The organism is Pontibacter sp. MBLB2868, from assembly GCF_051904785.1.
In the GTDB taxonomy this organism is placed as follows: Bacteria; Bacteroidota; Bacteroidia; order Cytophagales; family Hymenobacteraceae; genus Pontibacter.
The window spans coordinates 4,666,528-4,723,458 of the sequence record NZ_CP196710.1; the positions used below are offsets into that span (position 1 = coordinate 4,666,528).

At 45.3% G+C, this 56,931-nt stretch carries 54 protein-coding genes and 1 tRNA gene (1 of these 55 only partly in view); 27 read left to right on the plus strand and 28 right to left on the minus strand.

The genetic code is table 11. The features are described 5' to 3' along the window. The 5 genes from ACSX1A_RS20135 to ACSX1A_RS20155 form a co-directional block, all read right to left on the minus strand. Window positions 1–122: the 5' end (the start) of an RNA methyltransferase gene (locus ACSX1A_RS20135; protein WP_439881427.1), read on the minus strand. The gene continues 208 nt to the left of window position 1, outside the view; 122 of the gene's 330 nt are visible here — the first part of the coding sequence; the start codon lies at window positions 120–122; its stop codon lies beyond the left edge, outside the window. A gap of 90 nt (window positions 123–212) precedes the next feature. Next, the gene (locus ACSX1A_RS20140) at window positions 213–905 is read right to left on the minus strand and encodes a potassium channel family protein (RefSeq protein ID WP_439881428.1); all 693 of its coding nucleotides are present in this window, start codon (window positions 903–905) and stop codon (window positions 213–215) included. Beyond that, window positions 902–1,522, minus strand: coding sequence for a uridine kinase family protein (locus tag ACSX1A_RS20145; protein WP_439881429.1), 621 nt, complete (start codon window positions 1,520–1,522; stop codon window positions 902–904). Before ACSX1A_RS20145 ends, ACSX1A_RS20140 begins: the two co-directional genes overlap by 4 nt. Before the next feature lie 81 nt (window positions 1,523–1,603). Then, window positions 1,604–2,182: a non-canonical purine NTP diphosphatase gene (locus ACSX1A_RS20150; RefSeq protein WP_439881430.1), complete on the minus strand. Its 579-nt coding sequence runs from the start codon at window positions 2,180–2,182 to the stop codon at window positions 1,604–1,606. Between the two features lie 72 nt (window positions 2,183–2,254). Next, window positions 2,255–2,770: a phosphoribosyltransferase family protein gene (locus ACSX1A_RS20155; protein WP_439881431.1), complete on the minus strand. Its 516-nt coding sequence runs from the start codon at window positions 2,768–2,770 to the stop codon at window positions 2,255–2,257. 183 nt (window positions 2,771–2,953) lie between these two features. Between ACSX1A_RS20155 and ACSX1A_RS20160 the strand changes: the two genes are divergently transcribed. The 4 genes from ACSX1A_RS20160 to hemC all read left to right on the plus strand — a co-directional run bounded on the left by ACSX1A_RS20160 (window position 2,954) and on the right by hemC (window position 6,683). Beyond that, on the plus strand, window positions 2,954–3,199 hold the full coding sequence (locus ACSX1A_RS20160; RefSeq protein WP_439881432.1) for a type B 50S ribosomal protein L31: 246 nt from the start codon (window positions 2,954–2,956) through the stop codon (window positions 3,197–3,199). A gap of 78 nt (window positions 3,200–3,277) precedes the next feature. Beyond that, window positions 3,278–4,486, plus strand: coding sequence for a GlmU family protein (locus tag ACSX1A_RS20165; protein ID WP_439881433.1), 1,209 nt, complete (start codon window positions 3,278–3,280; stop codon window positions 4,484–4,486). 20 nt (window positions 4,487–4,506) lie between these two features. Beyond that, window positions 4,507–5,634 carry an ATP-binding protein gene (locus tag ACSX1A_RS20170; protein WP_439881434.1) on the plus strand — a complete coding sequence of 376 codons (1,128 nt, stop codon included), beginning with the start codon at window positions 4,507–4,509 and terminating at the stop codon, window positions 5,632–5,634. 95 nt (window positions 5,635–5,729) lie between these two features. Then, window positions 5,730–6,683: a hydroxymethylbilane synthase gene (gene hemC, locus ACSX1A_RS20175; RefSeq protein ID WP_439881435.1), complete on the plus strand. Its 954-nt coding sequence runs from the start codon at window positions 5,730–5,732 to the stop codon at window positions 6,681–6,683. 85 nt (window positions 6,684–6,768) lie between these two features. Here the strand turns inward: hemC and ACSX1A_RS20180 are convergent, their stop codons facing one another. Beyond that, window positions 6,769–8,316, minus strand: a complete 1,548-nt coding sequence (locus tag ACSX1A_RS20180) for an alanine/glycine:cation symporter family protein (protein ID WP_439881436.1) — start codon at window positions 8,314–8,316, stop codon at window positions 6,769–6,771. Between the two features lie 305 nt (window positions 8,317–8,621). Here ACSX1A_RS20180 and ACSX1A_RS20185 point away from each other — a divergent pair, with 305 nt between their 5' ends. From ACSX1A_RS20185 to ACSX1A_RS20215, 7 genes are all read left to right on the plus strand, one after another. Further along, window positions 8,622–9,269, plus strand: coding sequence for a peptidylprolyl isomerase (locus ACSX1A_RS20185; protein WP_439881437.1), 648 nt, complete (start codon window positions 8,622–8,624; stop codon window positions 9,267–9,269). A gap of 5 nt (window positions 9,270–9,274) precedes the next feature. After that, window positions 9,275–10,174, plus strand: a complete 900-nt coding sequence (locus tag ACSX1A_RS20190; RefSeq protein WP_439881438.1) for an SDR family oxidoreductase — start codon at window positions 9,275–9,277, stop codon at window positions 10,172–10,174. Window positions 10,175–10,354: 180 nt separating this feature from the next. After that, entirely contained in the window at window positions 10,355–12,007 is a 1,653-nt protein-coding gene (locus tag ACSX1A_RS20195; RefSeq protein ID WP_439881439.1) for a sodium-dependent transporter, read from the plus strand. Between the two features lie 177 nt (window positions 12,008–12,184). After that, window positions 12,185–13,129, plus strand: coding sequence for a helix-hairpin-helix domain-containing protein (locus ACSX1A_RS20200; protein WP_439881440.1), 945 nt, complete (start codon window positions 12,185–12,187; stop codon window positions 13,127–13,129). Window positions 13,130–13,213: 84 nt separating this feature from the next. Beyond that, window positions 13,214–17,146 carry an AAA domain-containing protein gene (locus tag ACSX1A_RS20205; RefSeq protein WP_439881441.1) on the plus strand — a complete coding sequence of 1,311 codons (3,933 nt, stop codon included), beginning with the start codon at window positions 13,214–13,216 and terminating at the stop codon, window positions 17,144–17,146. Window positions 17,147–17,282: 136 nt separating this feature from the next. Further along, a complete protein-coding gene (locus ACSX1A_RS20210) occupies window positions 17,283–18,128 on the plus strand; it encodes a hypothetical protein (RefSeq protein WP_439881442.1) in 846 nt (281 codons plus the stop codon). Between the two features lie 164 nt (window positions 18,129–18,292). After that, window positions 18,293–19,168 carry an SDR family oxidoreductase gene (locus tag ACSX1A_RS20215; protein WP_439881443.1) on the plus strand — a complete coding sequence of 292 codons (876 nt, stop codon included), beginning with the start codon at window positions 18,293–18,295 and terminating at the stop codon, window positions 19,166–19,168. A 97-nt stretch (window positions 19,169–19,265) separates the two neighbouring features. On the opposite strand, the gene ACSX1A_RS20220 is transcribed toward ACSX1A_RS20215, so the two are convergent. Beyond that, window positions 19,266–20,585: a hypothetical protein gene (locus ACSX1A_RS20220; RefSeq protein WP_439881444.1), complete on the minus strand. Its 1,320-nt coding sequence runs from the start codon at window positions 20,583–20,585 to the stop codon at window positions 19,266–19,268. Between the two features lie 34 nt (window positions 20,586–20,619). On the opposite strand from ACSX1A_RS20220, the gene ACSX1A_RS20225 reads away from it, so the two are divergent. Together ACSX1A_RS20225 and ACSX1A_RS20230 are read left to right on the plus strand one after the other, a co-directional pair. Continuing rightward, window positions 20,620–20,922: a hypothetical protein gene (locus ACSX1A_RS20225; RefSeq protein WP_439881445.1), complete on the plus strand. Its 303-nt coding sequence runs from the start codon at window positions 20,620–20,622 to the stop codon at window positions 20,920–20,922. A 404-nt stretch (window positions 20,923–21,326) separates the two neighbouring features. Next, on the plus strand, window positions 21,327–21,518 hold the full coding sequence (locus ACSX1A_RS20230; RefSeq protein WP_187067061.1) for a cold-shock protein: 192 nt from the start codon (window positions 21,327–21,329) through the stop codon (window positions 21,516–21,518). Window positions 21,519–21,603: 85 nt separating this feature from the next. Here ACSX1A_RS20230 and ACSX1A_RS20235 read toward each other — a convergent pair whose 3' ends face one another. The 3 genes from ACSX1A_RS20235 to ricT all read right to left on the minus strand — a co-directional run bounded on the left by ACSX1A_RS20235 (window position 21,604) and on the right by ricT (window position 24,747). Beyond that, the gene (locus ACSX1A_RS20235; protein ID WP_439881446.1) at window positions 21,604–22,686 is read right to left on the minus strand and encodes an endonuclease/exonuclease/phosphatase family protein; all 1,083 of its coding nucleotides are present in this window, start codon (window positions 22,684–22,686) and stop codon (window positions 21,604–21,606) included. A gap of 176 nt (window positions 22,687–22,862) precedes the next feature. Beyond that, window positions 22,863–23,345, minus strand: a complete 483-nt coding sequence (locus tag ACSX1A_RS20240; protein WP_439881447.1) for a gliding motility lipoprotein GldH — start codon at window positions 23,343–23,345, stop codon at window positions 22,863–22,865. Beyond that, complete coding sequence (gene ricT / locus ACSX1A_RS20245; RefSeq protein ID WP_439881448.1) at window positions 23,338–24,747, minus strand: regulatory iron-sulfur-containing complex subunit RicT; 1,410 nt, start codon at window positions 24,745–24,747, stop codon at window positions 23,338–23,340. The genes ACSX1A_RS20240 and ricT overlap by 8 nt, the downstream gene beginning before the upstream one ends. Window positions 24,748–25,257: 510 nt before the next feature. Between ricT and ACSX1A_RS20250 the strand changes: the two genes are divergently transcribed. After that, window positions 25,258–26,673 carry a lipopolysaccharide biosynthesis protein gene (locus tag ACSX1A_RS20250; RefSeq protein WP_439881449.1) on the plus strand — a complete coding sequence of 472 codons (1,416 nt, stop codon included), beginning with the start codon at window positions 25,258–25,260 and terminating at the stop codon, window positions 26,671–26,673. A gap of 212 nt (window positions 26,674–26,885) precedes the next feature. Here the strand turns inward: ACSX1A_RS20250 and ACSX1A_RS20255 are convergent, their stop codons facing one another. Continuing rightward, the gene (locus ACSX1A_RS20255) at window positions 26,886–28,043 is read right to left on the minus strand and encodes a zinc-dependent alcohol dehydrogenase (RefSeq protein WP_439881450.1); all 1,158 of its coding nucleotides are present in this window, start codon (window positions 28,041–28,043) and stop codon (window positions 26,886–26,888) included. Between the two features lie 179 nt (window positions 28,044–28,222). Between ACSX1A_RS20255 and ACSX1A_RS20260 the strand changes: the two genes are divergently transcribed. Further along, window positions 28,223–29,092, plus strand: coding sequence for a GNAT family N-acetyltransferase (locus ACSX1A_RS20260; RefSeq protein ID WP_439881451.1), 870 nt, complete (start codon window positions 28,223–28,225; stop codon window positions 29,090–29,092). 11 nt (window positions 29,093–29,103) lie between these two features. Here the strand turns inward: ACSX1A_RS20260 and ACSX1A_RS20265 are convergent, their stop codons facing one another. After that, the gene (locus ACSX1A_RS20265; RefSeq protein WP_439881452.1) at window positions 29,104–29,895 is read right to left on the minus strand and encodes a lysostaphin resistance A-like protein; all 792 of its coding nucleotides are present in this window, start codon (window positions 29,893–29,895) and stop codon (window positions 29,104–29,106) included. A 117-nt stretch (window positions 29,896–30,012) separates the two neighbouring features. Between ACSX1A_RS20265 and ACSX1A_RS20270 the strand changes: the two genes are divergently transcribed. Further along, on the plus strand, window positions 30,013–30,342 hold the full coding sequence (locus tag ACSX1A_RS20270) for a DMT family transporter (protein ID WP_439881453.1): 330 nt from the start codon (window positions 30,013–30,015) through the stop codon (window positions 30,340–30,342). A 4-nt stretch (window positions 30,343–30,346) separates the two neighbouring features. Here ACSX1A_RS20270 and ACSX1A_RS20275 read toward each other — a convergent pair whose 3' ends face one another. The 5 genes from ACSX1A_RS20275 to rsfS all read right to left on the minus strand — a co-directional run bounded on the left by ACSX1A_RS20275 (window position 30,347) and on the right by rsfS (window position 35,146). Then, window positions 30,347–31,174 carry a hypothetical protein gene (locus ACSX1A_RS20275; protein WP_439881454.1) on the minus strand — a complete coding sequence of 276 codons (828 nt, stop codon included), beginning with the start codon at window positions 31,172–31,174 and terminating at the stop codon, window positions 30,347–30,349. Beyond that, window positions 31,164–31,934 (minus strand): UDP-2,3-diacylglucosamine diphosphatase, encoded by a 771-nt coding sequence (locus ACSX1A_RS20280; RefSeq protein ID WP_439881455.1) that lies wholly within the window; start codon window positions 31,932–31,934, stop codon window positions 31,164–31,166. Before ACSX1A_RS20280 ends, ACSX1A_RS20275 begins: the two co-directional genes overlap by 11 nt. Next, window positions 31,918–32,571, minus strand: coding sequence for a LutC/YkgG family protein (locus ACSX1A_RS20285; protein WP_439881456.1), 654 nt, complete (start codon window positions 32,569–32,571; stop codon window positions 31,918–31,920). Before ACSX1A_RS20285 ends, ACSX1A_RS20280 begins: the two co-directional genes overlap by 17 nt. Before the next feature lie 10 nt (window positions 32,572–32,581). Further along, window positions 32,582–34,705 (minus strand): ATP-dependent zinc metalloprotease FtsH, encoded by a 2,124-nt coding sequence (ftsH, locus tag ACSX1A_RS20290; RefSeq protein ID WP_439881457.1) that lies wholly within the window; start codon window positions 34,703–34,705, stop codon window positions 32,582–32,584. 66 nt (window positions 34,706–34,771) lie between these two features. Then, a complete protein-coding gene (rsfS, locus tag ACSX1A_RS20295; RefSeq protein ID WP_439881458.1) occupies window positions 34,772–35,146 on the minus strand; it encodes a ribosome silencing factor in 375 nt (124 codons plus the stop codon). Window positions 35,147–35,196: 50 nt separating this feature from the next. Here rsfS and ACSX1A_RS20300 point away from each other — a divergent pair, with 50 nt between their 5' ends. Beyond that, a complete protein-coding gene (locus ACSX1A_RS20300) occupies window positions 35,197–35,946 on the plus strand; it encodes a biotin--[acetyl-CoA-carboxylase] ligase (RefSeq protein WP_439881459.1) in 750 nt (249 codons plus the stop codon). On the opposite strand, the gene ACSX1A_RS20305 is transcribed toward ACSX1A_RS20300, so the two are convergent. Further along, a complete protein-coding gene (locus ACSX1A_RS20305) occupies window positions 35,939–36,523 on the minus strand; it encodes a YceI family protein (protein WP_439881460.1) in 585 nt (194 codons plus the stop codon). The two genes, ACSX1A_RS20300 and ACSX1A_RS20305, sit on opposite strands and share 8 nt — an antisense overlap. A 586-nt stretch (window positions 36,524–37,109) precedes the next feature. Here ACSX1A_RS20305 and ACSX1A_RS20310 point away from each other — a divergent pair. From ACSX1A_RS20310 to rlmB, 4 genes are all read left to right on the plus strand, one after another. Next, window positions 37,110–37,712: a T9SS type A sorting domain-containing protein gene (locus ACSX1A_RS20310; RefSeq protein WP_439881461.1), complete on the plus strand. Its 603-nt coding sequence runs from the start codon at window positions 37,110–37,112 to the stop codon at window positions 37,710–37,712. A 123-nt stretch (window positions 37,713–37,835) separates the two neighbouring features. Continuing rightward, on the plus strand, window positions 37,836–40,790 hold the full coding sequence (locus ACSX1A_RS20315; RefSeq protein ID WP_439881462.1) for a glycosyltransferase family 117 protein: 2,955 nt from the start codon (window positions 37,836–37,838) through the stop codon (window positions 40,788–40,790). Between the two features lie 91 nt (window positions 40,791–40,881). Continuing rightward, window positions 40,882–42,120, plus strand: coding sequence for a GWxTD domain-containing protein (locus ACSX1A_RS20320; RefSeq protein ID WP_439881463.1), 1,239 nt, complete (start codon window positions 40,882–40,884; stop codon window positions 42,118–42,120). Then, on the plus strand, window positions 42,093–42,938 hold the full coding sequence (rlmB, locus tag ACSX1A_RS20325; protein WP_439881464.1) for a 23S rRNA (guanosine(2251)-2'-O)-methyltransferase RlmB: 846 nt from the start codon (window positions 42,093–42,095) through the stop codon (window positions 42,936–42,938). Before ACSX1A_RS20320 ends, rlmB begins: the two co-directional genes overlap by 28 nt. 91 nt (window positions 42,939–43,029) lie before the next feature. On the opposite strand, the gene ACSX1A_RS20330 is transcribed toward rlmB, so the two are convergent. Both ACSX1A_RS20330 and ACSX1A_RS20335 read right to left on the minus strand, forming a co-directional pair. Then, the gene (locus ACSX1A_RS20330; protein WP_439881465.1) at window positions 43,030–44,106 is read right to left on the minus strand and encodes a mannose-1-phosphate guanylyltransferase; all 1,077 of its coding nucleotides are present in this window, start codon (window positions 44,104–44,106) and stop codon (window positions 43,030–43,032) included. Window positions 44,107–44,108: 2 nt separating this feature from the next. Beyond that, window positions 44,109–45,080 (minus strand): KpsF/GutQ family sugar-phosphate isomerase, encoded by a 972-nt coding sequence (locus ACSX1A_RS20335; RefSeq protein WP_439881466.1) that lies wholly within the window; start codon window positions 45,078–45,080, stop codon window positions 44,109–44,111. A 66-nt stretch (window positions 45,081–45,146) separates the two neighbouring features. On the opposite strand from ACSX1A_RS20335, the gene recQ reads away from it, so the two are divergent. Together recQ and purD are read left to right on the plus strand one after the other, a co-directional pair. Then, entirely contained in the window at window positions 45,147–47,327 is a 2,181-nt protein-coding gene (gene recQ, locus ACSX1A_RS20340) for a DNA helicase RecQ (protein WP_439881467.1), read from the plus strand. A gap of 166 nt (window positions 47,328–47,493) precedes the next feature. Continuing rightward, window positions 47,494–48,771 (plus strand): phosphoribosylamine--glycine ligase, encoded by a 1,278-nt coding sequence (gene purD, locus ACSX1A_RS20345; RefSeq protein WP_439881468.1) that lies wholly within the window; start codon window positions 47,494–47,496, stop codon window positions 48,769–48,771. Between the two features lie 83 nt (window positions 48,772–48,854). Here purD and ACSX1A_RS20350 read toward each other — a convergent pair whose 3' ends face one another. Further along, window positions 48,855–49,268, minus strand: a complete 414-nt coding sequence (locus ACSX1A_RS20350) for a BrxA/BrxB family bacilliredoxin (RefSeq protein WP_439881469.1) — start codon at window positions 49,266–49,268, stop codon at window positions 48,855–48,857. Between the two features lie 242 nt (window positions 49,269–49,510). Here ACSX1A_RS20350 and ACSX1A_RS20355 point away from each other — a divergent pair, with 242 nt between their 5' ends. After that, on the plus strand, window positions 49,511–49,846 hold the full coding sequence (locus ACSX1A_RS20355) for a hypothetical protein (protein WP_439881470.1): 336 nt from the start codon (window positions 49,511–49,513) through the stop codon (window positions 49,844–49,846). Window positions 49,847–49,913: 67 nt separating this feature from the next. On the opposite strand, the gene ACSX1A_RS20360 is transcribed toward ACSX1A_RS20355, so the two are convergent. Together ACSX1A_RS20360 and ACSX1A_RS20365 are read right to left on the minus strand one after the other, a co-directional pair. Further along, window positions 49,914–49,987 (minus strand) — tRNA-Arg (locus ACSX1A_RS20360). A gap of 58 nt (window positions 49,988–50,045) precedes the next feature. Next, entirely contained in the window at window positions 50,046–50,777 is a 732-nt protein-coding gene (locus ACSX1A_RS20365) for a TVP38/TMEM64 family protein (protein ID WP_439881471.1), read from the minus strand. Between the two features lie 256 nt (window positions 50,778–51,033). On the opposite strand from ACSX1A_RS20365, the gene ACSX1A_RS20370 reads away from it, so the two are divergent. Together ACSX1A_RS20370 and ACSX1A_RS20375 are read left to right on the plus strand one after the other, a co-directional pair. Continuing rightward, window positions 51,034–52,173 carry a cystathionine gamma-synthase gene (locus tag ACSX1A_RS20370; protein ID WP_439881472.1) on the plus strand — a complete coding sequence of 380 codons (1,140 nt, stop codon included), beginning with the start codon at window positions 51,034–51,036 and terminating at the stop codon, window positions 52,171–52,173. A 148-nt stretch (window positions 52,174–52,321) separates the two neighbouring features. Next, a complete protein-coding gene (locus tag ACSX1A_RS20375; protein ID WP_439881473.1) occupies window positions 52,322–52,843 on the plus strand; it encodes a DUF6141 family protein in 522 nt (173 codons plus the stop codon). Between the two features lie 73 nt (window positions 52,844–52,916). Here the strand turns inward: ACSX1A_RS20375 and ACSX1A_RS20380 are convergent, their stop codons facing one another. The 3 genes from ACSX1A_RS20380 to ACSX1A_RS20390 form a co-directional block, all read right to left on the minus strand. Next, window positions 52,917–53,627, minus strand: coding sequence for an OmpA family protein (locus ACSX1A_RS20380; RefSeq protein ID WP_439881474.1), 711 nt, complete (start codon window positions 53,625–53,627; stop codon window positions 52,917–52,919). A gap of 233 nt (window positions 53,628–53,860) precedes the next feature. Then, window positions 53,861–54,424 carry a hypothetical protein gene (locus tag ACSX1A_RS20385; RefSeq protein WP_439881475.1) on the minus strand — a complete coding sequence of 188 codons (564 nt, stop codon included), beginning with the start codon at window positions 54,422–54,424 and terminating at the stop codon, window positions 53,861–53,863. Between the two features lie 7 nt (window positions 54,425–54,431). Further along, entirely contained in the window at window positions 54,432–54,830 is a 399-nt protein-coding gene (locus ACSX1A_RS20390; protein ID WP_439881476.1) for an NUDIX hydrolase, read from the minus strand. Window positions 54,831–54,993: 163 nt separating this feature from the next. Here ACSX1A_RS20390 and ACSX1A_RS20395 point away from each other — a divergent pair, with 163 nt between their 5' ends. Further along, window positions 54,994–56,025 (plus strand): isoaspartyl peptidase/L-asparaginase family protein, encoded by a 1,032-nt coding sequence (locus tag ACSX1A_RS20395; protein WP_439881477.1) that lies wholly within the window; start codon window positions 54,994–54,996, stop codon window positions 56,023–56,025. A gap of 78 nt (window positions 56,026–56,103) precedes the next feature. Here ACSX1A_RS20395 and ACSX1A_RS20400 read toward each other — a convergent pair whose 3' ends face one another. Together ACSX1A_RS20400 and ACSX1A_RS20405 are read right to left on the minus strand one after the other, a co-directional pair. After that, entirely contained in the window at window positions 56,104–56,460 is a 357-nt protein-coding gene (locus ACSX1A_RS20400) for an STAS/SEC14 domain-containing protein (RefSeq protein ID WP_439881478.1), read from the minus strand. Between the two features lie 64 nt (window positions 56,461–56,524). After that, on the minus strand, window positions 56,525–56,926 hold the full coding sequence (locus tag ACSX1A_RS20405; protein ID WP_439881479.1) for a DUF5329 family protein: 402 nt from the start codon (window positions 56,924–56,926) through the stop codon (window positions 56,525–56,527). Window positions 56,927–56,931: the final 5 nt, after the last annotated feature.

Consider the following 56,931-nt stretch of genomic DNA (forward strand, 5'->3'; position numbering starts at 1 on the left):
CCGTGGTCCGGCGCATCTGCTAACCGACTATCCGTCTGTTGCGGTGCGCCATCTGCCGTAGAAGTATAAGCCACCACCTCCTGACCGTTGAGCATTAGCGCCCACAGGAGGGTAACAGACATCAAAAGATGCTTAATATGGCTTGATATGTTCTTCGCTTTAGGCATGTATAACCACAAATGTAGTGTTTCTTCTGAAAAAATCAGAAATACTTAGCGGTTAATATCAATAAAACGTTTAACATCCTGCTTTTTACCGATAAGAATCAGAATATCAGACGGATAAATAATGGTGTCAGCTTTCGGAACCCCGATTATGTGCTCTACCTGGGTTGGTTTTCCATCCTGTATCTCCTCAAAAAAACGTTTGATGGTTATCAGGTTGAGGTTATACTTTTCGCGAAGCGAAATTTTAGAGATGCTGCGATTTGCTACGTTACGCGGAGCATTGATCTCCACGATCTCATAGTTATCCGGCAATGGGAGGAAAGTACGGATGCTTGGCTGTAGTAACCTTTCCGCTACTGTTTTGCCTACTTCGCCTTCCGGGGAAAGGATTTCCTGTACGCCCATTTTCTCCAGAATCCGGCGTTGCTGCTTGTTAGAGGCACGGGTAATTACACGTTTAATGTTTAGCTCCTGCAGGTTGGCTGTTGTAATGAGCAAGGCCTCAAAATCTTCGCCAATGGCCACGATCACAGCGTCCATGTCCTGAATGTTCTGTGCTTCGAGGGCACGGATATCTGTTGCATCGAGAGCGACGGCATAAGCAACATCGTCCTTGATCGCTTCTACATGATCTTCATTGTAGTCGATAGCGAGTACCTCGGCACCACGTTCTGCCAGGGTTCGGGCAATAGAGTTGCCGAAAATACCCAGGCCAATTACTGCAAATTTGCTCGTCATGCTTTTGTTTTAGCGTTAAGGAAAGTTGTTAGTACTTCCAGCCCCTTCTCAAAGTTGTTGTTATTAGGGATAATGATGTCTGCGTCGTTCTTATACGGCTTGATATACTTTTCGTAAGTCGGCGCCACATGCTGCGTGTACCGGTACAACACATCATCAAGATCATACCCTCGTTCCACTTTGTCGCGCACGATCCGGCGCTGCAACTTAATGTACTCTTTTGCATCAATGTACACTTTCAGGTCGAGCAATTTTGCCACTTCCTCAAAATAAAAAACAAAGATACCCTCCACAACCACAATAGGGGCAGGCCTGAACTCAAGCTGCTTAGGTACTATGTTAGGGTTATTAAAAGTATACTCGGTGCGGTAAACAGTTTCGCCCTGGCTCACTTTAAGGATGTCGTGCGCGTAGGCTTCATCGTCGATACAGGAAGGGAGGTCGAAATTAACGACGCCGTTTCGGTCTTTTGTCTGGTATTCCCGGGGCTTATAATAATTGTCCTGGGAGATAAGGCACACGTTTTCAGGTGCGAACGACGTCAGTAGCTTGTTCAAAAAAGTGGTTTTTCCTGAAGCACTACCTCCTGTGATCCCGACTATAAATGGCTTTTGCATAGGAAGCTTAGGTTTCAGACTGCAAAATTAAGACATTATACAGAACAAGCCCACAAGCACAGGTAATAAATTTGGACATTATTAGCGGGTACTTAAAAAAACGACCAGTTTCTGAACGGCACGTCCTCTGTGGCTGATAAGATTTTTCTCTTCCGGGGTCATTTCTGCAAATGTTTTGTTGTACCCCTGCGGCATAAATACCGGATCATAACCAAAACCTTTGTTGCCTTGCCAGTCTGTTGTTATAGTTCCCTCTACGATGCCCTCAAACTGATGTTCTTTTCCATCCAGAATCAGAGTGATGCAGGTGCGGAATCGTGCCCTGCGGTTTTGGTGCGGCTCCAGGTTTTTTAACAGGTGTTGTATGTTATCGCTATCAGAACGCTGTGGGCCGGCATACCGTGCTGAGTAAACACCTGGGGCACCTCCCAGCGCTTCTACCTCCAGGCCTGTGTCATCTGCAAAGCAGCTAATGTTAAAATTATGCCACACATACTCGGCTTTCTGGCGCGAGTTGCCTTCCAGTGTGTCCTGCTCCTCTGGTAATTCTACATGGCAGCCTATGTCTTCAAGGCTTAGCAGTTTATACTTTCCTGCCAGCATCTGGCTTACTTCGGCAATCTTATGCTTGTTGTTAGTAGCAAAGCAGAGTTGTTTCATGAGGTTAACTTAAAATATTGAAGCTTTGATGTGCAGGCAGCAAAGTATAAAAAAGAGCGCCTGCCTGGGTGTTTAATGCAGGTATGCGCTTGTTTCTTCATGTGTAAGCGCTACCTCTACATGATCTTTGAGTGTGGTTGCCAGTGAATATCCTGTATAAGTGGCGGCTACCGGGTAAAGCGGGTGGTGCCTGTCTATAAGTGTTGCAATTTCCACCTTCTTCGGGTTTAGCTCAAGAAAGGAGCGTAAAGCATATGCCAGTGTTTTGCCGGTATTCAGAACATCGTCTACCAGTACAACAGCTTTATTGGTTATACCCGTATCATCGGGCCCCAGTGAAACCGGTGCATCCAGCGGAGTTGCTTTGTTTAAATGCACATGCAGCAGTTGTACTTTGATAGGAGAAATGGATGCCAGTTGACTGGCCAGCATGCTGGCAAGCGTATAGCCGTTCTCATGTATGCCTGCTAATACGAGCTCCTGCTCTTCAAAATTGCGCTCAAAGATCTCATAAGCCATGCGTATGATCTTCTGTTCTATTTGCGCTTTGGTAAGGATCAGGTTGTGCTGTTGTGTTTGTGGCGTCATGGTTTGTTTAGCAAAGAAGTGTCCGAGCCTGTCGATGTTTCAGACAAATTTAACAAGATAATTGCATCAGCTGCAGCTTTTTATCATGTTGTAAAATAATTTGGCGTATAACATTTTACTTTCCAAAATTCTTGTTAAATTTGCAGTCCGATTTAGAATTAAGGTTAATTAACGTTTATAATAATGAGAAAAGGCATTCACCCAGAGTATAGAGAGGTGGTTTTTCAGGATATGACCAGTGATTTCAAATTCATCACTCGTTCTACAATGACTTCTGACGAAACTATCACGATGGAAGACGGAAAAGAGTATCCAGTAATCAAAGTGGAAGTTTCTTCAGCTTCTCACCCTTTCTACACTGGTAAGAACATCTTCGTGGACACTGCAGGTCGCGTAGAGAAGTTCAACAAGCGTTACCAAAAGAAATAAGCGGTTAATTCCGGTTAAAACGTTTTAAAAGAAGAGTCTTCCTGAGAATATCAGGAAGACTTTTTTATTTTTGTACTTATGAATATTATTCTCTTCTGTGACCCCGTCATTAAGCAGGATCTGCTGCCCCTGACTTTTACCAGACCTGTATCTGAAATAAGAGTAGGCATACTGACTATTTCTGAAAAATGGCGTGAGATCACAAATCTGCCAGTCTCTTATCTGACTGATAAGTACCTCGCCCAGAAATATACGATGGAAGATAATCACAGCAACTTCTATGTAAATGGCGGTTTACTGCCTACTGATGAGTTGGTGCAGGAGATACTATCACTCAAGTTAGGGGAGGCATTGTACAGCGGGGATACCTTGCTGGCTATGAACGGCGATAACCTGAATCTGACAAATATTACAGACATAAAGGATGCCGCTACTAGTAAGCGCCGCGACTGTACGAATGGCTGCAATTTAGTGCGCAACCTTTGGGATATATTCCTCCTGAACGGAGAGGAGATCCGAAGAGACTTCGCACTTGTTACGGCCGGAAAAGTAAGCCATCCGATTTATGATAAGCATACAATTGTTTATAATGAGGAGAATATCTTTATAGAAAAAGGGGTAAAGATTCGGGCGGCCATACTCAATGCTGAAAACGGGCCTATTTACATTGGTAAGAATGCCCAGATACACGAAGGGGCTGTTATTAAAGGGCCTTTTGCCCTGGGGGAGGAGAGCCATGTGAATGTTGGTGGTAAAATGCGCGGAGATGTCAGTATTGGTCCTTTCTGTAAAGTAGGTGGTGAGGTTGCGGCTTCTGTGATTTTCGGGTACACCAACAAAGGTCATGAAGGGTATTTGGGCAATTCAGTATTAGGCGAATGGTGCAACATCGGAGCCGATACGAATACTTCTAACCTAAAGAATAATTATGCAGAAGTAAAGATCTGGAACTATGCAAAAGGCGGCTTCAAAAGTACAGGGCAACAATTTTGCGGCCTGATCATGGGCGATCATAGTAAATGCGGGATCAATACCATGTTTAATACGGGTACCGTTGTTGGCGTAAGTGCCAACATATTCGGAGCAGGTTTCCCGCGTAACTTTATTCCTTCTTTTGGCTGGGGCGGAGCCGCAGGCTTTGAAACGTTTCAGCTGCGCAAAGCTTACGAAGTGGCAGAGAAAGTAATGGAACGCCGTCATAAGTTGTTCGATGATACAGAGAAAGCCATACTGGAGCATGTGTTTAATGAAACACAACAATACCGGGTGTGGGATAAAAAAAGTTAAGTAAGAATTAATTAGCTAAGGTGCAGTTTTCACAGATAATAGGTCATCAGGAGGCAAAAGCTTTATTGCTGAAATCAGTGCAGCAGAACCATGTGGCGCATGCGCAGCTGTTCCTGGGGCAGGAGGGCAGTGCGAATCTTGCCTTGGCAATGGCTTATGCTACGTATATAAATTGCGAGAATAAGCAGCCTCATGATTCATGTGGAACATGCAGTAGCTGTGTAAAGATGAACAAGCTGGTGCACCCGGACTTTAACTTTGTGATGCCGGTGACCAACACAAAGAGCGTTAGCAAAGATGCACTTAGTAATAAGTTCATGAACGAATGGCGCGAGTTTGTGCTGGCCAGCCCGTATCAGGGGTTAAATGAGTGGATGCAGCACATCGGTGCCGAGAACAAGCAGGGGATAATTTCTAAAGAAGAAAGCCGGCAGTTGGTAAAGCTGGTTTCGCTGAAGGCATTTGAGGGAGACTATAAAATTGTAGTTATCTGGTTGCCGGAACTGATGCACCCTACTGCGGCCAATGCTTTGCTCAAGTTATTGGAAGAGCCACCCGCCAAAACACTGTTCCTGTTAGTGGCGCAATCAGCAGAAAAGTTGTTGGCAACCATTACTTCCCGTACCCAGATAATGCAGGTGCGTAATTTTACGCAGGAAGAAGTGATGCAGTTTGTGCAGGAGAAGTATAATGCAAGCCCTGAAACAGCTTACCAGGTAGCGCAGTTGGCCGAGGGAAATTTTAATGCTGCAGCCAAACTTACCACTGAGATCAGCAGCGACTATTTTGCCTTTTTTACCGATTGGATGCGAAACTGCTATAGTTATAAGTTTGGTGAGGTGATAGATATGAGCGACAAATTTCAGGTGCTGGGCCGTGAAAACCAGAAAAACTTTTTACTGTACGCGCTCAGTCTCTTCCGTAAAGTAATGCTTTATGGTGTAGACGAAGCCCTTGTTTCATACTTACCACCTGCAGAGCTTGAATTTGTTCAGAGGTTTTCCAAATTGATCACAGGTGACAATGCAGGCCAGTTAACCGAAGAATTAAATCAGGCGCATTACCATATCGAACGAAATGCAAATCCTAAAATGGTCTTTGTAGATAGTTCAATACAGATTGCAGGATACCTGAGAGGTAAAAATTAACCAGTAAAGCACTAACAGCTTATTGAAGTAGTACCGGCAGGCTTCCGTATAAATGGGGTTGATAGTGAAGTAGCCAGCACGTAAAACAGATACTTATGCAAGACAATATAACAGACAAAGCGATACGAATTGGTACCCGTGGCAGCAAACTGGCTTTATGGCAGGCAGAGCATGTGGCAGAAAAACTACAGGCTGCAGGTTACAAAACGGAGCTGGTGATCATTAGTACCAAAGGAGACCAGGTGCTGGACCGTTCATTGGATAAGATCGGCTCGAAAGGCGTTTTTACAGAAGAACTGGAAGTTAGTTTGCGAGAGGGAAGCATAGAGGTTGCTGTGCACAGTGCAAAAGACGTGCAGTCTACTATACCAGGTGACCTGGAGCTGATTGCATTTATGGAGCGTGAAAAAGTGAACGATGTAATCCTTAGCTTCGATCCTGATTTTAAACTGGAGCGTGAGAGCAATGCCATAATCGGTACATCCTCAACGCGCCGAAGGGCACTACTAAAGAAGTACTATCCGAATGTAACTACTGCTGAGTCCAGGGGTAATTTACAAACGCGTTTGCGTAAGCTGGAGGAAAAGCAGTTTGATGCGCTCATGCTGGCATACGCAGGTGTAAAAAGAATGGGTTATGACGACTTGATCGTGCATACTTTTCCGGAAGAGGAGTTTGTGCCGGCAGCAGGGCAGGGTAGTGTTGCCATAGAATGTGCCCGATCGCTTGATTCGGAACTTAAGAGCGGATTAAAGAAGGCGCTTAACCATACTGAAACCCATATTTGCCTCCTGGCAGAACGTGCATTTCTGAGAACAATGGAAGGAGGCTGTAGCATTCCCTCTTTTGCTCTCGCAACGCTGATAGAAGACGGAATCAGTATAACAGGAGGTATTGTCAGCCTTGATGGGAAAATCCTTCTTCAGGACACCCTTACAGGGCCAACAGTTACCGCAGAAGAGTTAGGCGAGCAACTGGCAAACGATACGCTGAGCCGTGGCGGTGAAGAAATACTGGAAAGCATCAGGCGCGAACGCACCGAAATCTGATAAAGTATAGAACCAATTAAAGCAAATGGCCGCTTCTACTTTAGAAGCGGCCATTTGCTTTAACAGATACCTATAACAGGCAAAATTATACTTGTGCTGCTGCTACTGCTTCTTCAGTTAACGGTTTCTTTTTAGCGGAACGTACATACGTTAAGAAAGCCTGCATTTCGCGTTTCACAACCGGTGCTAACAAGTAAAGCCCAATCATGTTCGGGATGCTCATGGCAAACAGCATGGCATCGGAAAATGCCACGACACTATTAAGTTTAATAGGCGCTCCCAGTACTACAAATGCGCAAAACAGAACCTTAAAGCTAATCTCAGCTGCTTTGTTATTGCCAAAAAGGTAAGTCCAGGACTTAAGCCCGTAGTAAGACCATGTGATCATAGTGGAGAAAGCGAACAGAATAACGGCTGCTGCCAATACCAGTGGGAACCAGTCTATTACCGTAGCGAAGGCAGTAGAAGTTAGAGCTATGCCGTCTCCGGTATCCATTTTGTAAGACCCCGTTACCACGATAACCAGGGCCGTCATTGTGCAGACCACTACTGTATCAATAAATGGCTCAAGGGAGGCAACGAAACCCTCCGTTACCGGCACATTTGTTTTTACTGCAGAGTGAGCGATGGAAGCGGAACCGATACCAGCCTCATTAGAGAAAAGCCCACGGCGTAAGCCCTGAATCATGACACCTACTAAACCACCAGCCAAAGCACTGCTGGAGAAGGCGCCTTCGAAAATGGCTACAAAAGCAGCAGGGATGTTTGTGAAGTTAACAGCAAGAACTATCAAGGCTGATAATATGTAGATACCGCACATAAACGGAACCACCTTTTCGGTTACTTTGGCAATACTCTTCATGCCTCCCAGAATTACGAGGCCAACAAGCACGGCCATTATCAGGCCAAACATCCAGGCATTACCACCCCCGAAAAATGAGGCCGGCCCGCCAGTAACAGCAATGAACTGCTGTGTAGCCTGGTTTATCTGGAACATGTTACCCGCGCCTATTGCACCGCCTATGCACATAATAGCAAAGAAGGCGGCCAGAAACTTACCTGCTCCAGCCATGCCTCTTTCTTTCAGGCCTTTGTTCAGGTAATGCATAGGGCCACCTGAAACAGTGCCGTCCTCATGTACATCCCTGTATTTTACGCCTAGTGTGCACGATACAAATTTAGACGACATACCCAGTAAGCCAGCCAGTATCATCCAAAAGGTAGCGCCAGGGCCACCCAGTGAAATAGCAATGGCAACACCGGCAATATTCCCTAAGCCAACAGTTCCGGAAACCGCAGCTGTTAAGGCCTGAAAATGAGACACCTCACCAGGAGCACCAACTTGGTTATACTTGCCCCGGACTATATCTAATGCGTGCTTAAAACCACGAATGTTTATAAAGCCAAGATATACCGTGAAAAAAACAGCGCCCAGCAGGAGCCACACCAGGATGAGTGGAATACCGGTAGTGTCTGAAATAGGTACTTCGTAAAAAATAACGTCAGAGATCAGCTGAGCGGCAGGGCCAACAGCAGCGTCTATTTGTTCGTCTACAGAAGCTTCGGGTGCTCTTGCAAACAGGCTAATGACAGAAGAAAAACAAAATCCGGCTGTTAATAAATATTTTTTCATCAAATATGGTTAGGTTGATTTGTCAGTATCTTAAATTTAGCTTTTTCCGGGGGCAATGTAAAGTTTGAAGCCGGATTACATCGGTCTGTACATATAAAAAGTCATATAATACAATGTAATAAGACTTTTTATGACCAGATTACCTGCTTGGGGCCTGCATCCTTCTTGTTTATATTAGCAGCTGGGATAAGTAAATGCGCTGCAATACATGCTTATTTTGCTTATACCCTATATCGAAAATACTTAAATTTGATTTCAGGCATTAGCAAAGTGCCTGCAAACCGTACCAAAACGCATTTTAAAAGATGAAATCACTTAAAGTTATTGCCATACTGGCCATCGTTGTACTTCAACAACCCCTGGTGGCGCTGGCTCAGAAGCCAAAAGGGAAAGATCAACTGGTAACTATTGAAACTCCGCAGGGAGAGATCAAACTGGTCTTATTTGAAGATACGCCACTGCATCGGGATAATTTTCTGAAATTAGCAAAGGAGGGTTACTACGACGGAACCACTTTCCACAGGATTGTAGATGGTTTTATGATACAGGGAGGAGATCCGAACTCAAAGGACGACAACCCGATGAACGATGGAACGGGAAATCCGGGTTACACGGTCCCTGCTGAGATAAAGGCCAGTCATAAACACGTGCGCGGTGCAGTAGCGGCAGCCAGAAAAGGCGACATGGTTAATCCGGAGCGGGAGTCCAGCGGTTCTCAGTTTTACATAGTAGAAAACCATGATGGCACGCCTATTCTGGACCAGGCTTATACTGTTTTCGGACAAGTAGTGGATGGTATGGATGTGATCGATAAGATTGCCGAGCAGCCAAAAGATGGCCGTGACAGACCGCTGTCAGATATTAAGATGAAGGTAAGTGTGGAGAAAGTGAAGAAGAAAAAGATCGCCAGAAAGTACGACTACGATTACAATACGCAAACACTGAAGAAATAATACGGATGAAGAGAATCCTGATAACGGGCTCTAACGGGCTTTTGGGGCAAAAGCTTGCAGAACTTTTATTACCCCGGACAAGCATTGAGATGCTGGCGACAAGCCGGGGCGAAAATAAGCTTGCTGCTATAATGCCCACACTGCCGTTCAGAAGTATGGACGTAACAGACCCGGAACAGATCGAAAAAGTAGTAAGTGATTTTCGGCCGACGCACATTATTCATACTGCTGCCATGACAAACGTAGACCAGTGCGAAACGGACCGTGAGGGTGCGGTTATACTTAACCGCGATGCGGTACAGTACCTGATAGACGCCTGCGAAAAGTATAATGTACACTTGGTGCACGTATCCACTGACTTTATTTTTGACGGTGAAAACGGGCCTTATGATGAGCAGGCAACTCCAAACCCGGTAAACTTTTATGGCGAAACTAAGCTGATGGCCGAAGAACTTGTGAAGCAAGCAAAATGTAAGTGGGCCATCCTGCGTACGGTTCTTGTTTTTGGAGTTGCTCATGATTATGGTCGTACCAATATCGTGCTATGGGTGCGCGATAGCTTGCAGGCCGGCAAAGTTATTAAAGTAGTAACCGACCAGTTCAGAACGCCGACGCTGGCAGAAGACCTGGCCATGGGCTGCTGGCTGGCAGTGGAGCACGATGCAGAGGGGATATACAATATCTCCGGCAAAGAGATGCTGACACCGTACGACATGGCGATGCAGGTAGCGGAATATTTCGCACTCGATAAGTCATTGATTGATAAAGCAAATGCTTCTACTTTTACCCAACCTGCCAAACGGCCGCCGCGCACAGGTTTTAACATACGGAAGGCCGAAGAAGAGTTAGGATTCAGACCTCACAGCTTTATGGAAGGAATACGAATGGTGGCCGACCAGGCTTAAGCCATCAACCCTACTGCTGATAGTTGAAAAGTGCCCTGAGTATCAGCACAAATATTAAAAATATCTGATTTTTAATGCCGTGGATTTGTGTATTGTTTAAATTGTTTCTTTAAATTTCAGATTATTACGACCTAAACTAAACTAATACCAAAACTAAACTAATTACTTCTACCTTATTTTATGAGTGCTAACAAAGAATCGTGGGGCTCACGCGTGGGTCTCATTCTGGCTATGGCCGGTAACGCTGTTGGGCTCGGTAACTTCCTTAGGTTTCCGGTGCAGGCAGTGCAAAACGGTGGTGGCGCCTTTATTATCCCTTACCTCGTCTGTTTCTTAGTAATGGGTATCCCTTTGTTGTGGATCGAGTGGTCAATGGGCCGCTTCGGAGGTAAGTTCGGACACCATTCAACTCCGTTTATTGTAGATACCATGCACAAAAACCGCCTTTGGAAATACATTGGCGTATTTGGTATCTGGACAAATATAGCGGTAGCGTCATATTACTGCTACCTGGAGTCCTGGACACTTTCTTATGTGGTTCACTCCCTGCTGGGCAGCTTTAGCGGATTAGATCAGGATGGCGTTTCTGCTTTCTTCAATGAGTACGTTAGCCTGGGTAGATCAACGCTTGGTATTCCATTTGAGCCTATTGTATTCTTTGTACTTTGCTTATTGCTCAATACCTGGATCCTTTCTCAGGGCCTTGCAAAAGGTGTAGAACGTGTTGCTAAGATCGGTATGCCAATGCTGATCGTATTTGGTGCTTTCCTTGCATACAAAGGTTTCACGATCAGCGCAGGTGAGAACGGCGCTATCAACGACAGCTCTGTAGGCCTTAACTTCCTCTGGACACCAAATTATTCACAACTGTGGTCGCCGAATGTATGGCTGGCCGCTGCAGGTCAGATTTTCTTTACCCTTTCTGTGGGTATGGGTACGGTGCATTGCTACGCTTCTTATGTTCGCTCTAATGATGATATTGCTCTAAACGCTATGTCAGCCGGATGGATGAACGAATTTGTGGAAGTAGTACTGGGTGGTGCTATCCTGATACCTATTTCTATTGGCTACCTGGGCATCGACCGTGTTACGGAACTGGTGCAGAGCGGTGGTCTTGGCCTTGGTTTCCGAACCTTGCCTTACTTGTTCTACCAGTGGGGTGATGTGTTAGGGGCTGTTGCCGGTTTTATGTGGTTCGGTCTTCTTTTCTTTGCCGGTATCACTTCGTCTCTGGCCATGGGTACACCTTGGATCGGATTCCTGCAGGATGAGTTTAACTGGCGCCGTAAATCAGCTGCTTGGTCATTCGGTCTTATCGTGTTTTTACTTGGAATGCCAACTGTGCTGTTCTTTAAGTATGGCGTGTTTGACGAGTATGACTATTGGGCAGGAACAGTATCGCTGGTAGTGTTTGCGTTATTTGAGTCTATTCTGTTTGCCTGGGTATTCGGCATGGACAAAGGCTGGCGTGAGATCACAACAGGTGCAGATATTAAAGTTCCGGGTATTTACCGCTTCATCATTAAGTTTATCACACCGTTGCTCTTACTGTGGGTATTCGTTGGATCGCTGGTAACACCAAAAGGCGGAGACTGGGGCAAAGCGTTCTCTGGCGACTGGATCCTGGACGATAGTTCTATCATCAACAAAATAAAGAATTCAAGTTTAGAGCGCCAGCTGGCTGAAGCTACTGACCCGTCTGTGATCACGCAGCTGCAGGATACACTGTTCTTTGTAAACGCTTCGCGTATACTGCTAGTGGCCGTATTCCTGAGCATTGCGCTGTTGGTATACATTGCCTATAAAAAGAGAGTTAGAGAAGGAAAGATCTAAGATACCATGAATACATCAGCACTGATTATCATGCTCACCACCATGACACTGGTGACAGGATTAATGATATATTTCTTTATGAGAGTGGTAAACACACCACCTAAACCTGAACCAGACTCGTATCTGGATAACGATGATGAGCCTGATCGTCAGGTTCCGAATCCATAAAAAGAATAAATGAAAAGAATCAGGTACTGGATCCGGCGTTACTTTGCTTTTTCACAACGTGAGGTAAACGGGTTTCTGTGGCTGATAAGTATAATGGTGCTACTTACGGTAGCACCATTTCTTTTTAATAAGCTGTATCAACCCAGGCTATCAGATAATACCCTGGCCGACATTCAGGAGTTGGATAGCCTTGTGGCATTGCTCGAAACAAAGCAGCCAGATGCAGGATCGCGAAAGGCTTTCTTTACCTTAACTGATAACCTGCGCCCCTTCAATCCAAATAAGGTAACAGTAGAGGAGTGGCAGGAAATGGGGCTGCCAAAGTTTATGGCACAGCGCATTATGAACTACAGGAATAAAGTAGGTGACTTTACCTACAAGGCAGAGCTAGGTAAAATGTACGGCCTCCCGGATTCCGTTTTTCAGAAGCTTTATCCCTATATTCAACTGCCCACGGAGCGCCCCGCAAAGTATGGCCGCAATCAGGGTATAGCAGCATCAAATAATGTACCCAGGCCAGAGTGGGCTAAACGCGCCAAAGAGAGGTTTATACTTGTCCCCTTCAGCATCAACACAGCAGATACCGCACAGTTAAAACAGATCAGGGGCATTGGCAGCAAACTGTCAGCACGCATTATAAAGTACAGAAATAGTTTGGGCGGCTTTACTGATATCAGCCAGCTAAAAGAAGTGTATGGCTTACAGCCGGAAGTAGTGGACAGCCTGAAGAAGTATACTTTTGTACCTAAAGCTATCAACCTGAACCAGCTTAGCCTGAACACAGCAACATCTGAGCAGTTGAAGACACACCCTTATATCTCGTCAAACATAGCCAGGGCTATTGTGTCTTACCGTGAGCAGCACGGGAATTATGAACACGTGGAGGATGTGCAACAAGTGAAGCTGATAAGTGCTGAGCTATTCAACAAATTGAAACCTTATCTTACTCTGTAGCATACGTTTTTCTTTCCTTTTCGTGCTAACTTGCTACCCTGGCAAGACTACCGCCAACGATTCTTCGTTAACGGGGCAGGCACTATGAAAAACATCCTTAAAAACTACCGACGCAGACTTCTCAATCTTGGCTCTGGCAACAGGGCTTTGGTATTGCTCCGCCTGTCCCGGGAATTGCACATGGATGTTGAGTCGCTTGATTTTTTAGGAGGCACGCCTGCTTTTACAGTAATTGAACATGTGCTTGCCGGTAAAAAAAGAATACCGCTTTGCCCGTATGCCGATAGCCGGCATGCCCCTGTGGCTCCCGCCAGCAGACGGCTGCGGTACATCAGGCGAAAAGCTGACATGATTTTTGAGGAGCGAGGCAGCAGAGAACTTTACCTGGGCTGGCCATTCGTTCACGGCAGGTTCTCTGACGGAACAGCTGTTCGTTGCCCGCTGCTCTTCTTCCCGGTTACCTTACAGGTAAGCGCAACCCAGGATTGGGAACTAGTACCGGACATGGCACAGCAGCCGCAATTTAACCAAAGCTTCCTGCTGGCCTACGCGCATTATATGGGCACTGCGCTAGCTGAAGAGCTCACAGAACTTGACCTGAGCACCCTGCCACAGCACCCCCTGGAGTTCCGGACAAAGATATACGAACTGCTAAAGGAGCATCAGCTAATCGTAAATGCAGGAAGAGATTTTTTTGCTGATAAACTGAAGCCTTTCCGGGAGTTTAAAAAAGCGGAGTATGTAGACGCGTTAAAGCCAGGCCAACTATACCTGGAGCAGGAGGCAGTGCTGGGCATATTTCCGCAGGCCGCATCGTATTTACTGGCTGATTATGATACGCTGCTGGAGCGCGAGGACCTGAAGGAGATGGAGGATCTTTTTGATACTTCAGCCCAACATTTACTAACCAGTAACACACAGGCACAGCAAACTTTTACTGCCTTTGCCATGGATGCCTCTCAGGAGCTGGCACTGCAGGCGGTGAAGCAAGGAAAGTCTTTGGTAGTGCAGGGGCCACCGGGTACGGGTAAGTCTCAGTTGATATGCAACCTTGTGTCAGACTTTACGGCAAGGGGCAAGAAAGTGCTGGTTGTGAGCCAGAAACGGGCAGCGCTGGATGTGGTGTATAAGCGGCTATCTCAACAGGGGATGGGTACTTTTGCTGCATTAGTGCATGATATTAATACGGACAGAAAACCAGTATTCGCCAAACTACAGCACCAGGTAGAGCAATTAGACGAGTATAAAAAACAGAACCTTGCTTTAAACAGCATATACACTGACAGGGTGTTTTTGGAAGCTAGCCGTGGCATTAACCGTAGTATAGAAAAGCTGGAGGAATTCAAAAATGCGCTGTTTGATACGAGCAGGTGTGGGTGGTCGGCTAAAGAGCTGTACCTGCGCTGTAACCCTAACGCACCGCATGTTAGTCTGACATCTCAATTTAAAGAAATCACCTCCGGTACACTTCCTGATTTCTTGCCTCGTATGAAGCTGTACCTGCAGCAGGCCATGCAGTTCTCGCATAAGGATTTCGCCTGGCGCGATCGCGTGAGTATGAAGGGGTATAGCTGGCAGCAGCGGCAACAACTGGAAAAAGTAATCAGTGCTCTGCCTGCAGAATATACAGCATGGCAGAAACAGGTAAGCGAACAGAGTGGTTTTGTATTTCAGTTGGTAAACCTGGATAAGTATGCTGCTGCAATAAAGAGTTTAGGTGAGATCAAAGCGGTACTGCAACAGGAGAGTGTGTTGGCTGAAGTGCAGCAGCTAATACAAAAGCAGGTAAGTATAAAAGACCTGCAACAGCATGTGCAGGAGCTGAAACAGTTATACCTGGTTTGTCCTGCACCTGATGACGCTATCCCCGCCTCAGACCTTGGGCGCGTAAGAGTAGCTTTAATAAAGTATGAACAGCAGCAAGGGCAGCTCCTGAAACGTATTGGCTGGGCTTTCTCTGATGATAAAAAAGTGCTGAAACAGGCATTGGCAAAATATCAGTTGGAGCTTAACGCAAAAGGTCTGGGCGAGTTAGAGCGTCGTCTGGATTTACGGCAACAGGCAGAGGAGTTGATGCAAAAGATCAATGCTGTGGTAGAACAGTCCTTGTCTATTAGTGATCTTCCTGCACAGGCACTACAAAAATTGCACGTTGTGGAGCAGGCACTGGAGGCGCTGAGGCGGTTACGGAAGCTGCACCGGGAGAAGGTTTTGAATGAAAAAACATTGCAGCGCAAAGATTTGCCAGAACTGCTGCAAGGTCTGTTACATAGTATAGAACAGCTAAACCTGGCTGCCAAAAACTGGCACCAGTGGTTAACACAAGCGCAGGTGCAGCGGATAATAGAGGATAAGCAGTTTAAGGATGCCTTGCTGCAGGAGTTGCCCCTCTATTTTGAGAAACTGGTAGCTTTTGATGGGGTTAAGGATAACTTTTCAGCGTCTGAATTACAACTCACAGAGTTGCTGCTACAGCAACGTGTTGGTACTGCCGAGGAGGGTGCAGGCCTGTTTCTGAACAGCCTGTACCTGGCATGGCTGCATGAGCTTGAGACCCAAAGCCCGGTGCTCCGGATGCCTAGTAACGGAGAACTGGAGCAGTTGGAGCAGGAGCTGCAGAGGCTATTGCAGGAGAAGCAGAGGTTGAGCCAGGAGATTGTGCTATCGCGTTTGCGGGAGCAAACTTACCGTAACCTGGAGCTTAACCGCCTTGGTAACACTGTTACGTATCGCAGGCTATACGCCCAGGTTATCAAGAAGCGAAGTCTATATCCTATCCGCAAACTTTTTGATCTGTTTTCAGAGGAGATACTAAGACTGGTGCCTTGCTGGCTGGCATCCCCTGAAACTGTTTCGGCTGTGTTGCCACTGAAGGCCTGCTTCGACCTGGTGATATTTGACGAAGCCTCGCAGTGCTTTGCAGAAACAGGGATACCAGCCATGCTGCGAGGCAAGCAACTTGTAGTAGCCGGAGATCAGCAGCAGCTGCAACCTTCAGATCTGTATCGCACGCGCTGGGTCGGAGAAAATAAGGAGGAGGTTGAGGAGCTTTCGGCGGAGTCGCTGCTGCAGCTGTGCAGTTTATACCTGCCTCAAACTATGCTCACGCAGCATTACCGCAGTCGTTACCCTGAATTGATCGAATTCTCGAATAGGCATTTTTACCGACAGAAGCTGGAACTGATCCCGGATTTGCACAATGCCAATGACAGGCAGCCAGCTATACAATTTGTAAAGGTGCATGGGCTGTGGCAGCACAATACAAACCTGCCAGAAGCAGAAAAAGTAGTTGAGCTGGTTCTGGAGCAGTTGCAGGCCGGCCAGCAGGAAGTGGGCGTAATTACGTTTAATTATAGCCAGCAGATGCTGGTACAGGATCTGCTGGAGGAGAAAGCAACCGGGCAGAACATTGTTTTGCCGGCAACTGTTCTGGTCAAAAATATCGAGAACATACAGGGAGATGAGAAAGACGTGATCATACTTTCTGTGGGGTATGCGCCGGATGAGCAAGGGAGGTTGAACATGCAGTTTGGCAGTTTAAACCAGGCAGGTGGCGAAAATAGGCTGAATGTGGCAGTAACGCGTGCAAAGCAACAGGTGTTTGTTGTTAGCAGTATCCGGGCAGAGCAATTGCAGGTTGAACAGGCACTGCACCCGGGGCCTAAGCTTTTGAAGGAGTATTTGTTATATGCCCAGCAGGTAAGCCGCAGGTATTTTCAGTATCAGCCAAAGCAGGAAAGTATGCCTACGCAGGTACCGTTGCTAAAAGAAGAACTTGAAAAATTAGTGCCTGCACTTAAACAGGAAGTACCGTTTGCAGATCTGACGGTAATGGAAAACGGAAAGTATAAAGGGGTGGTGCTAACGGATGATGACCTGTTTTATAACCAGCTGACCGTGCGCCATTCATATGCTGACCTGCCCAAGTTGCTACAACTCCGCCACTGGCCATACCAACGCGTGTATAGCCGGCAGTTCTGGGAGAACAGGAAAGCTTTTCTCACAGGTATCCTATAGGCCAGGTGCCGCAAAATACTCCAGAGCTTATTTGAGTCACTTCATTGACAATCACTGCCACTCAACCTTAGCGCAAGCAGAAGAGTATGTGCTATGAGTACGGATAAAATACCAGCACCCAACTCAAGTAAAACCTATGCTTATTAAGCTATTTACTATTTATGTTTACCTGCAAAGCACCTTTTGTGGCTGCGGATCCGAAAAAAGGAGCAGTGGTTTCGAAAAGCCTGACGTTAAGTATAAGATAGAGAGAATTGGCCGGTTAGATGATAGTGTGCTGGAGAGTTCTGGGCTTGCCCATGCCCCTGATAGTGCCTTCTGGACCCACAGTGATGGTGATAACCCGGCACAGCTCTATAAGGTGACACTCAAAGGGAAGCTGCTTCAAACGCTGCCCCTGGAACTGCAAAATACAGACTGGGAAGAACTTGCAGAAGACCCTGAGTACCTCTACATCGGTGATTTTGGCAATAACATGAATAGCAGACGCGACTTGCGCATCTACAAGCTTAATAAATCAACTTATAACCTGTCCGGGACAATTGATTTTGCTTTTGAAGATCAGGTGAAGTTTCCACCGGGTGAAAATGAACTTGATTTTGACCTGGAAGCTTTTTTCTATCACCAGGATTCACTTTACCTTTTCACAAAAAGCCGGAGCAAAGCAAAAAAGCTGAAGCTCTATGTGTTACCTGCAGCCCCGGGCCACTACACTGCCAGGTTAAAAGAGCAACTAGCTGTAAAGGCAATGGTAACTGCAGCCGACATATCTCCCGCAGGAGACCAGTTTGCCATACTTGGTTACGGCAGGTTATATCTGTTCAGAGTACAGAATGGAGAAATCGACCTGCGTGGCCGGCATTCCTGTATACCACTTAGCCGTACGGGGCAAGCAGAAGCTATACTTTACACAGCACCGGATCAGCTGCTGATAACAAATGAAAACGGGAAGATATTTAGAGTGACGCTGTCAAAACGATGATGCATGATGTGCTTACTGTGGCGCTGAATCCGGCTTACCTGCTACGTTTATAAAGATAGGGAGGAGGCCGTAAAAGGTTCGTATTTCGCTGCTTCGCCACTTTACCCATCATCAATATAAAATTAGACGTAGTAAGTAATATAGAACTCAACCGAAATAAAACTATGCACACAACGATATTAGTAACAGGCGCAACAGGAAATGTTGGCCGAGAGGTAGTAACACAACTGGCAGTGATCGATGGAGATTTACGCGTGCGTGCTGGGGTGCACTCCCTGATAAAAGGAGAGAACCTGAAGCGGCTGCCTGATGTGGAAATTGTTGAAATCGATTTTAAGAACAGGGAATCATTACATGCCGCGTTTACACACGTAGATAAACTTTTTTTGATCACGCCCTTCGCGGAAGACCAGATAGAAATGGCGAAAATTCTGGTAGATGAGGCTAAAAAAACAGGAGTAAAGCATATTGTGAAGCTATCTGCCATGGGTGCAGATGCTGAGCCCGGAATCCAACTGGGCCGGTGGCACCGTGAAATTGAAAAGTATATTGAAGAAAGTGGCATTGCCTATACTTTTCTGAGGCCTGCTTTATTCATGCAAAACCTTGAAAACTTCAATTCAGAAAGCATTAAGAAAGAAGGTAAATTTTATATGTCGACAGGTGATGGCGAGATAGGCTATATAGATACCCGTGATATTGCCGCTGCAGCAGTGGAAGTGCTTACGAGCGAAGGGCACGAAGGTAAATCTTATGACCTAACAGGTCCTGAAGCACTCTCTAACTATGATGTGGCACAAATAATGACCGAAGTATTGGGCAGAAAGGTTAGTTATGTGGATGTACCAGAGGAGAATGCCAGAGAAGCCATGAAACAACAAGGGATGCCAGAAAAGCTTGCGGATGCCTTACTTGAATTACATGGGGTATACCGATCAGGATATTCTAATGAAGTGAACGATGAAGTACAGAGCTTGATCGGGCGTAAACCACACTCATTTCGCCAGTTTATGATGGACTATAAAGATTGCTTTATGTAAGCCCTAGGTAGATAATTACAGCTAAAGAAACCTTACCAACACAAAAGAGCCACTCCATTATGGAGTGGCTCTTTTGTGTTGGTAAGGAAACTAAAAGTTAGTCTCTGTCCATGTTGCGGTAACGGTCGCTTCTGCGACTTTCATAGCGATTTCTGTCCTGATCGGAACCATGTTCGCCCTGGCTACCGTAGCCTCTGAAGTTTTCACGTGAGGTAGAGCCGCGGTTATCGCTGTAGTAAGATGTGCCGCTGTCCATGGAGCCATAACGGCTTTGATCGCCGCCTCGTCCTCCTTGTCCGTAGCCACCTGAGCTATACCCGCCCTGATTAGAAGAGCCTGAACCGTAACCGTATCCGCCACTCATGCCGCGGCTATAGTTGCTGTCGCCGTAGCCGCCTCTATCTCTGTCTCTATCTCTATCTCTATCTCTGTCATGGCTTCTATCACCGTAGCTGCTTCTTGAGCCATAACCGCCTTGGCCATAATCGCTGCCTTGTGAGCCGTATCTGGAAGAACGGTACTCATCATTATAAGAGCCGCCTTGTGAGCCATAACCGCCCTGACCGCCATAACCACCTTGCATAGAACTTTGTGAATCCCAGCCTCTCTGAGAACCACGGTTGTCGCGGTCATATTCACTCATACCTCTTGACGAGCCGTAGCCCATTGAGCCATAACGGTCTCTGTCGCCGTAGCCGCCTTGCATGTTGCTTCTGCCAGATCCGGAACCAGACATGCTGGAACCGTACCCTTGCTGGCCGCTGGATCCTTGTCTTCCCTGGCTACCATAGCCAGATGAGCCACCATAGTTGCCTTGCTCATATCCGCCTTGATAGTCGCCGCGGCGCTGGCCATAATCGCCCTGTCCGTAATTCTGCTGATATACGCCCTGAGTTGAAGAACCGTAGCTACCTCTTGAACCATAGCCGCCCTGGCTGCCATACTCTTGAGATGCAGATCCATAGTTCGACTGTGACCCGTAATTACCTTGCGAGCCATAGCCACCCTGGTTGCTTTGCTGGTTGTAGCGGCCCATGCCACCCTGGTCGTTCATTACACCGTAGCCGCCCTGCATGTCGCCTTCACGGTCCTGGTAACCTCCTTGCATGCCACCTCTGCTTCCATACATGTCATTAGAAGAGTCTTGCGCACGCATTCGGTTGCCTTCCATGCCGCCCTGGTTACCATAGTTATACCCACCTTGCGATGAGCCATAGCTACCAGACATGCCTTGTGATGAACCTGAACCATAGCCACTCTGCATTCCCTGGCCTCTGCCCATATCCTGAGAAGAGGAACCGTAGTTGCCTTGTCCGCCATAGTTGCCAGACTGTGAGCCATAGCCATAACCGCCCTGGCTGCTATATTCGTTGTTTTGGCTTGATCCCTGGAATTCGCGCTCTGAGCCACTGCTCATAGAACCGTAGCTGCCATATTCGGAGCGTTGGCCTGTGTCGGAGCCTCTGCTGCTTTGTTGCCCGGAAGTAGTACTTCCAGAGGATTTGCCTGTTTTAGAATCTGTTGTTTTGCTCTCTTTTTTAGAAGAGCCAGCTTTTGCTTTTGTAGTTGAGGATTTTGATCCTGTAGTAGAAGCTGATGTTTTGCTACTGCCGCTCTTTGATGAGGAACCTGTAGAGCCACTTGAAGAACTTGAGCCGCTGCTGCTGCCTGTAGTTCCTGATGAACTGGATAATGAAGAAGGTGAATTCGAGGAATCACCCGATGATAAGTTTGATGATTGGTTTGAACTTTGATTTTTCTCAGTGTCTTTCATAGTTCTGATCTCCTTGTTTATAGTTAAAATTAAGTTTGTTGCGTTGCCCCACACACGTAACCACAGGGGCTGCAGATGTGGATTTTATTTTGTTGCTGTTAAGCCAAAAATGTGAGTAAAAATTTTGTTTTTAGGTGTAACAGAACGTTTTAGCTATACGAACCTGATGAAACATGGTTATTGCTATATTGCTCTGTTAACGTGTAAGGCCGAAAGGCACTGAGTAAGACGGGCTTTGCTGGAAGTACTGCTTCGGGAAAGCAAAAAAGGAGCAGATTAAGTGCGTAACTGGTTGAAGATGTACTGGTTAATATTTTTTTGTGATTTGTAGTAATATTGAAAGATATATGTACCTTTGCCACATTATTAAAAATTTTTATCGTAATGAAGACAGGTAAAGTAAAATTCTACAACGTATCAAAAGGTTTCGGTTTCATCGTTGCTGATGACACTAATCAGGACATCTTTGTGCACCAGACTGGTTTGGTACACGAAATCCGTGAGAACGACCGTGTTTCTTTTGAGGTTAAGGATGGCAAAAAAGGATTGAATGCAATAAACGTAGAGAAAATCTAAGTTTAAAATATACCAGCCGCAAGGCACCATTCATCTGTTTTAACCCGCTCATTTACTGAGCGGGTTTTTTATTTCCGGATTTTGCTTATTCGCTCTTCTCCACGTTGCGTTCTTCACCTTTCTCCAAACCCTCCTGTATCATCTCTTTTGCCTCCTGCTTTTCTTCCTGATCAGCAACCGGGTGCTTCTGTTGCTGCTCACGCTCTGGCTCATAGTTAAGCGTTATGGCAATCGGAAAATGGTCAGAGCCAAACTTCTCCAGCCTTCTCAGCGAGACTAACCTGAACTCCTGGTCATAAAAAACATGATCGAGCGGATAGCGGAAGAGTGGTATCTGGGCATTATAGGTGTTGAAGAAGCCGCGTCCGACCCGTGGGTCGATCATGCCGCTGATCTGTTTAAAGAGATTTGTAGTCTTTGACCAGGCTACATCGTTCAGGTCTCCGGCTACAACGCTGGGGTATTTTGTTTTCTTTGCTTCTTTAGCCACTAGGAGTAGTTCTGCTTCGCGTGTCTCCGTGTTTTTCAGGAGGCGCGGTGGTTGAGGGTGCACCGTAAACAGATCAATTTTATCTCCGCTTGGCAGTTCCACTACAGTATAAAAAGAAGGTATGCCATCTTCCACCAAAAATCGCACCTCACTGTTATGGAGTTTAAACTTACTCCATAAAAGCATGCCGTAGGTATTCTCAAGAGGTTTTTTGATAGAATATGGAAATTTGTTCTCAAAATCCTTTCGCACGCTCTCGTACCAGGCATTGTTGGGCTCATTCATAATGAGCATGTCAGGATTCTCTTTCAGAACCAGTTTTCTGAATTTTTCATATTCCTTGTTCACCATCCGCACGTTTGCAATCATTAGGGTAAACGCATTTTCAGGATGAGCTTTCTTTGTTTTCAGGGCTTCCGGCTTAACAATAGGAGTAAAGTTAAAAACATAGCGGACCTCATTGATAATGGCAGCTATCCAAACAATGATCATGGCAATTTCGGCTGTGCCATCTACACTATAAAAAGTATAGTAGGCCAGTAAAACTATGGTAAGCAGAATAGCTACATGAAAACGTGGAAAATCAAGTATCCTTATCCACCACAGAGGAGTTCTGATGATTGGTAAAAAGGAAAATAGGGTGAATATAAAACCTAGTATTATAAGAGCGGTTTTCATGCTGTATGGTGCTGTTTTACATTAAGGCGTGGTAACTCATACTATAGCAGCAAACGTTTTGTTGCTGCTATATTTGTTTACGAGTTCTTTACAGCAGAGATAGGCTGATAGCAGTATAATGTAAAAAGTCCCTGTGCTAAACTAGCAAAGGGACTTTTTACATTATTTTATGAGGGCTACTTTGTTGCCTTGTCTTTGGCAACCCGTACCCCTACAGCTAAGATGTCAGGTAACGGATCGCGGCGCATATACTGGGTGAGCTTCAGTTTATACTTGCCTGGCTTTTTAAATTTTACATTATTAATTGCCAGTGCCTGCAGGTCATAAATATCACTTGAGCCTTTGCCTAAGGGCTTACCGGTTTTGGCGTCCATCAGCAGCATCTCATGTAACTTGGAAGACAGCTGAACGCTGTCCGGCCCGATCAGCTGGTGACGCAGGTATAGGTTATAGTAGTCGTACTGCAGGTTGTAGCGCACATTGAAGAAGATATCATACGTTTCTGTTGTGTCCTGAATCTCAAACTCAAATGCAGGTACATTCTCTATATACCAGTTGCCTTCCGGAAGTTCAATGTTTTGCTCATAAAGCCTTGCCTGATCGCAGCCAGAAAAGAGCAGTAGTAAAGCTACTGCCCACATACCTATTACTTTATGCATTGTTCTGCGGTGGTTTGTTTCCCTGATCAGGTTTTTTACCCCTAAAAGGCTTTCTCGATCTTTTCTTCTGCTGCTTTTGCTCCGGGTTACCTGTGTTGTCCTGAGCAGGTGCCTGTCCTTCGGGTCTGGCAGCTTTAGGAGGTCGGGGTGCTCTTTCTTCACGCTGCTCCCTGTTATCTCGTGGCGGCCTGCTCTCACGTACTTCTCTTGGCTCACGCTGCTCGCGAGGAGGTCTGTTTTCCCGCTCTTCTCTACCTTTGTTCTTATTTTTAAATGGTTTTTGTCTGCGTGGCTTTGTTCCTTGTTCCCCGCTTTTCTCTTCCGTAGCCTCAGGCCTGCGCTCTGGCCTTGCTTGTGCTTGCTTTGGAGCTTCGGCACGTTCTGGCTGTACACCTGCTACGGGCTTTTTCTTTTTCTTCTTTTTCTTCTTTTTGTTTTTGAACTTATCATCCAGGCGCTCCAGGCTACCCTCAACCTGAGCCACAAATTCATTCTGCTTTGGTTCTTCCTGTGGTACCAGCAGCAAGGAATCTACGGCAACACCTTTTGCATTTTGCTCCAGAATTTCCTGAACACGCTCCACCGGAACGGCATACCAGTTATTATCTCCTTTGTATCCAAACCACATCATCCTTTTAAAGATGTCTGTCTTTTGCAGAATAGCATCGCCCTGTTGCGTGTGCAGCGGGCGGTTTACGGTAGGGATGTCCTTCAGGGCATCCATGTAAGTTTCCAACTCATAGTTAAGGCAACATTTAAGTCGCCCGCACTGGCCGGAAAGCTTACTAGGGTTAAGCGAAAGGTTCTGGTAACGCGCTGCAGTAGTCGAAACACTCTTAAAATCGGTGAGCCAGGTAGAGCAGCACAGTTCACGACCACATGAGCCGATGCCACCTAAGCGGCCTGCTTCATGCCGAAGGCTGATCTGGCGCATCTCGATACGTATTTTAAATTCCTCTGCCAGCTTCCTGATCAGGTCACGGAAATCAACACGATCGTCGGCGGAGTAATAAAAAGTAGCCTTTGTTTTATCTGCCTGGTACTCTACATCCGAGAGTTTCATTCTGAGGCCCAGCTGCTGAATTATCTCGCGGGCACGGTACATGGTGCTGCCCTCCAGGTCGCGTACTTCCTGAAACTTTTCCATGTCCTTCTCATTAGCTATGCGGTAGATGGTACGGATCTCTTCGTTATTATCCACCTTCTTTTTCATCATCTGCAGGCGAACAAGTTCTCCTTTCAGTGATACATAGCCAATATGATGGCCATTAGGCACATCTACAACTACAGGGTCGCCAGTTGTGAGGTCAATTCTACTTACATTCCGGAAAAAGTCTTTGCGACCTCCCTTGAATCTTATTTCTACAATATCAAACTCCTCAAACGATACAGGTAAATCCATATCACTGAGCCAATCAAACACATTTAAACGATTGCAGCCTCCTGTGCTGCACCCGCCGTTGCTTTTGCAGCCACCAACGCTGGTGCCACATCCGCCACTAGAACATGAACTACATCCCACTTTTATATCTCCTTATTTAGCACGGGGCTATTCTTGTTTTCAATTTAGTTAAGCGCTTGCTTAAAAAGCTTTCCTTTGCAGTACAAATGATCTTAAGAAACAACTCTTTCCCTTTAGTCTTTTAAGGTATAACCAAGTGGGTAAAAGGTGTCTTGTCAGATCCATTTACATGCAAGCTTCGCCTGCGAGGGCGAAATTTAAGCAGGCTGTAAGTAACAAATATACTAATTTTTTAGGCTTTTGCTTTTGCAGCTCCTAAAAGTACAATGTTGCTAACGACAGTTATTCATTTTTGGTGCCGCAGCCTCTTGCAAAGCATCGTCAACTCTCAAGTTACGAAAAATAGAATTGATTGAGGTGAGGGTAAAAATTAAAGTATAATTTTAGGAGATGCTTCGGAAGTTACTGTCACATGCGGCAATATATGGGTTAGCGGCACAAGTGCCCCGATTGGCAGGTATACTTACGTTGCCTGTCATAACCCAGTACCTTAGCACCCTGGATTATGGCGTAGCAGGCGTCGTAACTGCCTATGTTGTAGCACTGAATGCGGTTCAGTCGTTGGGGCTATCAGTGGTAATGGTAAACAGCTTTGCGAAGCATCCTACCAGGTATAAATGGGTCTGGAGGCAACTGCATGGTTTCCTTTCTGTCTGGTCTGTGGTTTTTGGCTTCTTTCTGGCAGCAGTTTTATGGTGGGCGATACCTGCCGAAGCTGTTGAGCATCGTTGGCTGATCATTTTGTTGCAGGTGCTGCCGGTAATGTTTCTGGGGGTTACTGAGTTTCAGGCAATGTTTCTGTACCAGCTGTCACAGCGGCCTTTCCCGGTGGCGCTTCGGTCTTTTGCAGTAGGATTAACAACTGTCGGGCTAAATATTTTTACCATCGCTTACTTAAAGATGGGGTATATGGGGTGGTTCTACGCCAACTTCTTCGGTAGCATTGTGGGATTTATACTTTATGCTTACCCTTTTTACCAGCGGGAGAGGATGTGGCCGATCTTTAATTTCAGGTGGTGGCGTATTAAACAGTCGCTGCGGGTGGCACTACCCATTATACCGCATCACTTTTCCTTCTTTCTGCTGGACTCTTCGGACAAGCTTGTAATGGATGTGCTACGGGTGCCGGTACAGCGCATCGGTTTGTATAACATCGCATCTAGCTTCGGTTTATACTTTATGGCTGCTTCAAACTCCATTGTTCAGGCGGCTTCCCCGTTCTACATGCAATACCTGGGGCAGGCCGGCAACCCCCAGAGTGACCGCAAAGCGCGGGATCTGACTTTTGCATTACAGGCACTTTTTCTGGTTATCACGTTTCTGCTCTGTTTGTGGTTAAAGGAAATCTTTATACTCCTGATCCGGAATGAGGAACTGCGCAAGGCATACCCGCTGGCCATTATTATACTGATGGGTTATAACTACAAGCCAATGTATTTAGGGGCCACAAATCAGTTGGTATACCGTGAGTTTACAAAGGTGCTCTGGAAAATTTCGACTGTGGCGGGTGTCGGGAACGTGCTGCTGAACCTGCTCTTTGTACCCATATTCGGTATTCAAGCGGCTGCTTTTACAACTTTTGCCGCACTCATGTATATGGGTTACTCTGGTTATCTGCTTAAAGAATACAAGCAGGTATCGAAGGTGAATTACTACCCTTGGCTATGGCTTCCGCTTACCATATTGGCATTGCTTGCAGCGTATTTTCTGGTAGAGGCCAACTACTTTATAAAAGCAGCTTTAAGTGTAATGACAGGAGGAGTGGGAATACTTGTATTTTTGAAATACAATAAGTTACTGCATTAAGTATTCTGCAGTGCAGAATACAAATGACCGTTAGTCTTGTTTTTATGTGGAGTGTTAACCGTGTGGGAGTGTGATATTCTTTTAAAATTCTTTATCCGGCATCCTTCAGGAAAGCTACTGGCCATACAAACCACTCCATGCTTTTACAAAAAAAATAAGGGCGTTATCCAAAGTAACGGATAACGCCCTTATTCACAAAGTATACTTTTTTCTTACGGCTTCAGGACTACCTTCACACAATTGTCTTTTTTGTTTTTGAAGATCTCATACCCATAGGGTGCCTGTTCGAGTGGTAAAGTATGCGTAATGATGTCATGTAACGTAACCTTACCCTCCTGCACCAGCTTCATCAGGTGATCGATGTACGTATGCACCGGAGCCTGGGTGCCCATAATTGTGATCCCTTTATCGAACCACCTGTATATTGGGAAGTTATCGAAAGCGGAGCCATAAACACCCACTACACTTACAATACCAACACGCCTTACGGCTCTTAAACAGGTTTCCAGAACTTTTGGTGTACCTTTTTCCATATTTATAACAGCTTTTGCCTTATCTAAAAAGCTGCGGTCTGCTTCCATACCTACGGCATCGATACATACATCAGCGCCACGGCCTTCTGTCATGCCCCGGATCTCTTCTACTACCTGGTCCTGGTCTTTCCAAAGTATGGTTTCGGAGTTGGCTGCTTTTTTAACCATGTCCAGGCGGTATTGTTGTACATCCACGTTAACAACTCTGCCTGCACCCATCAGCCAGGCAGATTTTGCAGCCATTATGCCTACCGGTCCGGCACCGAAAATGGCAACTGTTTCACCGCCCTTTATCTTGCCCCAATCGGCAGCTGCCCATCCTGTCGGGAAAATGTCAGTTAAAAAGAGCACCTGCTCATCTGTGAGTTCATCAGGCACAATACGTGGGCCGTAATCAGCGTAGGGTACTCTTACATATTCCGCCTGGCCACCTCTATAGCCGCCATATAGGTCGGTGTAACCAAATAAGGCAGCCCCTTTCTGTGACAAAAAGGCTCCGTCCGGACCATAATTCTTATTGGAGTTCTCACATTGTGTAGGCCAGTCGTGGTTACAGAAGTAGCAGGTTCCGCAGGCAATCGGGAAAGGAACAACCACACGATCACCTACCTTCAGGTTTTTTACAGCAGGTCCCACTTCTTCGACTATACCCATAAATTCATGGCCTACAACCATATCTTTCATCTGTGGGATAAAGCCATCTAAAATGTGCAGGTCAGAACCGCAGATTGCGGTAGAGGTTACTCGGATAACAGCATCACGCGGATCTTCTATGCGAGGGTCATCAACAGTGTCAACGCTAACGTCGTTTATTTTGTGAAATACTAGTGCTTTCATAGCTTATTATAAATTGGATTAGTTCTGGCTTTTTTAATAGCCTTTGGAATAAAAGTTATTAACGGGTTTATTTGTAAGGAGTTATATATAGAGAGAGTACTTTGGGAGGAATACCCGTAATAACATGGTAGAACTTTTATACTTTTAAGCGTAGCGTTTTAAAGCCTTTAATGTGAACAATGAATCCACTTAGACTAACTACTTTAAAAGAGCAGGATATGCCTGTTTTAAGGCAGACATTTCTGGAAGCCTTTGCTGATTACCTGGTACCAATTAAACTAAGTGCTGAGCAGTTTGCGGTAAAGCGGAAACGGGAAGGAGTTGAACCTGCGTTTTGTGTGGTAGCTTTTGATGGGCCAAAAATGGTCGGGTTTATTATAACCGGATTAGGTGAGTGGAAAGGAAAACCTACAGCTTATAACGCAGGCACAGGCGTAATTCCTGCATATAGAAATCAGAAACTGACTCAGAAGCTGTATGACTACCTGATTCAGAAGCTGAAGGAATGTAGTATTGAGCAGTGTTTATTAGAAGTGATCCAAGAAAATACACCAGCGCTTAAAAGTTATCAGCATGTTGGCCTTGCCATTACCCGTTCCCTGGATTGTTTCCGGGCTCTGAAAAATGATCTTTTGCTACAAGCGCCGGCCCCTGAAACGCTACGTATTGCAAAAGCGGGTAAACCTGCTTGGGGTGCCTATCAAGAGTGGTGGGACATGATGCCGACATGGCAGAACTCGGTAAATGCCGTAAAACGTACCCTGAAGGATGTTATAATTCTGGAAGCCTGGACCGAGGGAGAAACACCTGTCGGTTATATCATCTTTTACCCTAAGTCGGGAAGCATTGTACAATTTGCTGTGGATAACAGACACCGAGGCAGTGGTATAGGTTCAGCTTTATTACGTGAAGCAGTAAAACTGACGGAGACTACTCACCTGCTACTGATCAATGTTGACACAGTTGCAACTGGCTTCAGCGCATTTATAAAACGGCGCCATTTCCAGCTTTTCCTGAGTCAATACGAAATGCTGATGCCTCTAAGCTGATTAAAGTTCGCTTATGCAAAGTCAGTAAGCTTATCGGTTACTTGTTTTGTCTGATTTTTTAAAAAGGCCGCGGCTGCAAGCATTACCAAAAACAGGAGCAGGTAGGCTGCTGCAAGTACCCAGGTACTTTGATGGTTTGCATCGGCTACAGACTCTATGGACAGCATGTTCACTGAAAAATAATACACTATGTTTGCCGCCCAATGGATACCCAATGTAAGCCACAGCGATTTAGTAAGTTGAATGGCAGTAGCTAATACAAGGCCAAGAATGAATAAATAAGTCAGAACAGCAGGGTGGTCTGATAGGCGCCAGATATGGTTGAGTACATAAACTGTGGCAGAAAAAATTACCCAGGTATAAGCCGGCATACGCTTGCCCAGATGCCTGAACAGGTAGCCGCGCGTCAGGATATCCTCGGCAAGGGAGGGCCAGAATATCATGAAAAGTATCCACCATATGCCCCGAATAAAAGTGCTGAAAGTAGGTACAGCTGTGATTTTTTCATAACCCAGATGAAGGGAGGCCGCTGTAGATAAGCCAACAAATAAAACTCCAAGTGCAAGCCCCAGCAATAGTTTAACCCACCAGTTTCGGCTCAAAGACAATCCCCAGCTCTTGATTCCCTCCAGGTGCTGTGCCCGGGCAACAAAATGACTTATAACCAGAAAGGTGAGCAAGGTAATGCCGGAAACAGTTAAAGACTGGAAAAACTCGTGGAAGTGATAAACTGCAAGTAGAATAGCAAAGCCTGCTGCAATACTTAAGGCGCTTGTGCGGGCATAAGGAGTGTTGATAGCCATAGTTTTAGATACAGAGAACGCTCGTAAATATAGCTTCTTCATATGATTTTAGCCAGTTGGCAGGCTAATTCTTTAACAGAGAAGTATGTACCTTTGCCCAGGATTTAATTCGGACATATGAATACAGCTTGGGTGTACCTGATCTTAGCAGGGTTATGTGAAATTGGTTGGGCATTTGGCTTAAAGTACAGCGAAGGATTTACGAAGCCAGGCGTAAGCGTGGTAACTGTTGTAGTGATGATATTGAGTTTTGTGCTGTTGTCGCAGGCAATGAAACAGTTGCCACTGGGTACAGCTTATGGTATCTGGACTGGTATTGGTGCGGCAGGAACCGCTATACTAGGCATCGTTTTTTTAGATGAGCCCCGCGATTTGATTCGTATTATTTGCCTGCTATTGATCATCACAGGCGTAGTTGGGTTGAAAGTATTTTCCGGAGTGAAGTAAATGCTTATTTCTGCCACGAATAAACTTCTGCCGTTTTAGGAGTAAATAAATACAAAAGCCCTTCACTTACAATCCCTGATATTATCTGCTTTTGCTCCGGTAGCCAGTAAATCTTCTTTTCTGATGTATAAAGGTTAAGAAAATGAAGTTTATTGTCCTTTACATAGTATATGTCATTATCTAGAAAACCAATGAAGTTAAGGCCGGCCACGGGGATTTTCTTTTTGTAATTACCCAGGTTGTCGAACACGAAAATGCCATTAGCATCCAGCAGGTATACCATATTCTGATACTCCCGTAGCAGTTTTACATTGAACCGCTCCTTATCTAGTATAAGGTTGAGAGGTGTTTCTATGGTTGTCTTTCTGAGTTGAAGATCCAGTTTGCTTAATGTGAGGTTCGTTTCATCAAATAGCCAGAAATTATCATCTGATGCCAATGATGCTACTTTGGCAGTTCCCTGATAGTTCAGGTCTGTCAGGTTAGTGCTTACAATGGGGCGTAAAAATCTGTCGAGCAGCAGCAGCTCTTGCCTGTCCTGGTAAAAAAGCAGGATCTTCATCGGGTTCCAGGCATCAATGCCACTGATGCGGCCACGTGTAGGCGGGGAGTAGTTCCCCAAAGGCCGGCCCAGCGGATCGAGGCGGAGCAGGTTTCTGTTGGGGCCTAGAAAGTAAATGTTGCCATTCCGGTCTTTGGAAACAGTGCCGGGAGAATTGATAGCTACACTGTGGCTGTAGGCTAGCTGCGGCACTAAAAGTGTGTCCTGCGCCTGAACCGATGTACTGAGCAGGGCAAGCAGAAGTACAAATAAGTAACTTTTAGCCTTCAAAAGGCTTAAGCTCAAAGTTCTTTCCGTCATACACACCATAAGTGCAAAAATTAACCCATTCTCCCAGATTTATATAGCGGCTTTTATCTCCGATAGGTAAATCAAGGGGGAGGTGCCGGTGGCCAAAAATATAATAATCATGGTGCTGCTTGTCCTGTACATCATTGCAGTACTGCACCAGCCACTCATCATCTCCTAAAAAAGACTCATCTTTTTTTACATTGCTGATACGGCTTCTCCTGGACCATGAATTTGCTACACCAATACCCAGATTAGGATGTAGCCGGGCAAACAGCCACTGGCATGCCTTATTATTAAACACCTTTTTAAGGAGTTTGTAAGTATGGTCGCCGGGGCCAAGACCGTCGCCGTGCCCAATGTAAAAAGTTTTGGCACCGATGTGGGTAGAGATCGGGTCGCGAAGTATAGGGATGTTTAGCTCCTCGGTAAAGTAGTCAAACATCCACATGTCGTGGTTGCCCGTGAAAAAGAGAACAGGAATGCCTGAGTCTGTCAGTTCGGCAAGCTTACCCTGTAGCCTGGCAAAACCTTTGGGAATGGCATGTTTGTACTCAAACCAGAAATCAAAGATATCACCTAAAAGCAAAATGGCAGCAGCATCCTGCCGCGCCATTTCCAGCCATCGTACAATCTTTTTTTCTCTCTCTTTACTAGTCTTAGCGTCGGGTACTCCTAAATGAAAATCGGAAGCGAAATATACTTTTTTCCCCGGCTCCAGTTCGTTAATGCGGAATGTCATCAATCAGGAATAGTACGAGCTGTTTAGGGCCATGGGCCCCCATTACTAATGTTTTTTCAATGTCGGCAGTGCGGCTTGGGCCACTTACCATCGATACCATAGAAGGGAAGTTATCCTTGTATTTATCACGGATACGCTGCAGCCCATCTTTTATATCGGATACTAGCTGGCTGGCCTTTGCAACAACAATGTGCGTGGCAGGGTAAATGCTTAACCGGCGTCCGCCAGCGTTGGCAGAACTAACCAGAATACTGCCTGTACGGGTAATTAAGGACTCGCAGGTTGTTAAACTCGCTTCCGCATCGCGTACAAAATTGTCCTGATCAGCAGCGTATTCTATACCTGCATGGTGCAGTGCATTTTGCAGGTTAGGCTCCCACACATATAAGTGTTGCAGGTTTTGCTCTTTCTTATAGATAAAAAGCTGATCAAAAAAGTCCTCCTCATTATCGCAGTAAACAAAAACACCGGCGTTCCGGATAAAATTTTCCGCAAAAACGACCGACATGTCTTCGGTAGGTACTACACTGTGCAGAGGTGACGTAAAGTCTGGGGTAGGAGGCAGAAAAGGCGCCGACTTAGCCAGCGCCTCTCTTACTCTTCTTAATACTATTTCTTTTGATTTTGCTTCGTACATGCCTGTTCTATCAAGCTGTTCGTGAGTTTACATTATCTTGTTCGGCTGGCGTGTTCCCGTTTTCCAGCGGTGTGCCGGGTACGCTGCCTGTTTCCTGCTCAGGATGCTCTGTTAAGCCTTCGTCCTCTAAAGGGTGCTCTTGCTCAACTTCGCTTTTTGTCTGGCTACGATCTGTGCCGGCAGTATGGGCCTGGTAAGTAGTAAGAGCCTCAAAAGGACGCTTTCCAACTAATCGCTCCAGGTCACTCTGGAATAGGATCTCCTTCTCCAGTAACTCCCGTGCAACAATTTCAAGCTCCTGCAGCTTATCTTTTAGCAGACCTTTAGTGCGCTGGTACGCAGAGTCAATGATCTGGCGTACTTCTTCGTCTATTGTCTCGGCAGTAGCCTCTGAGTATGGCTTGTTAAAGGCCATGTCAGTTTGCTTGGAATCGTAGAAGGACACGTTACCTATTTTAGCATTCATACCATACATGGTTACAATGCTGTAAGCCATTTTAGTAATTCGCTCCAGGTCACTTAGTGCACCAGTTGATATTTTACCAAAAACGATCTCTTCTGCGGCACGACCACCAAGGGCCATACACATTTCATCGATCAACTGCTCTGTTGTATACAGGAACTGCTCTTTTGGCAGGTACTGAGCATAACCTAACGCAGCTACGCCACGTGGAACAATACTTACCTTAACCAACGGATCGGCGTGCTCCAGGAACCAGCCTGCGATAGCATGGCCAGCTTCATGGTAAGCAACAATTTTCTTCTCTTCAGGAGAGATGATCTTGTTCTTTTTCTCCAGACCACCAATCACACGGTCAACCGCATCATTAAAGTCCTGTAGCTCTACAGCCTTTTTATTACGACGAGCGGCAATAAGAGCAGCTTCGTTACAAACGTTTGCAATTTCAGCACCGGCAAAGCCTGGTGTCTGGGCAGCCAATTTCTTTGCGTCCACATCCGCAGCCAGCGTTAACGGCTTCAGGTGTACATTAAAGATCTCAGTACGGCCATTAATGTCTGGCTTGTCAATGCTGATCTGGCGGTCGAAACGGCCAGGGCGTAGCAAGGCAGAGTCCAGGGTGTCAGGTCGGTTAGTGGCTGCAAGTATGATCACACCTGAGTCAGTTGCGAAACCGTCCATCTCCACAAGCAGGGAGTTCAACGTGTTTTCACGCTCATCGTTACCACCCGGCGTGGCACCACGGCTACGGTGACGACCAATTGCATCGATCTCATCGATAAAGATGATACATGGTGCTTTGGCTTTTGCCTGCTTAAAGAGGTCACGCACACGTGCAGCTCCCACTCCAACGAACATCTCCACAAAGTCGGAACCGGAAAGTGAGAAGAAAGGCACATCTGCCTCACCTGCCACAGCCTTTGCCAACAATGTTTTACCTGTTCCCGGAGGGCCTACCAGTAAAGCGCCTTTCGGTATTTTACCACCAAGTACGGTGAACTTAGAAGGGTTCTTCAGGAACTCAACGATCTCTTGTACTTCTTCCTTTGCTTCTTCAAGGCCTGCCACATCTTTAAATGTGATCTTCACCTTGTTTTCAGCATCAAACAAAGCTGCTTTAGATTTACCAATGTTAAATATCTGGCCACCGGCGCCACCAGATGTTACCCGGCGCATCAGGAACCAGAAACCAAATACAAGTAAGATCAGGAAGCCCCACTGCAGGAAGAAATCGCCGAAACCGGTTCTGTCAACCAGGTTATAGCCGATCTGTTGATCCTTAGGAACGTTTTCCTGCAGTTTCTCCAAGTCTTCTTTAAAAGACTCGGCTGAAATAACCTGAAAGTGGTATTGCGGACCAGAGTCCACGGTTACCAGGCCACGGTTATCAAGTTCCTGCTTGTATTTGTCGTTGTTAAGCGCTTCCTCTTTCAGGAATACTTCTACAGTTTTGCCGTTAACGATGTTTAGTTTTTTTACATCGCCGCTAAGCAGCATTTCTTCGAAATCTTGCTGTGTAGTTTCTACCGAAGAATTGCTTTTGTTAAGATAAGTAAGTCCGAAGATCAGCAGAATCAACACTGCCAGCATCCACAACTGCATAGTTGGGCGGGGTGGTGTGTTCGGGATGATCGGCTTCTTTCTTTTGTTATTGCCTTTGTTCTTTTCTGCCATTGATGTTGTGTTTCAGTTAATTGGAAACATTGGCTTTTGCTAAATGTTTAGCTACGGCCAAATGAGTTAGACAGAGTCTACGTGCTTGATACTGGCATCGCCCCAAAGCTCTTCCAGTGCATAGAACTCACGTTTATCCTTTAAAAATATATGTGCCACTACGTCTACATAATCCAACAGCACCCATTCTTTATTGATGCGCCCTTCGCTTTGCCACGGATTTTGTCTGATGGCCTTGAAAACTTCCTCTTCCACAGAAGTGGCAATCGCGTCTAGTTGGGTGTCTGAGCTGGCTGACGCTATTACGAAGTAATCAGAGACAGCGTTTTTAAGTGATTTAAGGTTAATTATTACAATATCGGAGGCTTTTTTCTCTTGCATCCCTTTTACTACAAGTTCTGCCAATATGTCTGAATTAGCCTCACCCTTGGTTTCTTTCATCTGCTATACTTAAATTTGATGTACAAAAGTATTAAATTCTAGGTTAAAGTATGTTGCCTAATACGCTCTTTGTGGGCCAGCAGCTAATTTTTCTGCCAGTCTGCACTTCCACGAATTCTGAGGCTCAGCAGCTTCTTATCAAAAATGAAGCCACAGAGGGCTGTACGGTAATAACGGCACAACAAACTGCTGGCCGCGGACAGCGTGGTAATGCCTGGGAGGCAGAGCCAGGCAAAAATATCACACTATCTGTTGTACTCGCACCAAAGTTTCTAGCTGTCAAACACCAGTTTTACCTCAATATGGTTGTGTCGTTGGCAGTGCTGGATCTGTTACACGAGTCTGGCTTAAACCAAGCACAGGTTAAGTGGCCCAACGATTTATATTTTCAAGATAAGAAACTTGGTGGGATTTTAATAGAAAATGCAATTAATAGCCTTACTCTACAACACAGTATTGTAGGGATTGGTTTAAATGTGAACCAGCTTGTGTTTGGTTATACAACGGCAACCTCAATGGCAAAAGTATTGGGTTACACCCTTAACCCGGAAAAAGTTACGATGCGGCTACTGGAACTGCTGGAGAAACGTTACCTGGAACTTCGCAGCGGTAAAACTGCAAAACTGAAGTATGAGTACCTGCAGGCGCTGTACCGTTACCAGGAGGAGCACGATTTTTTAATTGACAGCAAACAGGTAAGAGGGCAGATTTTAGGCGTGGCAGAAGATGGTCGCCTGGCCGTAGAGATCGAAAAGGAGTTGAGGTATTTTGCTTTTAAAGAGATAGCATACGTTATTTAGAGCGTCGCCTTTGGTTGAGCGATACGGCACCTGCCCCAGGGTGATCAGGTAACAGCAGCATGTCGAGTTTTACATCAATATCATCTGCCATATAAGCATTCGTTAGTTTTGGAGGATCGATATGATGTGCCTTTGTGCTGACAATAAAAGCGGATTGAAGGATCATTCTATTTCCTTTTTTGATCAGCACCCCTTTAATGCTCCTTTTTTTAGAGACACCATGTACGGTAAGTATGCCGTGTGCCGTTACCTCCTGTTTTTCATCGGGAGTTAAATTCAGCAGTTTACCGGTAAAGGTAGCCTTTGAATAGCGGCTGCTCTCCATGTATTTGTCATTGAAACGTTCCTGCATCATTGAGTTCGCAAACTGGAAAGTGCTAATAGGTATCTCAAAGTATAACTTTCCTGTTGCCAGGTCTATTTTGCCTGTTATTTCAGATGATGTTCCTTTGATCAGATCAAATGGGGCGCCGGCAGAAAAAGTAACCTGGCCAGTGCCCTGAAAATTGTCTTGCTGCGCCATACTAACCTCAGTACAAAGCAGAAAGGCTAGCAACAGTATATAGAGCGGTTTCATAATTCTTGTGGCATTAATATACTATAATTAACTTGATGCAGGGGATATGGTTGCGGCTCCTGAATAGAAAAAGAAGCGTTAGTGCTCATCCTATGTTAGAATCCTCAAAAAGTTATTTTGCTTCCTGTAATTGTTGCTTTTTGCAGTGATCCGAAACGAAATTAACTTATGAGAAAAGTAAAAAATTTGCACTGTGACTTAGGTAGAAGGCATTAGAGCAGTTTTGATTTTTGTACTTATTACGGACATGCCTTTTCAAGTGTGTGCTATGTTAGGTTTTATCGAAAACACCCTCCCGGAGTTTTTCAAGACACGGCAGGCAAGGAGCGCTTAGAAATTGACATTTAATGATTTATAGTTCTTAACTTTGGGGCCGGCGAGAGGTGATGTACTGGTAGCTGCTTTTCTTTTGATCTGTTTTAATAGTAGGCACTGTTTTTGATTTATTCTTGAAAAGCGGATATAGGACGGGATTTCCTCTGTTCATAAATATTTTGAAAATTATATTTAAACTTCTGGCTTTTTAAAGTATATTTGACTCTTAAGGTCAAAGTATAAGTAAGAGCTTAAACCGATACCAAGCATTATGAAGAATTTTACTAAACTGTTTTTTATAGCCACCCTGATAAGCACTCATCTGCTCGGCTTTGCAGCCAATGCAGATAGTATAGTTGCAGGAGTGGCACCTGTGTACAAGGGCGGCACTACTTCATGGAAGTTAATCCAGGAAAAGGGCACGCAGTTGAATGTGTCAGCGCAAAACGCACGCCCGGCATTTGTGCGAAGCGAGGAAGAACACGCCTGCTCTAAAATTTATGCATCGGCAGTTAGCCAGGTGTTCCAGGTAACAGAAGGGAAAACGACCAAGAGCATGTTTGTAAACAATACTGTGAGTATGGCTGCTATTGCACCGGTACGCAGTATTAAAGTTTTGCCATCAATCAATGCTTATCCAAACCCTTCCAGAGGCATTACTAAACTTTGGCTTAACCTGCCAGGTGCTAATGAGAATTATAAAATTCGCATCTCGAACACGATTGGCAAAGTTTTATACGTGAACGAGCTGATGCCTGCGGAGAAGCTGGAAGTTGAACTGAACATGACTAGTTTACCATCAGGAATATACTTTTATAGCCTGCTCGTAAACGATAAAACAGTAGAGACTAAGCGTCTGGTACTGCAGAAATAATAGCAATAAGCTATATCAAATATTAAAAGCCGGCCCTAAAGCCGGCTTTTTGATTTTAAAAGCTAAAAACTTTATAGCCGCGTTACATTATTTTGTATTTTCGGGGCTGAATCAACTATAGCTATGACGGATTATCGTAAGATAAATAACCTCGTTGGCTGGGTCGTGTTTCTTATCGCGACTACAGTTTATGTTTTAACGCTGGAGCCAACTGCCAGCTTCTGGGACGCTGGCGAATTTATTGCCACCTCCTATAAACTACTTGTTCCACATCCTCCGGGAGCTCCCTTTTACCTTCTTGTAGGGCGTATCTTCTCTATGTTTGCCAGTGATCCTACACAGGTAGCCTGGTGGGTAAACCTGCTTTCGGCGTTATGTAGCTCCTTTACAGTGCTATTCCTTTTCTGGACTATTACCATACTTGCTAAAAAGCTCCTGATCAAAGAAGGAGCTATGCCAACAAAAGGTAATATTCTCCTGATCATGGGCAGTGGTGCTGTAGGGGCATTGGCTTATACTTTCTCCGATTCTGCCTGGTTCTCAGCGGAAGAAGCAGAGGTGTATGCCATGTCGTCTTTCTTTACCGCTATTGTTTTCTGGGCTATGTTGCGTTGGGAGGCAAAGGTAGGAGAGGCACATTCCGATAAATGGCTGGTCCTGATCGCTTACCTGGTTGGCTTATCCATCGGAGCTCACTTACTAAACCTGGTAACCATACCGGCTTTGGCGTTTATCTATTACTTCAGGCTTTATAAGCCATCCTTCTGGGGGGGCGTAGTTGCTTTTGCCGTTAGTGCCGTGATCGTTGTTACCATCCTCTGGGGTGTGATCCCTGGCCTGCCATCAGTGGCTGGCGGTTTCGAAGTGTTTTTTGTAAATACACTTGGCTTACCATTTGGATCAGGGGTAATCACATTTGTGATCTTACTGATCATCGCCATTGTAATTGGCCTGCAGTACTCTATCAGGCACAACAAGCGCGTACTGAATACAGCCATTCTTAGCTTTATATTTGTACTGATCGGTTACTCTTCGTACATGATGATCCCGATACGATCATCTTATGAACCAACAATTGATGAAAATGACCCGGACGATATCCTTACATTCGTAGCCTACCTGAAGCGTGAGCAGTACGGAGACCGTCCTTTGCTTTACGGACCCCAGTACAATGCCCAGCCTGTTGACCAGGAGCAGGGTGCCCCACGTTATGTAAAAGGAAAAGATCGCTACATCGAAACCGGCCGTAAAGTAGAGCCAGTGTACGATAGCAAAGATAAGACGCTGCTCCCAAGAGTTTACAGCGATCAGCCGCAGCACATTGAAGAGTATAAAAAATGGATTGACCTGAAGGAGGGGCAAGCGCCTACATTTGGCCAGAACCTGAGTTTCCTGATGCGTTACCAACTGGGCCATATGTACTGGCGCTACTTCCTATGGAATTTTGTGGGTCGTGAAAGTGATGTGCAGAATGCCGGCGTACTTTGGTTTGGTAAAAATGATCCGAACGCGCCAGATCGTGTCCTAAATAGTGAAGCCCGTAATACCTTCTACCTGCTGCCGCTCTTGATTGGTATACTGGGATTGATCTACCAAATAAGGAAAGATGAAAAGAATGCCTTTGTAATTGGCCTGCTCTTCTTTTTTACGGGTATAGCCATTGCACTCTATCTGAACCAGCCGCCTGTTGAGCCCCGGGAGCGGGACTACACCTTTGCGGGTTCGTTCTACGCGTTTAGTATCTGGATCGGGCTTGGAGTAGTCGGCTTAGGAGATTTGCTAGGGAAGGTGCTGAAAAGTGCAACACCCCGAGCTGCAGTAGCTACCTTAATAGGTCTGGCTGTGCCGGGTATTATGGCTGCAGAAGGCTGGGATGACCATGATCGTTCAGACCGCTACCAGTCCGTTGATTCTGCTAAAAACTTACTGGATTCAGTAGCGCCAAATGGCATTTTATTTACGAATGGCGATAACGACACCTTCCCGCTGTGGTATGCACAGGAGGTAGAAGGCTACCGTACGGATGTACGGGTGGCGGTATTGAGCTACCTGAACACAGACTGGTATATTGACCAGATGATGCAGCGTTCTTATAAGTCTGCACCATGGCCACTGACACTAGGGCCTGAAAACTACCGCCAGGGCACGAATGACTATCTACCTTATGTAGAGCGTCCGCAGGTAGCTGCCGGCATAGACCTGAAGCAGTTCATTGAGCTGGTAAAGGAAAACCATCCTGCTTTGCAGGTACAGTATGGCCAGGGCACAACGCTACTTACCTTCCCTACTAAGAATTTCTCGCTGAACATAGATAAGCAGAAAGTTGACTCTATGAACATTGTACCTGAATACAAAGAGGATGAGATCGTAAATCGTATGCAGTGGACAATTAATAAGTCCATATTAGAGAAAAAGCACCTCGTGATGCTGGACCTGTTGGCTACAAACAATTGGAAACGCCCAATTTACTTCTCAACCACTGTAAACAGTGCAGATTTCATCGGCTTGTCCAATTACTTCGAGTTAGATGGATTAGCTTACAGGGTAGTACCTGTAAGGACTGCTGATGAAAACCAGCAGGGGTATGTTAACAAGGAAGTGATGTATGATAACCTGATGAACAAGTTCAGCTTCCGTAACTTTGACAACCCGGATATTTTCTACGACGAGAATTATTACCGCTTCTCGGCAAATGCCCGTGACAAGTTTGCCAAATTGGCAATGGCTTATCTGGAAGATGGAAACATTGCCCGTGCCAAAGAGGTGATAGACCGTAGCTTTAAGGTATTTCCTGAGGCTGCCGTGCCTTACGATTACTACACACCGCAGTTCATCCCGATGCTCTCAGCAGTAGGAGAAGAGGCTAAGGCAAAAGAGGTGCTGGAATCTATGGCCAAGAAATCAACAAAAGCACTTGATTACTACTTCGAAAAAGGCGCTTTGTTTGATACAGAGATACAGACAAACATGATCATACTGCAGCAGCTTGTAAGTGCTGCCGAAGAACTGGGCATGCAAAAGCGTGCAGAACAACTGCAGCAACAGTTTATGCAGTACCTGCAGCGCATGCGCCGTTAAACAAAATACTGGGATCAACAGTAATAAAAGCCGAGCCGCCTATAAGCGACTCGGCTTTTGTTCTTTGTACTTATAGACAACCATGCTGTAGATGATGCGACTCCATACACCTCTTGCCGCCCTTTTAATGCTATTACTTGTCTCCGCTTGCGGAAGCCCCGGAGTTTCCAGGCTCCAGCCTGTCGTTGTGCGTGCTGTTGCACCGGAGATTTCTATGAAGTATAATTTTTATGAGAACAATGACAGCCTACACTTTTTGATCAAGTTTGAAGATGAGCAAGGGGTGATGGATGTGCTGCAGTCTGCCACTGCTATGGAGTATTTTGTGAGACCAGGTTTAGACGAGAGAACACAGGTGTTGGCAGGCGATTCACTTATAAAGCCACACCGAAAGCTGTCAGATGTAGAGGGCCAGCTCCAAATGAGTTTCTCTATACCTGCGCAATTCGTTCGGGAGCCTAATGTGCTGCATCTCCGGCTTTGGCATGCACTGGTAGGGCAAGAGCGCATGGCTGTAAGATTTACCATTCCGCTTGAGCCCGGTATGCTGGAAAAGCAGTACCTGCTGGTGAAGGCAAATACAGGACACCCCCTGTTCAACGAATATGTAAACACATCAGAGAAGCTTGTTGTGCAGCAGCACAGTGACAGTACAAAACAACTGGAGGTTCAGTATTTTAAAACTGAATTTTCTCCGGCGCTGCCCCCTATGTCTGAACGGCAGGAAGCGCAGCCCAGAACGCTGACCGCTGATAGTACTTTTTACTTTGCTGCCGGAGATACAGCATTATTTCAAAAAGAAGGACTCTACTTATTTAATCCTGCATCAGACTTCTCGAGGGGGGTGCTGGTACAAAAGTGGGCCTTCCCACAGGTTACCATGGCGCAAGAGTTGCTGCAGCCATTAATTTATGTCACTACATCGTCGGAGCGGGAGAAACTTTTTAATGCCAGGAATGCCAAAGAGGCAGTGGATGATTTCTGGTTAAAAGTAGGAGGCAGTAAAGCTGCTGCGCGCGACCTTATCCGAACCTATTATGGCCGTGTGGAGACGGCAAACAAGCTATTTACCTCCCATAAGCCCGGCTGGACAACTGACCGTGGCATGATCTATATCATTTATGGCCGGCCCAGTAATGTAAGCAATGTAGGTAAAACAATTACCTGGATCTACCGTGAGTCAGAGACCAGCCCCTATGTTAAGTTCGTTTTTAATAAAAAAGAGAATAACTTTACAGAAAATCACTATGAACTGGTACGACTTCGTGAGTACGAAGATAGCTGGTACAGCACAGTCGCAAAATGGAGAGCAGGAATAACAGAAATATAGGTGGTAGCCGTTACGGCGGCAGCCCGAGAGCACCAAAGGAAGATAAATTAGAGATGATTTTCGGTTCACGCCCTATTTTGGAAGCGATGATGGCCGGGAAAACACTGGAAAAGATATTTCTGCAGAGAGGAGCCAAAAATCCTACTACTGATGAAATAATGTCCGAGGCTAAACGGCACGATGTGCCGGTGGCAACGGTACCTATCGAAAAACTAAACAAGCTAACGCGCAAAAACCACCAGGGGGCCGTTGCTTTTATTTCCCCTATCACTTACTCTCCGCTTGATGAGATAGTGACCTCCCTGTTTGAACAGGGTAAAAGCCCGCTTTTGCTGATCCTGGACAGGATTACAGACGTGCGTAACTTTGGTTCTATTGCCCGTAATGCTGAATGTATGGGGGTTGATGCCATCGTTATTCCAAGCCGCGGCGGAGCTCAGATCAATGCGGATGCTATGAAAACTTCTGCGGGAGCACTTAACCTGGTGCCGGTTTGCCGTGAGCCAAATTTAAAGGATACACTTGATTACCTGAAGGATTACGGAGTGCAGATTGTAGCCTGTACAGAAAAGACAGAGCATAATCTAACTGACTTTGCCGTTGATTTTGTCGGGCCTACTGCCATCATCATGGGTAGTGAGGAAGATGGTATCTCTCCTGAGTACATCAAACGTGCTGACGTTCGCCTGCGCATTCCTTTAATGGGGCAGATAGGCTCGTTAAATGTGTCGGTAGCAACAGGTATCATACTTTACGAAGCCATGAGCCAACGTCTGAAAGAAGGAAGCTTCACCAGTACTAACACAGCAGCGAATTAGAAGCCAGGCATCTTACGACGGTATATTATAGAAAAGGGCCGGAAGTAAATTTTACTTCCGGCCCTTTTGCTATGTAGGATATACTTAAGTATTATATATACTCAGCTCCTTTTTTTGATTTAGCATCGGCCATAAACTCCTTCACCTTCTGCTCCTCACTTTTCTTGCAGATCATCAGCACGTTATTGTACTCCGCAATAATGTAGTCTTCGAGTCCTTGTACTACTACCAGGCGCTCTTTAGGGGTTTTGATGATGCAGTCCTTGGTGTCGTATAGCATTACCTGTCCGTCAACCACGTTGCCATTATCATCCTTCTCGTTAATAGTGTATAGAGAGTTCCAGGTGCCAAGGTCAGACCAGCCAATATCGGCCAGTAACACAAATACATTATCCACCTTCTCCATAATGCCATAATCTATGGATACGTTACGGCACTGAGAGTAGGCTCTGGTGATAAAATTTTGCTCGGTATCAGTGTTAAGAGCTGTAGCTCCTTCTTCAAATATCTCCGAAATTTCTGGTAATTGCTGACGGAAAGCGCTGAGTATGCTCTTTACGTTCCAGATAAAAATACCTGAGTTCCACACAAAGTCACCACTTTCCAGGAACATCATAGCCAGTTCCAGGTTTGGTTTCTCCGTAAAGGTTTTCACTTTCTTTATCGCCTGCGACTCATCGTTCAGATACTGAATATAACCATACCCTGTATCAGGGCGGCTTGGAGTAATTCCAAGGGTTATCAGAATTTCATCTTTGTCGGCTGCTGCTACTGCTTCTTTTATCACGTCGGTGAACACTTCCTGCTTTAGCACCACATGGTCTGATGGCGTAACTACCAGGTTTGCATCGGGGTTGATCTTAGCGATTTTATAAGACGCATAGGCAATGCAGGGGGCTGTATTGCGGCCAATAGGCTCTAGCAGGATCTGGTTATCACTTAAAAAAGGCAGTTGCTCTTTTACAAGCGCCTCATAATCCTTGTTGGTTACAACGTAGATATTTTCGGGTGGACAAATATTTTCAAAGCGCTTAGCTGTCATTTGCAGCATACTTTCGCCTATCCCCAACACATCGTGAAACTGCTTAGGGTAATTTGTACGGCTGAATGGCCAGAAACGGCTTCCGATGCCGCCAGCCATTATCACCACATAAGTGTTTTTATCCATTATTATATAAGTCCTTCTTTTAGAAGATCGTGCAGGTGCACAAACCCTTCAAAGTTACCAGATTTAGTTACAATTAACTGTGTAATGCTTTTTTCCTGCATGATTGCCAGTGCTTCAGCTGCATACTGTTCCGGCTCCAGAGTTAGGGGTGAAGGAGTCATGATGTCGCTGGCTGTAATGTTTTCCGTATTATCGTATTTGTTTAGCATCCGGCGCAGGTCACCATCGGTAATAATGCCGATCAACTCTTTGGTGTCGTCTTTAACAACAGCCGTTGCTCCGAGGCGCTTTGACGAAATCTCAATAATAATCTCCTTTAACGAAGCGTTTGCATTAACGTTAGGTGTCTGGTTCTGAGGGTAAATATCGCTTACCTTCAGGTAAAGCCTTTTACCTAAGGAGCCACCCGGGTGCAGGCGCGCGAAATCAGAGCTGCTGAAACCGCGTGCTTCCAGTAAGCTCACAGCCAGGGCATCGCCCAGGGCAAGTGCGGCAGTAGTACTGGTGGTAGGGGCAAGGTTGTGTGGGCAGGCCTCACGCTCAACGTTTGCATTGAGTACAAAATCAGCGCTTTGTGCCAGGTAAGAGTCTGTGCTAGAGACTAATGCTGCAAGTTGGGAGCCCTTGCGTTTTAGTAACGGAACCAGTACCTTTATTTCAGGAGTGTTTCCACTTTTAGAAATACAGATAACAAAATCTTCCGGTTGTATCATACCAAGATCGCCGTGAATGGCATCTGCGGCATGCATAAAAATAGCCGGAGTTCCCGTAGAGTTAAGAGTGGCAACGATCTTGGTGGCTATGTTGGCACTTTTGCCAATTCCTGTTACTACCACTCGCCCTTTTATGTGAAGTATTGCTTCGACACAATTTTCAAAACCTTCGTCGATAAAATCTGCCAGTCTGGCGATTGCTTCGGCTTCGGCTTGCAATACTTTTTTTGCTGTAAGGGCTATATTATTAATAAGATTCAAAGTAAATTTGTATAAAGGTACCCTGCAAAGGTACGTGCAATTAGATTAAATTTTCTGCAAGATTACATGTCAGTACAACAAGAGGTAAATCTCAAGAACAAATTAAAGGAAGTTTTTGGGTATAGTCAATTTAGAGGAAATCAGGAGTTGATAATAAATAACATTATTAACGGCAAGAATACCTTTGTGATTATGCCAACTGGCGCCGGCAAGTCGTTGTGTTACCAGCTTCCTGCTTTATCTTTACCAGGCACAGCTATCGTTATTTCGCCGCTGATTGCCCTTATGAAAAATCAGGTGGACCAGCTGAACGCTTTTGGCGTTAACGCTCACTTCCTGAACTCTACTTTATCCAAGTCTGAGATAAACAAGGTAAAAAAAGAAACACTCGCTGGAGAAGTCAAGCTTTTGTATGTGGCACCGGAGTCACTTACGAAAGAGGAAACCGTTGAATTTCTGCGCAGTTCAAATATCTCTTTTGTTGCCATAGACGAGGCGCACTGTATATCGGAATGGGGACACGATTTCCGACCGGAGTACCGCCGCATACGTGGCATTATTGATCAGATAGGCAACTTGCCTATTATTGCACTTACTGCCACAGCTACACCTAAAGTGCAGCTTGATATACAGCGGAACCTGCAGATGGACGAGGCTTCGGTATTCAAATCTTCGTTTAACCGTACCAATTTATACTACGAGATACGGCCAAAGCACAACACCAAGAAGCAGCTAATCCAATATGTAAAGAAAAATAAAGGCAAGAGCGGTATCGTTTACTGCCTGAGCCGCAAAAAAGTAGAAGAGATAGCGGAGTTGCTGAAGGTAAACGATGTAAAGGCTCTGCCATACCACGCGGGTCTGGATTCAAGCATACGCATGGCCAACCAGGATGCCTTCCTCAACGAAGACGCAGACGTTATTGTAGCTACCATTGCTTTCGGTATGGGTATCGATAAGCCTGATGTGCGCTTCGTGATACACTACGATACTCCGAAATCAATTGAAGGATATTACCAGGAGACTGGCCGTGCGGGTCGTGATGGCCTGGAGGGTAACTGCGTAATGTACTATAGCTATGATGATATAGTTAAGCTGGAGAAATTCAATAAAGATAAGCCGGTAACAGAGCGTGATAACTCTAAGCTGCTGCTTCAGGAAATGGCCGCTTATGCTGATTCGGCAGTTTGCCGCCGGAAGCAGCTGCTCCATTACTTCGGAGAAGCTTACGAGAAAGATTGTGGCTTCTGCGATAACTGCCTTCACCCCAAAGAGCGTTTTGAGGCTGAGAAAGAGGTGCAGATGGCACTTAGAACAGTAGAGCAGACAGGAAGCCGTTTTGGGATAGATCATATCACAGCTGTGCTTACAGGCCTTAGAAACCAATATGTTACCAGCTACGACCATGATAAGCTGGATGTATTTGGTGCAGGCAAGGAGCACGATGCACAATTCTGGAGTTCGGTGCTGCGCCAGGTCTTGCTTTCTGAGTACCTGGAGAAGGATATAGAAAATTTTGGTGTAGTGAAGCTAACCCAGAAAGGGCGTGACTTTATAGCCAAACCACATCCTATCCAACTTACAAAAGACCATAACTACGAGCAGGAGGTAAAAGAGGACGAGGAGAAAGAGGAAAACCAGGCTTCTGCAGGACATGATGAAGTGTTGTTTGACCTTCTGAAAAGTCTGCGCAAAAAACTGGCGAAGGAGAAAAACTTGCCGCCTTACGTCCTGTTCCAGGATCCGTCTTTAAAAGAGATGGCTACAGTTTACCCTACAACAAAAGAAGACCTTGCCCACATTGCGGGTGTAGGAATGGGCAAGGTGCAGAAATTTGGTAAGCCGTTCCTGGATCTTATTACCAAGTATGTAGATGAGAATGATATCGTGACAGCTGCTGATGTGGTTGTGAAGACTACGGTTAACAAGTCGAAGATCAAAATCTACATTATTCAGCAGATCGATAAAAAAGTGGAGTTGGAGGAGATTGCCTCTTCAAAGTTGCTTACCATGCAGGAACTGATCGAAGAGATAGAGCATATTTGCTACTCAGGCACAAAGCTCAACCTGAATTACTACATCAATAGTATCCTGGATGATGAGCGGCAGGAGGAGATATATGATTACTTCATGAATGCCAGCACCGATAACATTAGCGAAGCGCTGAGGGAGTTAGGCACTGATGATTATTCAGAAGAAGACCTGCGTTTGATGCGAATTAAATTCCTGTCAGAGTACGCTAACTAAGATTAATACTTTGCTAAATTGTCAAATTGTTGGAAGTGTAGGTTAAAGGATCTTTTACCATACGCTTCCAACAATTTCTTTTTAGATTTGACTATAAGTTCAGCCTTTGTTGCTGGCAGCAGTTTTCATTCAACCATTTAACAGTTGAACAAATAACAAATTTAACATGAACGTACTGATTATCGGATCCGGTGCCCGGGAGCATGCCATTGCCTGGAAGCTAAGCCAAAGTGAATATTGTGATAAAATATTTGTAGCCCCCGGAAACGCAGGCACCTCCGAGTTTCACACCAACGCAAGTATCGACATCCATGATTTTGTTGAGTTGGCAAAGTTTGCCACCGATTTCAATATCATGATGATCGTGGTGGGGCAGGAAAATGCATTGGTAGAAGGTATTCATGATTTCTTTCAGGAGACGGATTATCTAAAACACATCTTAGTTGTTGGCCCGAAAAAGGCAGGTGCGATGTTAGAAGGCAGCAAAGACTTTTGTAAGGCATTTCTTCAAAAGTATAATATACCAACAGCACGCTACGAAACTTTTACAGAAGATACCTATCGCAATGCGGTTGAGTATTTAAAAAATCATGCTTATCCGGTAGTACTGAAAGCTGACGGCCTGGCAGCGGGTAAAGGCGTGATCATTGCCCAGGATTTTGATGAGGCAATTGATGCCCTAGAGGATATGCTGCGTAACAAGCGGTTTGGGAAAGCCAGTAGCAAGGTTGTTATTGAGGAGTACCTGCTGGGTATCGAAGTGTCAGTGTTCATACTTACCGATGGAATAGATTATGTGCTTCTGCCAGAGGCCAAAGACTACAAGCGCATTGGCGAAGGCGATACAGGCTTGAACACGGGAGGAATGGGGGCAATATCGCCGGTACCATTCGCTGACGATGCCTTTATGCAGAAGGTGAAGGAGCGTGTGATACTACCAACACTGAAGGGAATGCAGGAAGATGCGCTGGATTATACCGGCTTCCTGTTTATTGGCCTTATGAATGTGAACGGTGACCCTTACGTAATTGAGTATAACGTGCGCCTGGGAGATCCGGAAACCGAAGCTATACTTCCCCGCATAAAGTCTGACATTTTTGAAATGTTCAGAGCATTGCACGATCATACCCTGGCAGACTACAAACTTGAAATTGATCCGCGTACCGCTGCTACCGTTTTTTTAGTATCAGGAGGATACCCGGAGGGATTTGAGAAAGGGAAAGAGATTAGCGGCCTGGAAAATGTGCCATCTGATGTATTGGTGTTTCATGCCGGTACTAAAATGCTTAACGATAAGCTGATCAGCAATGGAGGGCGTGTTATAGCCGTAACCGCGCTGGCAGATACGATGGACGAAGCGCTTCAGAAAGCCAATGCAGCTGCTGAAGCAATTACCTGGCAGGGCCGCAATTACCGCCATGACATTGGCTTTGACTTAAGGTAAAGAAGACTTAGCCAAAAAGCAGCAAAATAAAAGGGACCGGCAAATAATTGCCGGCCCCTTTTATTTTGCTGCTTAAGGTATGATTAGCAGTATGCCTCAAAAGCACCTTTTAGGTTATCTACGATACGATGAAGCTCATTACCCTCTATGTGGTAACGCTCAATCATATGTACAAGCTCACCATCCTTGAACAAAGCAATAGACGGTGATGATGGAGGATATGGCAACATGTGCTCACGCGCTTTCGCAACAGCGTCCTGTTCCATGCCAGCGAACACGGTCACTAGTTTAGCAGGCTTTTTGTCAGAAGCAGAAACAGCCATTTTAAGGGCCGGACGTGCTTTAGAAGCCGCACATCCACAAACAGAGTTTACAGCTAATAAAACAGTTCCTTCATTTTTAAGAGCCTGATCTACTTCTTCTGCTGTCATTAACTGCTCAAAACCACATGAGGTTAAGTCCTCACGGATTGGGGCAACCATATATTCAGGATACATTCCCATTGTTAATCAGAGTTATAGGTAAAAAGATTATGCTACAAATTTAACAATTTCTAATCAAATTAAAGAGGTATAAGTGTTTCTGTTCAGAATACCTGCATCAAATGTTATACAGATATTACTAAAGCAATAATAAGTTTAAATGTTTTTTTAATATGGGTTTTACTTATAACTCATTCATACTGAATGAAGTATAGGGGTAAACAGTTAAGCATTTCAACAGTTTTATACAGAACCTTATGCTTTACCCACAAGACGAAAAGACCTGCGTGCGGTATTATTACCTTTCTGCTCGAAGTGGCAATAACGCTGAAATTATTGAGGTGCTTAATAGCCGGTGTTTTAGTGTAAAGGTGCCCATGCTGGAAGAAGACGTTGTTCTGGAGCCTTTCCACACCCGCCAGATGACACCAAAAGAATCAAAGGTTTTCAGAGATTCCGAAACATGGAAAGTGTTTAGCTGCTGGAGTAAGCTTTACGAGAATCATCATAAGTATGATGTAGAGGAGAGGGAGCTTGCTGAACTGGAAGAATACAGGAGTAAGCTTCATGAAGTTAATAACTTGGTGTCATGAAACAGCAATTGCCTAATACGATAAGAAAATAAAAAAGCCTCTCAAACTTAATTGAGAGGCTTTTTTGTGGTCGCGAAGGGAGTCGAACCCCTAACCTTCTGATTCGTAGTCAGATGCTCTATCCAGTTGAGCTACGTGACCGTTTTTCCGTTATTGTGAGTGCAAAGTAACGTCGTTTTTTGTTTATACGCAAGCCATTTTAAAAATTTTCCTCATTTTTTGCGGCGGCTTTTCGGAGTGTTTTCTTCAAGGCTCGGTCAAAAACAAAGTATAAGCCACCTATCGAAATGAGTATCAGGGAGATCATGAGAATCCGGCCACTTGTGCCGCTTTCAGGGTCTTGCAATAAATTTATGATATCATTTGCCTGTGAGCCTACCCAAAAGAAGAAAAGCGTGCGGGGAAGCATACCTACTATGCTTGCCAGAAAGAATTTTTTCTTATCTACCTGCAAAAGCGAAAGCACAAAGTTCATCAGGGCAAAAGGTAAAACCGGTGAAATACGGGTCAGGAAAATAAGGCTCCAGCTCTGGCTTCTTAGTTCCTGCATCAGGTCGCGTGCTTTTTCGAATCGGTTCAGAAAGCTCATCATTTTACCATGGTCTATAAGTTGAGCGATGCTGTACCCGATCAGGGCGGCAATGCCATAAGAAATCACAATACCTGAAAAGCTACCCCAACTTAGGTAAAAACCACTGACCAATGCTACAAAGGTGGTAGGTGTTAGTGCAAGAGCCATCGTAATGGAAATGATAGCAAAGTATAAAAGCAGCTGTGCCCAGGAGAGGTTCTGCAACAGGTCCTGGTGATTGTAAAGGACCACTGCCAGCGTAGAACTAACCACAACAGGCACTACAACCAGCAATAGCATCGAAACAAAGGTAGAAGCATTCTCACGTATCAGGTTGCGCAGGGTGGCAAGTAGTTTCATAAAGTAATATTATACTCGAAATGTATGGTACAGCCATAAGGAATGGCCTTGTTTTATTTTTGAGAGTGAAGTTCCCGGAAGATTATCGCCGGGTTGTTTTACTCAACCATAGACGAGACACAAAGGACAAAAGATTTTTCCGGCTTTAAAAATACTTTGTTGCAGTGTTGGCAGCGTAAGGATACCTGTGTTCTTTCTTCAGGCATAATTTTTATAAATTGCAGTATACCAATCATTCTAAAAACGTACTTTAACTATGAAATTCGGAACAAAAGCAATACACGCTGGCGTAGAGCCTGACCAAACAACAGGCGCCATCATGACGCCTATCTACCAGACATCAACCTATGTGCAGAAGTCGCCTGGCGATCACAAAGGCTATGAATACTCTCGCACGCACAACCCAACACGTACGCAGTTGCAAAACGCGCTTGCTGCCCTCGAAAACGGCAAGCATGGCTTGTGCTTTGCCTCTGGCATGGCAGCAATTGATGCGATCATTAAAATGCTGAAACCAGGTGATGAGGTAATCTCCACAAACGACCTGTACGGCGGCAGCTACCGCATCTTCACAAAGATCTTCCAGAACTACGGCATCAAGTTCCACTTTACAAACATGCAGCACCCGGAGAATGTGGAGGCTCTGATCAACGATCATACAAAAATGATCTGGGTGGAAACCCCAACCAATCCGCTTCTGAACATCATTGACATAAAAGTATATGCAACGATAGCTAAAAAGCACAACCTGCTTTTAGTTGCCGATAACACTTTTGCCACACCCTACCTGCAAACACCTCTGGACATGGGTGTTGATATTGTGATGCATTCACTTACCAAATATATGGGTGGTCACTCAGACGTAGTGATGGGTGCTGTGATCGTAAAAGATGATGAACTTGCCGAAAGACTGGCGTTTATTCAGAACTCTTGCGGCGGCATCCCAGGGCCGCAGGATTGCTTCCTGGTACTTCGCGGTATTAAAACACTACACCTGCGCATGGAGCGCCACTGCCAGAATGGCCGCAAAGTAGCAGAGTACCTTAACCAACATCCTAAGGTTGAGAAAGTATACTGGCCGGGTCTGGAAGACCACGTGAACCATGATGTGGCGAAAGAGCAGATGCGTGACTTTGGTGGTATGGTCTCCTTCGTGCTTAAAGGTGATAAAGTAGAGGATGCTACGCGCGTGCTGGAGAAGTTTAAGTTGTTTGCCCTGGCAGAATCATTGGGTGGTGTAGAATCACTTTGCGGCCATCCGGCAAGCATGACTCATGCCAGCATTCCACGTGAAGAGCGTATAAAAGCCGGCCTGAGCGATTCTTTGATCCGCTTGAGCGTAGGTGTAGAAGATGCAGAAGACCTGCTTGCTGACCTGGAACAGGCTATTGGTTAATTACTAATTGTAAGTGAAAAAGCTTACTTATACTTAAAGTAAAGCTGCCTGTCTTTTGCAGGGGGGGGTGGTTAATGCATTTCCGGTTTATGACTAGTAGTTGGCAAAAGTCGTAATAAACCAAAAAAACTGATTTGGGTGACCTTAGGTGACAGAGCAGAAGATCATACTTTATAGAGAGCAACAGCGGTTTAAGCAGTTCTGGCTGTGGATAATAATTCTGGGGGCAGCGTCCTTATTCTGGGCAGGCTTCTTTTATCAGGTAATAGAAAGAGGTAAGTTTGGCGATAACCTGGTGTCTGATGCACAGCTGGTGATTTTGTTTGCGCTGATGGGGCTTGGTTTGCCCTACTTCTTTTATGCCATGAAGCTGACAACTGAAGTGCTGCCCGGGGAGGTGCGGGTCCAGCTATGGCCGTTTCACCTGAGGCCGGTTAGTATACCTATGCACCTGGTGCGGGACTTCAGGCCCATTTCCTATAGCCCTATTCAGGATTATGGCGGTTGGGGAATACGTTGGGGCCATAAAGGGAAAGCTTATAATATGTCGGGTAACGAAGGTGTGCTATTACTATTCTATAACCGAAGACCTCTGCTTATAGGGTCACAGAGTCCGCACAAGCTGTTTGAAGCAGTGAGACTAGCTAAGGATCTTAAGCCAGAGCAGTAGCCATACTTACTATAAAACAAAAAGCCGCTGCCCGGTTAGGGCAGCGGCTTTTTGTTTTATAGTAAACAGGAGACTAAGACTGGATACCCAGGATCTTGTATATCTCAGTGAAATCTGGTGTCAGGATGATCTCGGTACGACGGTTCTTTGCTTTAGCCTCAGCAGAACGCCCTGTATCTTTTGGCATATAGTAAGAGCGTCCTGCAGGTGTTACTCTGTCAGGAGACAAGCCTTTTTCAGTCATCATACGCGTGATCTCAGTGGCACGCAATACGCTCAAGTCCCAGTTGTCTGTCAGGTATTTCATGCCGCTTGCAACGCTCACATCATCGGTATGGCCTTCTACCATTACACCAACTTCTTGATTCTTCTTCAGCACGTCAACCAGTTGGTCAATAGCTTTTTTTCCGCCTGGGTTTACTTTAGTGCTGCCTGTTGCAAATAAAAGCTTATCAGACATAGACACATAAACTTTACCATCTTTGATGTTCACGCTTAAGTCGCTCTGGTTAAAGCCCTGTAGTGCAGCATTTACTTCGTTCTTCAGGTTATCAAGAATCTTCTGCTGCTCATTCATTGCACGCTCCATTTCGGCAAGCTTTTGCTCACGGTCTTTTAGAGAAGCAGATAGGTCATTTACTTTTTGCTGAGAAGCTGCCTGCTCACGTTCCAGTGCATCTTTGCTCGCTTTCAGTTCTTCATACTTTTTGGAGGACACACAAGACGCCATCAGTGTGGTGCACAGCAAAAGTGACAGGGAAGCCTTAAAAAAATTAAATTTCATAATTGGTTGTTAATTGGGTTGGTTGAACTTGAAAAAATAATGAATAGACCTATAGTACAAATATGGTAAAAGATTAAGCTGTATGCCATAAAGATCACCAAAAAATGTCTTTTTCGGGCATGCAACTCTGCTCCTAAACGTAGTTTTGGATGATATATTTTATTTAACCTATATTTATTTTCGTCAGTGGCAAATGGCCAGTAAGGCAGTGTTTTTTCGTGTTATCTGGGTTGTTAATGGGTTTGAAAAGACCGGGGATTACAAAAATTTCGGAGACGAGGTTGTAAGAACCAGATACCGATCGGGAGCACTAATAACTGGATTAGTACTAAAGTGTACTCTCCGAAATTAACTACCCGTTGCTCCTCCACGGTCACGATGCATCTGGCTACAAAGTATACCATATACAAAAAGCAAAAAGTGGCGAAGAGGTGCATCGGAATTAACATAGCCAACATGCCAAAAGGTAGGATGCCATCTGTGATGCTTTCGCGTACCACACGCAGCGTAAAGACCATAAGCATGGCGTAGAGTATAAAATAAAGCGCTGCCATATGAAAATACACAGCACTGATGCTGATGCTGCCGGGCAGCCGGCGAAACATGTAAAACCCGATACTCCAAAACCAGAGCGTTAAAAAAGCAGTTGGCAAAGCATCGAGTACGGTAATGGCCAGGTCGCCGGGGTTATAATGCAAAGCCTTAGTAAGTTCTTTTAAACCATACTGTAGCAGGAAAGGCAGTGCAAAGAGCAGCAGAAAAGCCTGCCAGTTTTTCAGAGTTAATAAAAAACGCATGTATTATTTAGTCAATTAAACCCTGTTGTTTCAGCTGATCGAAAATAAGCATGTCCACCGGCGATACTTTATCGCGGTCGTGATAGCTTAACCATACAACTTCTTCAATTTCGGAGCTTGCCATGATCGTGCCGGCATAGCGACCTGTATAACAGAGCATCTGCACCTCAATACCTGCCGCATGCCCATGTGCCTGGGCCCGGAAAGCACCAGTAAACTGCAGGGTTTCGGGTATAAGTTGTACGTCCAGTTCCTCCTTTATTTCACGGATCAGGGTTTCCTGGTCTGTTTCGCCTGGTTCACGTTTGCCACCTGGAATGTAGTACGCATCTTTACCGTAGCTTCGCGTACTAAGTATGCGCTTGTACTGTATTTCTATCCAGGCAACTTTATCTATCAGAGTCATGCTGCTAAGTTAAGCTCTCCAGCTGAAAGTGACTTGTATTTAGTTTAAAATGTGCCTCTTACTTTTAATACTCAGATTCGTTTCTTCAATCAAAAAGCATAACTTTAAGAGCAGCTATCTGGCTGCCTATGCTGACAACCTTAAACTTTACCTTCAACAACTCATGAAAAAGAATCTATATTTCCTGTTGCTTTTTATGCTGGTAAATTTTGCCGCTCTGGCGCAGACCAAACCAGACTATAGTAAAATAACACTGGTTATACATGGCGGCGCAGGCACTATTACCCGCGAAAACATGACCCCGGAAAAGGAGAAAGCATACAAAGAGAAACTGAACGAAGCCTTGGAAACGGGTTATGCAGTTCTCAAAAAAGGGGGCACAAGCCTTGATGCCGTAGAAGCGACCATTAAAGTAATGGAAGACTCACCACTTTTTAATGCAGGCAAAGGAGCCGTGTTTACCAATGAAGGGAAAAATGAAATGGATGCGGCCATCATGGATGGTAAAACTTTGAAGGCGGGTTCTATTGCCAGTGTAACGACCATTAAAAATCCGATCACAGCTGCACGTGCCGTGATGGATAAATCAGAGCACGTGATGATGATAGGGGATGGGGCCGAGAAATTTGCAAAAATGAACGGAGTTGAGATTGTTGATCCCTCTTATTTCTACACTGAAACCCGTTTTAATCAGTTACAGAAATTAAAAGGCGAGGAGAAAACAAAATTGGATCATGATGGAGGCACAAGCAGCACCGAAAATATATTTGTAGAAGGTAAGAAATTCGGTACTGTTGGCGCTGTAGCCCTGGATGCATACGGCAACCTTGCAGCAGCGACCTCAACCGGAGGCATGACAAACAAGCGCTACGGCAGAGTGGGGGATGCTCCGATCATAGGCGCTGGAACCTACGCTGATAACAACAGCTGTGCTGTTTCGGCTACCGGCCATGGAGAGTACTTTATCCGTGCTGTTGTAGCGCATGATATTGCTTCGCTGATGAAGTATAAAGGCTATTCCGTAAAAAAGGCAGCTGATGAGGTGGTGCTGAAGAAACTCGTGGATTTTGGAGGAGAAGGTGGTGTGATTGCCTTGGATAAGAATGGCAACTTTGCCATGCCTTTCAACTCTGCGGGTATGTATCGTGGTTTTATCAAGAATGATAAGGCAGAGGTGTCTATCTACAAAGACTAAGCAAACAGCAAGTTCTAAAACAGTAAGAGCGAAACAGAAATATCTGTTTCGCTCTTACTGTTTTAGAACAATCTTTAATCAGGCGTGTATCCATTCCCAGGCTTGCTGCCGCTGATCAAAGTTAAAATGTTTCACTTCTGCTGACGTAAATGGCTTTGCTATGGACGAGATCATATCCGTCCAACTCTGATCACCTACAACTGCCACTTTGGTAAAATCAGAGGCATGTTTGAAATCAAACCTGACTTCTTCCCAGAGTGCTTTTATAGAGATGCTATCCACATCGTAAAGTTCGACGTAGGCTTTTATTTTACCATGCTGTTTTATCTTTTCTTTCAGCATAGGGAGCATCACATCATAATCATTCTTATCGATATGATCAGATATTCTGAATGCTACCAAGTCGTCTTTAGTTTCTTCTAGTAGTTGTATCATAAAGGAAGCAGGTTAAATAGTACATTCTATAAGTAGTTCTTTTATCTGTTTCTAGGCAGCTCAGTTATAGCTGCTCCAGCCGCTTAAGCTCCTTTGTAAGCACAGCATTAGTTGTGGTTTCAGATCCATCCTCGAACCTGATCATGTAGTCCTGGCCCGATAAACCTGATCTGGAAGCCAGTTCTTCTATAAATTCTTCAGCAGTTTTTATCTGACCTTTGTGCTTTTCCCACTTAGACTGTAAATGGTCAGCAGCCTCCTTGCAGGTGTGTTCACTGCCGTTCCGGATAAAAACAGCACCTTTCATGCCTCTTATGTATTGGATAAGTCGGTCTACTTTCTGGCTTTCGGTTAAACCAGCAACAGTGATACTTATTTTAGTAAGCGAATTGCTATCTATTGCTTTCACTTTTGCAAATGGGCATACGAGCGTTAAAGCAATACCTAACATAATATTTCTCAACATATCCT

Coding starts and splice junctions, on each gene's coding strand:
- ACSX1A_RS20140 (WP_439881428.1), bottom strand. CDS start 905: ATGACGAGCAAATTTGCAGTAATTGGCCTGGGTATTTTCGGCAACTCT.
- ACSX1A_RS20145 (WP_439881429.1), bottom strand. CDS start 1,522: ATGCAAAAGCCATTTATAGTCGGGATCACAGGAGGTAGTGCTTCAGGA.
- ACSX1A_RS20150 (WP_439881430.1), bottom strand. CDS start 2,182: ATGAAACAACTCTGCTTTGCTACTAACAACAAGCATAAGATTGCCGAA.
- ACSX1A_RS20155 (WP_439881431.1), bottom strand. CDS start 2,770: ATGACGCCACAAACACAACAGCACAACCTGATCCTTACCAAAGCGCAA.
- ACSX1A_RS20160 (WP_439881432.1), top strand. CDS start 2,954: ATGAGAAAAGGCATTCACCCAGAGTATAGAGAGGTGGTTTTTCAGGAT.
- ACSX1A_RS20165 (WP_439881433.1), top strand. CDS start 3,278: ATGAATATTATTCTCTTCTGTGACCCCGTCATTAAGCAGGATCTGCTG.
- hemC (WP_439881435.1), top strand. CDS start 5,730: ATGCAAGACAATATAACAGACAAAGCGATACGAATTGGTACCCGTGGC.
- ACSX1A_RS20180 (WP_439881436.1), bottom strand. CDS start 8,316: ATGAAAAAATATTTATTAACAGCCGGATTTTGTTTTTCTTCTGTCATT.
- ACSX1A_RS20185 (WP_439881437.1), top strand. CDS start 8,622: ATGAAATCACTTAAAGTTATTGCCATACTGGCCATCGTTGTACTTCAA.
- ACSX1A_RS20190 (WP_439881438.1), top strand. CDS start 9,275: ATGAAGAGAATCCTGATAACGGGCTCTAACGGGCTTTTGGGGCAAAAG.
- ACSX1A_RS20195 (WP_439881439.1), top strand. CDS start 10,355: ATGAGTGCTAACAAAGAATCGTGGGGCTCACGCGTGGGTCTCATTCTG.
- ACSX1A_RS20200 (WP_439881440.1), top strand. CDS start 12,185: ATGAAAAGAATCAGGTACTGGATCCGGCGTTACTTTGCTTTTTCACAA.
- ACSX1A_RS20205 (WP_439881441.1), top strand. CDS start 13,214: ATGAAAAACATCCTTAAAAACTACCGACGCAGACTTCTCAATCTTGGC.
- ACSX1A_RS20210 (WP_439881442.1), top strand. CDS start 17,283: ATGCTTATTAAGCTATTTACTATTTATGTTTACCTGCAAAGCACCTTT.
- ACSX1A_RS20215 (WP_439881443.1), top strand. CDS start 18,293: ATGCACACAACGATATTAGTAACAGGCGCAACAGGAAATGTTGGCCGA.
- ACSX1A_RS20220 (WP_439881444.1), bottom strand. CDS start 20,585: ATGAGCAGTGGCTCAGAGCGCGAATTCCAGGGATCAAGCCAAAACAAC.
- ACSX1A_RS20230 (WP_187067061.1), top strand. CDS start 21,327: ATGAAGACAGGTAAAGTAAAATTCTACAACGTATCAAAAGGTTTCGGT.
- ACSX1A_RS20235 (WP_439881446.1), bottom strand. CDS start 22,686: ATGAAAACCGCTCTTATAATACTAGGTTTTATATTCACCCTATTTTCC.
- ACSX1A_RS20240 (WP_439881447.1), bottom strand. CDS start 23,345: ATGCATAAAGTAATAGGTATGTGGGCAGTAGCTTTACTACTGCTCTTT.
- ricT (WP_439881448.1), bottom strand. CDS start 24,747: ATGGATTTACCTGTATCGTTTGAGGAGTTTGATATTGTAGAAATAAGA.
- ACSX1A_RS20250 (WP_439881449.1), top strand. CDS start 25,258: ATGCTTCGGAAGTTACTGTCACATGCGGCAATATATGGGTTAGCGGCA.
- ACSX1A_RS20255 (WP_439881450.1), bottom strand. CDS start 28,043: ATGAAAGCACTAGTATTTCACAAAATAAACGACGTTAGCGTTGACACT.
- ACSX1A_RS20260 (WP_439881451.1), top strand. CDS start 28,223: ATGAATCCACTTAGACTAACTACTTTAAAAGAGCAGGATATGCCTGTT.
- ACSX1A_RS20265 (WP_439881452.1), bottom strand. CDS start 29,895: ATGGCTATCAACACTCCTTATGCCCGCACAAGCGCCTTAAGTATTGCA.
- ACSX1A_RS20270 (WP_439881453.1), top strand. CDS start 30,013: ATGAATACAGCTTGGGTGTACCTGATCTTAGCAGGGTTATGTGAAATT.
- ACSX1A_RS20280 (WP_439881455.1), bottom strand. CDS start 31,934: ATGACATTCCGCATTAACGAACTGGAGCCGGGGAAAAAAGTATATTTC.
- ACSX1A_RS20285 (WP_439881456.1), bottom strand. CDS start 32,571: ATGTACGAAGCAAAATCAAAAGAAATAGTATTAAGAAGAGTAAGAGAG.
- ftsH (WP_439881457.1), bottom strand. CDS start 34,705: ATGGCAGAAAAGAACAAAGGCAATAACAAAAGAAAGAAGCCGATCATC.
- rsfS (WP_439881458.1), bottom strand. CDS start 35,146: ATGAAAGAAACCAAGGGTGAGGCTAATTCAGACATATTGGCAGAACTT.
- ACSX1A_RS20300 (WP_439881459.1), top strand. CDS start 35,197: ATGTTGCCTAATACGCTCTTTGTGGGCCAGCAGCTAATTTTTCTGCCA.
- ACSX1A_RS20305 (WP_439881460.1), bottom strand. CDS start 36,523: ATGAAACCGCTCTATATACTGTTGCTAGCCTTTCTGCTTTGTACTGAG.
- ACSX1A_RS20310 (WP_439881461.1), top strand. CDS start 37,110: ATGAAGAATTTTACTAAACTGTTTTTTATAGCCACCCTGATAAGCACT.
- ACSX1A_RS20315 (WP_439881462.1), top strand. CDS start 37,836: ATGACGGATTATCGTAAGATAAATAACCTCGTTGGCTGGGTCGTGTTT.
- ACSX1A_RS20320 (WP_439881463.1), top strand. CDS start 40,882: ATGATGCGACTCCATACACCTCTTGCCGCCCTTTTAATGCTATTACTT.
- rlmB (WP_439881464.1), top strand. CDS start 42,093: ATGGAGAGCAGGAATAACAGAAATATAGGTGGTAGCCGTTACGGCGGC.
- ACSX1A_RS20330 (WP_439881465.1), bottom strand. CDS start 44,106: ATGGATAAAAACACTTATGTGGTGATAATGGCTGGCGGCATCGGAAGC.
- recQ (WP_439881467.1), top strand. CDS start 45,147: ATGTCAGTACAACAAGAGGTAAATCTCAAGAACAAATTAAAGGAAGTT.
- purD (WP_439881468.1), top strand. CDS start 47,494: ATGAACGTACTGATTATCGGATCCGGTGCCCGGGAGCATGCCATTGCC.
- ACSX1A_RS20350 (WP_439881469.1), bottom strand. CDS start 49,268: ATGTATCCTGAATATATGGTTGCCCCAATCCGTGAGGACTTAACCTCA.
- ACSX1A_RS20355 (WP_439881470.1), top strand. CDS start 49,511: ATGCTTTACCCACAAGACGAAAAGACCTGCGTGCGGTATTATTACCTT.
- ACSX1A_RS20365 (WP_439881471.1), bottom strand. CDS start 50,777: ATGAAACTACTTGCCACCCTGCGCAACCTGATACGTGAGAATGCTTCT.
- ACSX1A_RS20370 (WP_439881472.1), top strand. CDS start 51,034: ATGAAATTCGGAACAAAAGCAATACACGCTGGCGTAGAGCCTGACCAA.
- ACSX1A_RS20380 (WP_439881474.1), bottom strand. CDS start 53,627: ATGAAATTTAATTTTTTTAAGGCTTCCCTGTCACTTTTGCTGTGCACC.
- ACSX1A_RS20385 (WP_439881475.1), bottom strand. CDS start 54,424: ATGCGTTTTTTATTAACTCTGAAAAACTGGCAGGCTTTTCTGCTGCTC.
- ACSX1A_RS20390 (WP_439881476.1), bottom strand. CDS start 54,830: ATGACTCTGATAGATAAAGTTGCCTGGATAGAAATACAGTACAAGCGC.
- ACSX1A_RS20395 (WP_439881477.1), top strand. CDS start 54,994: ATGAAAAAGAATCTATATTTCCTGTTGCTTTTTATGCTGGTAAATTTT.
- ACSX1A_RS20400 (WP_439881478.1), bottom strand. CDS start 56,460: ATGATACAACTACTAGAAGAAACTAAAGACGACTTGGTAGCATTCAGA.
- ACSX1A_RS20405 (WP_439881479.1), bottom strand. CDS start 56,926: ATGTTGAGAAATATTATGTTAGGTATTGCTTTAACGCTCGTATGCCCA.